Origin of the sequence: Blautia sp. MSJ-19 (genome assembly GCF_018918125.1) — a bacterium.
In the GTDB taxonomy this organism is placed as follows: Bacteria; Bacillota; Clostridia; order Lachnospirales; family Lachnospiraceae; genus Blautia_A.
The window spans coordinates 1-57,671 of the sequence record NZ_JAHLQA010000043.1 but is presented as its reverse complement, the minus strand read 5'-3'; the positions used below and the strand labels follow the sequence as shown (position 1 = coordinate 57,671).

Below are 57,671 nucleotides of genomic sequence, written 5' to 3'. Positions count from 1 at the left end.
CATCAAGGCCTGTCCGGACAACTATCCGTCTCTGACAGGTATGCTGCACCCTGATCTGGATGCTGTCCGGGAAACTGTCGATTTTCTCCTGCACGCAAATCTGGATTATGAATTTCGGACAACCGTCGTAAAAGAGCTTCATAACGAAAATGATTTCATAGAGATCGGTCAGTGGCTGAAAGGTGCTCAGGCTTACTATCTCCAGGCCTACAAGGACTCCGAAGAAGTCCTGCAGCCTGGTTTCAGCAGCTATTCTCTCGAAGACCTGGAGCACTTCCGCGATATTTTACATCAGACCATTCCTGTGGTTGGTATCCGGGGAATCGATTAAACGATACCAGTAACCGCCCCTGCCACCCGGGATCTGGATCTGCCTGCTCTCTTTGAAATACGGAAATCCAAACATATTTGCCATAAAACGTTCCTGCTGATCATAGCCCCCAGGTACTCCGAGGACATGCTGCCCACAGTTGTTCCTGCACAACAGGAGATGTCCGAAATTATACGAACCATACTGTACAAAACGATTGTTGCGCAGCATACAGGCTCTTCGCCCGAGACGACACAGATCCTGCGGGGAGATCTTGCGGCAGTCCGTCAGTTCTCCATCCGCAAAAACTTCGCAGGGTGTTCCCGGAAGAGGCCTGCCCGACGGCGGCATTTTTTTGTCATGTTGCTTCGGAGGTATCGGAATCTCTTCCCTGATCTGAGATTCCTGCTGTGAAATCTGTGTTTCCGTCAAAGACTGTGTGTGAAGTTCCTGCACTTTCTCTGCCTCGCTCATTTTCTGCTTCTCTTCTGCTGTTTGATCTCTCTGTTCTTCCGGCTTTTCTGCTGGTTCCTGTTTTTCTTCTTCCTCCTTTGCCCCTGTTTCCTCCAATGTCTGCGGTTTCTCTTCTTCTTCCTCAGGTATTTTTGTCTCTTCTCTTTTCTCCGGTAAATCTTTTTTCTCTATCACCCGGAAATCACCCGGCCGGATTCTTTCATCATCCCACTCCGTCCCAAAAAATCCACCCTGATCTGTCGTAAAGATCATACCGCTCATTTCACTCAGTGCTTTTTCACTCTCTGCCATATTTTCTGCCGAAGTTTCCAGTATACATTCTGCACGGTTTTCCATGGTTCTGCATGTTCCGATCAAAAATCCATCCAGCAGTCCTTTATTTCGTACAAACCCGTACACTCTGCATTCCGAATCCGGCAGCAAGCCCGGACATTGCAGATGCAGTTCGATCCTGCATACTTCTCCCCGCACTTCTACCTTTACAAATCCGCAGTTGCTTCCTTTTTTCTCTTTCTGATACTCATATACATATGCTACAAAGCGCCGATACTCAGCCAAAAGCAGCCTCCTGTTTTTTACATCACTTATATATATGCGTCCTGCCCTCAAACATTCCTGTCGTATACAGAAAAACAGTATCCCGAGAATGTTAATTCTCAAGAATACTGCTCTCTTTCCAAAAAATATAAGCCTGCGGGATCCATTTTTTCAGAGTTTCCCACATCTCTTTTTTCAGTTCCTGTCTTGTCTGTGCATAACCGATACAGCCGGGAAACTGCGGGTAAAAGCCAACATACCCTGTTTCTTTATCCGCACGGATCTCATATGGTTCCTCCCACAGAATCTCACAGAAAGTCTCTTTGTCCAGAATCCCCTCGTGAAGCATCCGGCACATTCCTGCAACGCCTCTGTGATACAGCGGAAGCTGCAGTTCATTTACCAGTGCCCCCGTCTGACGCATGCTTTCATCAATCTCTCCAGTACGCAGCCATTTTTCATAAAGCCTGTTAAAACGACCGGACTGCAGTCCATAGACATCTTTCATCCAGTATACATAGTCCATAACCCGGCTTTTCAAGCCCAAATCGTTCTGTGCCATCATACAAAGCTGCGTCACTGCTTTTATCCAATCCTTATCCATCTGTTGCTCCCCCATACATCCTTCCGAATCTCGTTATTTTCTGCTTCTTTTACAGTCGGCAAATGTTTCCTTATTACGAAACATTATATCGAAATTCTTCTCTATCATCAATACATAGATATTTCTTTATTGCGAAATATTAGAATATGGAGAAATTATGATGCAAAAGATCAGAATGGATATGAGCATTGGCAGCAACATCCAGAAGATGCGTTACCAGTGTAAGCTCACCCAGGATCAGGTAATTGCCAAAATGAATCTGATGGATATTCCGATCTCCAAAAGCAGTTATGCCAAGATTGAAACCAACCGTATGAATATCAAAGTCAGCGAGCTGGTTGCTCTGGCAGAAATCTTTCACTGTGAAGTGGGTGACTTTTTCAAAGATTTAAAATAAATTTTGTCTTTCATTTTTTTCAGATATATTCTTTATCCATAGCCCAGTTTGCACTATCTTTTATTTTCGCATAAACCATTCTTATTTTTACTTTATTGGAGCATTACGAAACAATCTCTTATAAAGTCAAAAAATCCGGTCATTACTGCCTTGCAGCAACAACCGGATAATCATTTCATTTATCCAAAATGATCCTGTATTTTATAATTGATTGGTATTTCCGTTCAGTGTCTCTGTAATATCCCTGATGCTTACCGGCTTCGGAATATATCCGTTCATTCCCGCCTCACGACAGTCCTTCCGGTCACTTGCAAATGTATTTGCTGTCATCGCAAAAATCGGGATGTTATTGTCACTTCGACTGCTGCGACGGATTGCTTTGGTCGCTTCAACGCCATCCATAACCGGCATCTGCATATCCATAAAGACAGCAAAATATTCGCCGTTTCGAGACGCTTCGTAACGTTTTACTCCCACTTCTCCATTGTCTGCCCAATCCACCGCGAGTCCAATACTCTGGAGAAGTTCCATCGCAATCTCTGCGTTAAGCACATTATCCTCTACCAGAAGCACTTTTTTGCCTGTGTATAATGGCTTTCCATCTTCCTCTTCTGTCACAGGATGCAGGATCATTTCTCTCTGTTCTTCTGAGGCATCCGGAAATGGAATCTCAACAATAAAGACAGAACCTGTTCCAAGCTCGCTTTCAATCCTGAGCGTTCCGCCCATCAGATCTGTAAAACCTTTTACAACGGACATGCCCAGCCCGGTTCCCTGTGTTTTGGATACACGGCTGTCCTCTGCCCGTGCATAATCTTCACAGATATGCTGCACAAATTCTTTTGTCATACCAATTCCGTCATCTTTGCAGCTGAAGCGATACCGATGATCCGTAAGACATTCCAGGCGCAGTTCTATATGTCCGCCTGCATTTGTATATTTGATCGCATTGGACACGATATTTATGATGATCTGCTTCAGACGATTCACATCGCCAAGAACTACCCGGTCTGCATGATCACACTGCACGGTCAGCTCCTGCTCTTTTTTATCTGCAAGCGGCTGAAGGACTTCAACACTTTCATCCAGACAATCCGCCGGATTAAACGGCATGTTGTTCAGTTCGATCGCTCCATGCTCCAACTGATTTACATCCAGGATTGAGTTGATCAACACCAGCAGATAGTTGCCTTCTGTTGTAATATTGTCCAGTGCTTTTTCCAGTCTGGAAGTATCGTTTTTGTATTTTCTTGCCACCTGCGTCATACCAAGCACAACATTCAGCGGAGTCCGGATATCATGACTCATCTTGGAAAAAAAGTTCTGCTTTGATTCCGTCGCCTCTTTTGCTTTTTCCAGTGCCTCCGCAAGTTCCTGTGAAATCTCCTGCTCCTTTTTCCGACTCTTTACCGACTGCACATACAGAAGCACCATAAGAAGAAGGAGAGAAACACCCACACAGAGTGCGATCAGATATGACGGATGATCAAACAGATACTCCATCATCGTCGGAGTCGCTGTCTGTTCCAGATAATCCTGCACGATCTCTGCACTCATGGTGTTTGCAACATCTGCCAGTGCCTTTTCCCATAATCCGTAAAAATGACAGTCATCATTGGCATTGACACCCATTTTGAGTTGCATCTGTGCTCCCGGCACAATGTCTACCCTCAAACGATTCTGCATGTCATCTCGTGCCAGCTTCTGTGCCGTATAAGACATAAGAAGAGCCGCATCTGCATTACCGTTCAGGACTTCCTGTCTGCATTCCTGAGGTGTATCAACCACCGCCACTTCCGCTTTTGGCCAGACGGAAGAAATGATTTCTTTTACAGCAATATCGTCATTTTTTATTACCAGTTTTTCTATTTTTTCGGAAGCTCCTCTGGCACGCAGGACAGATACCGTAGAAGTCAGATAAGGATTTGTGATCTTGTATTTCTGTGACTGCTCATCCTCGTAATATCCTTCCTGATCCATCCAGATATCAACTTCGCCGGCTTCCAGTGTTTCGAAATATTCCTCCTTTGTGCTCACCGGCACAATTTCATGCTTAAGTCCCAGTTTTCTGGCTGTTGCCCGGAAGATATCCGCAGCAATGCCATGCGCTTCCCCATCTTCGTACCAGGAATATGGATTTGCATCCGGATTCATCACGGCACGGATCACCGTTTCGTTTTTCTGTAATTCTTCCAGAAGTGTCTGCTCTTCTTCGGTAAATTCCGTGGTGGCTTCTTCAGAACCATAATATTTGTTATATAATTCTGTTCTCCAGTTTGGAGTTTCTACATTCATACAGTCAATCGCATAATCCAGCTGATCGATCAGAGTCTGGTCTTCTTTTCGTGCCATGATATAATATGGCGTCTCTCCAAAATTTTCAATGATCTTTTCATCTTCCGGTATGCGGATATAACTGTTGACGAGGGCATCTACCTCATCATTGATCAGTGCATTGGTCAGATCTGTCGGAGTCTCATAATAAATGATTTCACAGTCAAAGCCCTTTTCTTTTGCAAAGTCCAAAAAAGTATTGTTATATGTATGACGTTTGAGGAGTCCTACGCGAATCCCATCATAGGTGGAATAATCTCCCGCTATGATCTTGTTATTGCCGACTTTTACGTTCATGCATGTAGAAGAAGTAATCGCCGGATGCGTAGAAAATGCAAATTCTTTTTCTCGCTCCGGAGTCTTTTTGGCTGCGGTATAAATATCCAGTTCACCACTTCGAAGCATATCTTCGCATTCATTTGCAGATTTATCATATCCAACATAGGAAAAGGTACACTGCAAATACTTGGAGACACCCTGCATCATTTCATATCCATAACCAGTCCGCTTGCCATTCTCATCCTGCATATGATAACAGTCAAATGCATAAAATGCGACCTTGTAATCCGGCGTTTCGTTCTGCGTCATAGACGACGCGGACACCGGATATATGGATAAAACGAAAAGCAGCAGTCCCAGTATCGCTGCCGTTATTCTTTTGTTCATGATCCCATTCCTTTCCCTGACATATGCATGGCAAAACTGACCGCCTGTGTTTCAACATGGGGAAACTGTATGCCTCATTTGCGTTATAGGACATTACGGGATACTTTCCTTTGACACAAAAAAAGCACTATAGATTGTGACACATACCTATAGTACTTTCTTATATTGCTTCCTATATTTATGCAACTGGCTGCCATTTCACAGGCCCTGTAGCTTTGCGTCACAGCCTTTCGACTGCTTTGCCCGTATTTATTTTCTTATATTCAGTGTATACCCATGCATAAATTTTTGTCAACAAGTATCACATATTTTTGCAAAAAAGCATTGACACCTTCCGTCAATCCTCTATAATGTTAGTTGCGTCTAATCAATTTTAAAAACTATAGCAGGGAGTAAAATTATGCCACTTAATCTTGCAGATATTAATATGCCCTATATCATACAAAAAATCTGTGGTCCGGAAGATCAGCGTCATTATCTCGAGTCTCTCGGACTTGTAGAAAATACTTCCATCTGTATTCTTTCTTCCTTTTTTGGCTACTACGTGATCCGTGTCAAAGAAAGTAAGATTGGAATCAGCAAAGAACTTGCCAAAATGATCATCGTGCAGACGGAATAATACTTGCAACATCTATCTTTCAAGGAGCCACGAAACTATGAAAAAAAGTAAAAACATTCTTTACCTGTGCGAACTCACACTTGGCATTATGGTAGCACTTCTGTTTACAAATCTCTATCTTTCAAGAAAGCTGCCTCTTTCCAGTCCTCCGATCCATCGCCTGTTTCAGCTTACCTCAATTCTGCTGATCTTCATCGTTGTGCTGATCCTGATCCAGCGTGAGATGCTCTCCCGATTGCTGGTCAATGCCTTTCGGGACATTACAGGAGTACATAACAAAAAGTCCCTGGAGAAAAAAATCCAGGAACTGAGCAGCCGCCCTGATACCTTCGATATTGGTGTCATGATGTTTGATCTTAATAATCTGAAATATGTTAATGACACGTTTGGCCACGAAAAAGGAGACGAATTTATACAGGCCTTTACTTACTGTCTGACGCGTATTCTCAATGAACACAGTTTTCTCGCCCGCTATGGAGGTGATGAATTTGTTCTGATCCAGGAAAATACAAACGAAGAAAATCTGAAACAGCTGGTCTCTCAGCTGGACAAACTGGTTCAGGAATACAACAGCCACTCCAGTCTGCCTCTGAGCTACGCAGTCGGATATGAAGTCAGCTACCGTAATCACTATTTTATGATGGAAGATCTGATGCAGACAGCAGACAAAAAGATGTATGAAGACAAAGCACAGAAAAAGCTTCACGCCATGCGTCAGCCTGCCGTTCCAGGCAGTTCTGCAAATAAAGTCATCCCAACTGTTACTTCAGAATTTCTGTTAAAAAAGATCCAGCAGATTCAGGATGGCACTGCTTCCTCACAGAACATCGCCCTGGTTTCCACCGATGTGGAAAATTTTCATTTTATCAATGATAAGTACGGATATTCTCTCGGAAATGAAATCCTGAATATTGTATATGAAGAGCTTGCTTCTGCGCCGTCATCCCTGTTTACTGCACGTTTCTTTTCCGATGTGTTTGTCAGCATTGTCGACACAACCGAATTAAGCCGGGATACATTTCTGGAAGAAATCCAGGCACTGGACAGTCGGATCTGCGAGCGCGTCCAGAATACATACCATATCAGTTTTTTCCGGACAAATTCCGGAATCTGCTATATTACCAAAGATGCCGCTCCTGAAAATATGATCTCCTGCGCCAATGTAGCAAGAAGAATTGCCAAAAAAATGGTTTCTCACAGCTGCATCTATTCACCGGAGATTGATCAGCAGGAAAAGGTACAGGCAGAAATCCTGCACTCTTTTCATCAGGCAGTCGCAAATGGAGAATTCCGGATTTATCTCCAGCCAAAAGTGCTTCCGCAAAACGGAAAGATCTCCAGTGCAGAAGTCCTGGTCCGCTGGGTGCGTGATGGCAGACTGTTCCTGTCGCCGGCTGTTTATATTCCTCTGTTTGAGCAAAACGGATTTGTCATTGATCTGGATTATTACGTTTATGAAAAGACATTTCAGTGGCTCCGCACTGCCGGGGAGTTCCTTCCGGATAATTTCCGTGTTTCATTAAACGTCTCTCCATTGCATTTTGAACAGCCGCAGGTCTTTATTGACAAGATCCAGGAACTGATCCGGCAATATGAGATTGCACCGTCCAGGCTTACTTTTGAAATCACGGAATCTACTTATGTAAACAATACAGCAGCAGTCAATCAGGTAATCCATACTCTTCAGCGTCAGAAAATCCAGATTTCCATGGATGATTTCGGATCGGGATATTCATCTTTAAACACATTAAAAGACCTGCGTTTTGATGAAGTCAAGATCGACCGGAAGTTCCTCGGTGATTCCCTGAATGAAAACGCACAAATCGTACTTGAAGAAATGTTCCATATGCTGAAACGCATGAACAAAACAATCGTATGTGAAGGTGTGGAAACAGAAACGATCGCAGATTTTCTTAAAAACGAAGGCTGTAATGAGATCCAGGGATTTCTCTACTACCGCCCGATGTGTATTAAAGATTTTGAAACTGTAATGCAGATGCAGAAAGCGATATAATATTAAGAGGTCGTCTGATCAACGAATGATCAGACGACCTCTTTTTTAATCTGTCTATTTTACTTCATATGCCATTGTGAGTCTCTTCACAGTTCCCTCACTGTCTTTTATGTCTACATATAAGGTCTTCTTTCCAACAGCTCCGGTTTTCCAGCTATAGGTACTGGATGCGCCGAAATCTCTGAGTCTGTACCAGTTGCCTTTATCATCACAAACAAGGAATTTGTAAGTATACTTTCCACTTCCACCGCTTGCTTTGACGCTCAGCTGTACGTTGCTTCCACTGACTGCACTGCCGGACGGATCTGCCGTGAACACACCTGTCAGATTTTTGTCTGTTACTTCATATGTAAGGCTTGCCCTCTTGACATTTCCCGCGCCGTCTTTGACATCCACATACAGGATTTTCTTGCCGGCTGCTCCGGTACGCCAGGTATAGGTGCTCTCTGTTCCGTAATCTCTCAGTTTGTACCAGTTTCCTCTGTCATCGCATACGATGAATTTGTAGGTATACCTTCCTGTTCCGCCCGTTACCTGCACATTCAGTTTTACCTCATTTCCGGAAACGACACTTCCGGACGGATCTGCAGTGAAGCTGACATTCATCTCATTGCTCTTTACTTCATATGCAAGACTTGCTCTCTTGACATTTCCCGCACCGTCTTTGACATCCACATACAGAATTTTCTTGCCGGCGGTTCCGGTACGCCAGATATAGGTGCTGGCGGTTCCGTAATCTCTCAACTTGTACCAGTTTCCTCTGTCATCACATACGATGAATTTGTAGGTGTATCTTCCGGTTCCGCCGGTTGCCTCGGCAGTGATTCCTACTTTTTCTCCGGACAGCACGCCTTCTTCATCCACGCTTATGGATACAAACAGCAGTTTATCAATCTTTTCTGTCTTTGTTTCCCCACAGCTTGTACAGGTGTAAGTTTTTTCGCCTTCTTCTGTACAGGTAGCTGCCGTCGTTACTTTTCCATCATCCCAGGTATGTCCTGTTGCCGGGATTTCTTCATTTCCGCTGAGTACTTTGTCACACACCGAGCAATGGCTTCCGGCTGTCTTTCCATTCAGCTCACAGGTTGCCGGGATTTCTTCATCCGCTACTTCTTTGTGACCCTTTGCCGGAATCTCTGTCTGCTCTTCCAGAACTTTTTTGCATGCGATACAGTATACATAGGCTTCCCCTGTTTCTTCACAGGTTGCACGCTTGGTCACGACTGTTACCCGTTTGTGTTCTGTAACCGGAATTTCTTCCTGTCCGCTGAGCACTTTCCCACATACCGAACAATGGCTTCCGGCTGTCTTTCCACTCTTCTCACAGGTTGCCGGGACTTCTTCATCCGCTACCTCTTTGTGGCCTTTTGCCGGAATCTCTGTCTGCTCTTCCAGAACTTTTTTGCATGCGATACAGTATACGTAAGCTTCTCCCGTTTCCTCACAGGTTGCACGCTCCGTCACTACCGTTACCCGTTTATGTCCGACTGCAGGGATAGTCTCCTGTTCCTGAAATACTTTTCCACATACAGAGCAGTGACTTCCCTCTGTTTTTCCACTTTCTTCACAGGTCGCAGGGATTTCCCTGTCCACTACAACACGATGTCCCGTCGCCGGGATTTCTTCCTGCTCTTTTAATACCTTTCCACATACCGAACAATGACTTCCTTCGGTCTTTCCATTCTCTTCACAGGTCGCAGGAATTTCCTTATCGATTACTTCTGTATGCCCTGTCGGCGGAATTCCTTCCTGTTCCTTTAGGACCTTTCCACATACGGAACAATGGCTTCCGTCTGTTTTTCCTACATATTCACAGCCTGCTGGAATTCCCCCGTCAATCACTTCTGTATGTCCTGTCGCAGGGATTTCTTCCTGTTCCCTTAAAACTGTTCCACATTCCGAGCAATGACTTCCTTCCGTCTTTCCACTTTCTTCACAGGTAGCAGGTATTTCCTTATCAATTACTTCTGTATGTTCCGTTGCCGGTACTTCTTCTGTATATTCTTCTCCACATAATTTGCACGTATATCTTGCACTTCCATTTTCCTCACAGGTAGGGGCTGTTATGATTTCCTGTTCATATTCATGAGCATGCTGTGGATCATAATTGTAATACACTTTTGCACCATAAGCGTTCTGGTAATTTAAACTGTCCCATTGTTCCTTAGAACCTCTGAATCTGATTATTTTTAAGGAATGACCAAAAGCAGATGATCCTATTTCTTTCAATGTGTCAGGAAGTTCAACTGTCTCGAAGCTGCAACTGTAAAAAGCCTCTCTTCCTATTGTGGTTAATTTACTCGAAAGTTTAACATTTCTAAGACTTTCACAAACATAAAATGCAGATTCTTCTATTTCTGTTACACTTTCCGGAAGTACAATATCCGTAAGGCTGCTACATCCATTAAATGCATTGCTTCCAATACTTGTTACTCCCTCCGGGATATTAATATCTGTAAGGCTGCTGCAAACATAAAATGCATAACCTCCAATACTTGTTACTCCATCTGGAATCTCAACACTTTTAAGGCTTCTGCAATTATAAAATGCACTTTCTCCAATACTTGTTACTCCATCTGGAATTACAATACTTTCAAGACTGACGCAACTCCAAAATGTATTCCTTCCAATACTTGTTACCCCCGCTGGGATATTAACACTTGCGAGGCTGCTGCAATTATAAAATATACTTTCCTCTATTTCTGTCACGCTTTCCGGTAAGGTAATATTCACAAGACTGCTGCATCCACTAAATGCAGACGATCCTATTTCTGTCACACTTTCTGGCAGGACAACATTTGTAAGGCTGCTGCATTCAGAAAGCACTGCTGATTCTACTTTTTTTATTCCTTCCGGAAATTCAATCGCTGCAAGACTGCTGCATCCACTAAACGCCCATCCCCCTATTGATGTTACACCTTCTGGTATCAATATCTTTTCAAGGCTGCTGCAATTACTAAATGCAGATTCCTCAATTTTAACTACTCCCTCTGGAATTTCGATATTTTTTAGCTTTTTGCAACCGCTAAACGTATTACTTTTTATCACTGCCAGTTCACTTGGCAGCACTACATTGACAAGACTGCTGCATCCACTAAAAACACCACTTTCAAGATTTGTTACCCCATCCGGAATTACAATACTTTCAAGACTGCTGCATCCACTAAATGCACTAAATTCTATCTCTGTTACCTTACTTGGAATATTTATCGTTACAAGCTTACTGCAGCCACAAAATGCACTGCTGTCTATTTTTGTTATGGATTCCGGTAACTGCACACTCACAAGATTATTGCAATTGTAAAAAGCATCAAAACCTGTACTTGTTATTTCTCCCTCTATTTTTACGTTTTCCAGACTTGCACACCCATAAAATACACGGTCGCCAATATTCCATACGCTTTGTGGCACGTTTACACTTTTTAAATTTGTACACCCATCGAACGCACTGGATCCAATGAAAGTTACACTATCTGCAATCTGAATGTCGGTCATTTTATAGCATGCATAAAAAGCATACCCGCCAATACTTGTTACCCCGTCTTTCATCGTAACCCGTTCGATATTCTTGCGATATTTTCTCCATGGAGCAGCTGTCGTTTCTGAATAATATGGCATCTCACCAGTTCCCGCAATTACCAGTTCTCCATCCTCATACAGGGTCCAGTTGATTGTCTCATCCTGACCGCTCGCAGTTACTGTACGCACTTCCGCAGATTGCATTTCTGCCTGTGAAGTCTCTCCATCAGAAAACAGTTCCACTTCATTTTCCTGTGCCTCTTCTGTCTGCGCTTCTTCTATCTCTGCTTCACTGTTTTCCGTCAACTCTTCATCTTCTGTTTCATCCTGCATTTCCACCTCTGCCGATGACTCTGTTTCGTCCCCTTCCTCATATACAGAAATGTCTGCATCCTCTGTGAAAATGTCTTGTTCCGCATCGTCAAGCGCATATACATTTGCCGGTGCCACCGACATGATCATTGCAGCTGACAGACCAATTGCCAACACTTTCTTTAACTTCATAGTTCTATTTTCTCCTTCATTTGTTATTCAGTACCACATATCTCTCTATATGTAGTTTACTCTCTCCCCTACATGTAACGCAAAGCAATTCACGCAGGCAAATGCAGATTCAGCATATCCGCCAACTTTTCATTTCATATTTTGTGCATTATTTTATGGATTGGAAAAAATAACACCGACTTGTGTTTCTCGTGTTTTTATGTAACGAAAAAGAACCCCTCAAAATAAGGGATTCTCAGACTATATACAAACTCCAGGCAAATGCTGTGAGAGCTTACTTTATATTTTTACATTTACCTGCTCTCCTCCCACTGTTTACAGATATGGGGTTCCGGGGATTTCCGGATAGGATCCCATGCCGATCAGGAGCTCCAGTCCGACCTGGCGTGCTTCCAGTACAGCCGCTTTGACAGCGCTGGCATCGCCGGAAATGCCGAGAATCACTTCATTGGAATGGCTGGTTCCGACACTTGGCGTCATATAACAGGTGATGCTGACTGCAGATGCCTTCATGGCGGTATCTGCCATCACAAGACCGATTGCAGCAGGTGAACCTGCCATGAAGCCAAAGGCTTCACCTGGTACTGCATGGAATGCTTTCTGCAGTGCTGCTCCGGCACTTGCAGAAAAAGTAAATTCCAGATGACCGGATTCACTGATATAGAGTTCACCGGCATTTTTTTTCGTCAGTTCCAGTCCAAGTTCAATTGCATGACGGACATCAGAGACATCATTGCCACCGATTACAATATAGTTTCCATGACCACCCCAGCCCTTGGTATCTCGTGGGAATTCAATGGATAAAACTTCCGTGTTGGTTGCTTTTACCGCATCGTCAATCGCAGTGATCTGTCCCGCAGCACCAGTCCTGGAACTGAAAAGTCCCAGCGCATGATACTTGGTTCCAACATGCATTTCCTTTAATAAGGTATCGTCAATTCCGGAAATCACCAGTCCGATCGTATCCAAGACGGTGGTTCCGACAAATTCTGTTCGTGTACAGTGTGTGCTGATGCTTTTAACGTCAATCATAAGAAGACTCCTGTTCCGCCCGTCACAGACAGGCGTTTTTGTTTACACTTGTTAAATAAATATCTTATTTATAAATATAGCGTATTTTATTAATACATGCAACAAAGGATTACTCTTGGCAATGTAATAAAATTTTTTCAAAAAAACTGTTGACATTTTGAAATCACTATAATATAATATGTCTTGCGTCAAGCGAAAAAACAAAATTAAATAACGAAGTGTGGCTCAGTTTGGTAGAGCGCTGCGTTCGGGACGCAGAGGCCGCAGGTTCAAATCCTGTCACTTCGACTACTTGGCAGGGGCGCCGAAATTCTTGAAAAATCAGGAGTTTCGGTGTTTTTTTATGCCTACGAAAAAGGTTAGCTTCAGCATCGGGAATACAGCATGCCATCCAGCCCGATGCCCGCGGACCATTAAAAGGAGACATCATCAGATTTTGAATGCACTGGCGCATGATTTTAGTATAAGGAAAGCCCACAGCATTTGCCATGAGCTTTGTCTACAATCTTACAGCAGGCCCGCAAGCCTGCTGTTTCTCTTTTTGTATCTGAATTCCCTTAATTTAACTGGTATACATCTGCATACTGTAATCCGAAGTTCAATGCTTCTTCGTGGCTGCTGCAGTAAATATCAACGTGTCCGTATGGGGTTCCAAGATCCTCTACGGTATAAACGGTTCCGTTGATCAGAAGCTGTGTTCCAAACGGTACACCTGCCATGGCAACGGTATGTCCTGCTGTCGGCATTACACCACTTGCAGTTGCATTTCCTGCTGTTCCACAGCACTGTGCACAGTTGCAGTATCCTGTCAGTTTGAAGTTTCCAAGGTAAGTTCCCTGTCCGGAAGAAGAGGACTCAGAAGAACTGCTTGTCTCTTCAGATGCTGCGCTGCTGTCAGAAGAAGTATCCTCGGAATAATCACTGTTTTCTTCGCTGTCTGAAGAAGCTGTATCCTCTGTATATGTAGTATCTTCTGTATATGCGCTGTCTTCGCTGTAATCTGTATCGTCAGAAGAAGTATCCGCAGCCTCCTCGCTGTAATCAGAAGACTCATCTGTTTCTTCTGCTGCGTCTGATGCTTCACTCTGTGCAGCTTCCTCAGCTGCTGCCTGTGCGGCTGCCGCTGCTGCTTCCTCTGCGGCCTTTTCCTGCTCTGCCTGTTCCATCAGCTGTGCGATACTGCTGTCGGCACTGTTAACCTGTGCCATCAGCGCATTTGCTTCTTCCTGACTTGCACTGATCTGACTCACATAAGAACTGATGTTGTCATTTGTGGATGCCACCAGAGACTGTACTTCCTGCTGCTTGGAGCTTTTTTCTGAAAGAAGGCTGTTGATAGAAGCAGCTTCTTCTTCGACCTGTGTCTCCTGTGTTTTGATTTCTTCCTGTGTTTCTTCATATTTCTTCAGCATGTTTCTGTCATAAGTAGAAATCGTAGCCACGTTATTGGCCTGATTCATAAAATCAGAAAGATTATCTGAGGATAAAAGCATTTCCAGCATTGTGCTTCCGCCATGCTCGTACATATACTGGATACGGATCTTCATTGCTTCATACTGATCCTGTGCATTCTGCTTTGCCACCTCAAGCTGAGCCTTTACATTCTTGAGTTCTTCTTCTTTCTCGGCAGCTTCTGTACTGAGCTGTGAAATGCTGTCTGTAAGTTCATTATATTGGGAATTCAGTTCTGCCAGGTAGGATTCCAGTTCCTGTTTCTTGCTTTCCAGTCCGCTGATATTTGCCTGTGCCTCTGCAAGACCTGCCTGTGCTTCCTGCTTCTGTGCCTGTGCGGCTGCGATCTGATCTTCTGTGGATGCGAATACGGTTGTCCCCATAGATACGGTCACTGCACATGCCAGCAGCAGTGAAAGAACTTTTTTACTCTTCATAAATACACCTCTTAAATATTTTGTACGCTAAGTATAACACATTCTCACAGATAATCAACACTTTTATTTTAATTTTGTAACATTCATGTAACATTTCACTTTTTCGTCACAGAAATCCGGCATTTTTGACCCCAAAAAATCCGGGTACTCAGTTTTTTACTGAGCCCCGGATCCATTTTCTGGTTATTCTGTTTTTATACGGTTTTGTTAATGCCCGAATGATTATTCAGCCGCCTCAAGAACCTCTGGTTCCTCTTCCAGCATCTCCTGATATTTCTCAAGAATCAGGGTCTGGATCATATCTCTGGTGCGGGAATTGATCGGATGTGCGATATCTCTGTATTCTCCATCCGTTGCCTTACGGCTCGGCATGGCAATAAACAGACCTTTTTCGCCTTCAATTACTTTGATATCATGAACTACAAATTCCTCATCGATCGTAATCGAAACAACCGCTTTCATTTTTCCTTCCTTTGCTACTTTTCTCACACGTACATCTGTAATATTCATCGTGCATGCCCCTTTCATTTTCATACGCATTTCATTTATATCTTATATTGTATATCTTTCATTCTTTTCGACAACGATCTTGATCTCACCTTCGCCGCAATAATTTGAATTTGCCCGAATGGTATCCCTGCTCTCAACAATACAGTTCTCTATATGTGTGTTATCCCCCAGATACACATCATTCAGAATTACTGAATTCTTGATCACACAGTTATTTCCAACATAAACATCTTTGAACAGCACCGAATTCTCAACAGTACCGTTAATGATACATCCACTTGCAACAAGACTGTTCTTCACACTTGCGCCCGGATTATACTTCGCCGGTGGAAGATCATCGATCTTTGTCTTGATCGCCGGTTCCTGTTTGAAGAAATAATTCCGGATCTCCGGCTCCAGAAATGCCATATTGGTCCGATAATAAGCTTCTGCTGTGGAAATATTGCTCCAGTAGTCCTCTGTCATGTATCCATAGATACGTTTGAGATTCTTATAACGGATCAGAATATCATTTACAAAATCATGTCTTCCTTCCTGTGCCGCACGCTCGATCAGCTCGATCAGCTGTCTTCTGCGGATCACATAAATGCCGGTAGAGATCGTATTATAAGAGGAAACAATTGGCTTTTCTTCGAATTCCTCGATCCGTCCGTCATCATTCATACGGACAACTCCAAAACGTTCCACTTCCTTCTGATCTTTGCATGTCGTGCACACTACGGTAATATCCGCACGTTTGGCAATATGATATTCCAGAACTTTGTTGTAATCCATCTTGTATATACAGTCACCCGATGCGATAACCACGTACGGTTCATGACTGTTTTTGAGGAATGTGATATTCTGATAGATCGCATCTGCTGTTCCCTGATACCAGAGGCTGTTGTCCTTGGTGATCGTTGGTGTAAACACAAACAGACCGCCCTGTTTTCTTCCGAAATCCCACCATTTTGAGGAACTTAAGTGTTCATTTAAAGATCTTGCATTGTACTGTGTCAGAACGGCAACTTTCTGAATATGAGAATTTGCCATATTGCTCAGGGCAAAATCAATGCTGCGATAGCTTCCCGCTACAGGCATTGCTGCAATAGCCCTCTTATCCGACAGTTCTCTCATGCGATTATTGTTTCCGCCAGCCAGAATAATTCCGATTGCTTTCATGCCTGCTCACCATCCTTTGCTTTGATTACCTGTCCGCTCTCCAGGATTCCTCCCGGATAATCTTCTGCCTTTGTCACGCCGGATATAGCGGTGTTTCTTCCTATTTTAACATTGTCCGGGATCACACTGAGTTCACCGACTGTAGCAAGCCCAAATGCATATACTGCCGGCTTCAGGACATTTTCCGCTTCCTCGCCGCATCCAAGGACTACATGGTCTCCGACCACAACATCCTCTGCCACGATCGCTTTGTCCAGAACAGTATTCTCACCAATCACAGAATTTCTCATAATGATCGAATCTTTTACGACTGTGCCCTTGCCGATCACAACATTCGGTCCGATCACAGAATGATGCACTTCTCCGTAAATCTCCGCACCTTCCCCGATCAGACACTGATCTGTCACTGCATCTGCAGCAACATACTGCGGTGGAATGATATCTCCTTTTGTATAGATTCTCCAGAACTCCTCATAAAGATTGAATTCCGGAATGATATCGATCAGTTCCATATTTGCTTCCCAGTAAGAACCGAGTGTTCCCACATCTTTCCAGTAACCGTTGTACTCATACGCAAACAGTCTCTGTCCATTGTCTTTACAATAAGGAAGAATATGTTTTCCAAAGTCACAGTTGCTCTGATCCTTGAGTGCGATCAGCGCATCTCTCAGTACCGGCCAGCTGAATATGTAGATACCCATAGAAGCCAGATTACTGCTCGGTTTCTCCGGCTTTTCCTCGAACTCCGTCACGCGGCCTGTCTCATCTGTGACCATGATCCCGAAGCGGCTCGCTTCCTCAATCGGAACCGGCATACATGCAATCGTCACATCAGCCTTGTTTGCTTTGTGATAATTCAGCATCACTTCGTAATCCATTTTATAAATATGGTCACCGGACAGGATCAGCACATAATCCGGATTGTACTGCTGCATATAATCCAGATTCTGGAAAATCGCATTTGCAGTACCGGTATACCACTCACTGTTCGTGCTCTTTTCATATGGAGGAAGAACCGTCACGCCGCCCTCGTTTCTGTCCAGATCCCACGGAATACCGATTCCGATATGCGTATTCAGACGCAATGGCTGATACTGTGTCAGGACTCCTACGGTGTCAATTCCTGAATTGATACAGTTACTTAAAGGAAAATCAATAATGCGGTATTTACCGCCAAAAGCGACTGCAGGTTTTGCAACCTTTTGTGTCAATACGCCCAGTCTGCTGCCCTGACCGCCTGCCAGAAGCATAGCGATCATTTCTTTTTTCATCATCGCGCAATCACCTCTTGTATGTTATGATGTTTCATTATATCATACTTCATTCTATTAGTGAACATTATTTATAATTTTTTTAACTTATCCTGACCTTTTTTGTGTTTTTTGCACACGTTTTTTATACAACGAAAAAACGTCTCATTCCTTTTTATATGCATTTTTCACAATTATTCTTTCCATGTTTTGGCAATTATGTATATTGTTATCACGAAAACTTACACTTTTCATTTTTATGCGACAGGGGTATAATGAAACCATTAAAGATTAAGGAGATTTTATTATGTATCAGATAGACTTTCATAAACCGCTCGCGATCCATTTTATCGGAATCGGCGGCATCAGTATGAGCGGACTTGCTGAGATTCTTCTGGAAGAGGGATTTATCATTTCCGGTTCTGACTCCAAAAAAAGCCCTCTGACCAGTCTTCTGGAAAGCAAAGGAGCCAAAATCTATTACGGTCAGCGCGCTTCCAACATTTCCGATTCTGTTCAGGTGGTTGTCTATACAGCAGCCATTCACCCGGACAACCCGGAATTTGCCTGTGCCAAAGAAAAAGGCATTCCTATGCTGACCAGAGCACAGCTTCTCGGTCAGATCATGCGCAACTACGACACTTCTATCGCAGTTGCCGGAACCCATGGCAAGACCACAACGACTTCCATGCTTTCTCACATCCTGCTCAAGGGAGAATGTGACCCGACCATCAGCGTCGGTGGAATCCTTCCGGCAATCGGCGGCAACATCCGTGTCGGACAGTCCGAAACCTTCCTGACAGAAGCATGCGAATACACCAACAGCTTCCTGAGCTTTTTCCCGACGATCGGTATCATTCTGAACATTGATGCAGACCATCTGGACTTTTTCAAGGACATTGATGATATCCGTCATTCCTTCCGCAAATTTGCAGAACTGCTTCCGGCTGAAGGAGCTCTGATCATCAATGCAGATACACCAAAGCATGAAATGATCACCGAAAACCTTCCATGTAAAGTAATTACCTACGGCCTGGAAAATCCTGCTGAATATACCGCTTCTGAGATCACCTACAACAAACTCGGCCATGCGACTTTCCACGTTCTGCACAATGGCAAAGATCTTGGCATCTGTTCTCTGAGCGTACCTGGAATCCACAATGTTTCCAACGCCCTTGCCTCGGTTGCTGCCGGTGAGCTTCTTGGCCTTTCCACAGAAGTAATCTTTGCAGGTCTCAAGGATTTCGGCGGAACAAACCGTCGCTTCCAGTACAAGGGCAAGGTCGGCGACGTCACTATCATCGATGATTATGCACATCATCCGACAGAAATTGAAGCAACGCTTCATGCCGCAAAGAATTATCCACATAAAAAGATCTGGTGTGTATTCCAGCCACATACTTATACACGTACCAAAGCTCTTCTTCCGGAATTCGCCAAAGCGCTGACTCTGGCAGATCATGTCGTACTGGCAGACATTTATGCAGCCCGTGAGACTGATAATCTGGGGATTTCCTCCAGAAATCTTCAGGAAAAGATCGCGGAACTTGGCACACCATGCGAATACTTCCCGACCTTTGACGAAATCGAAAACTTTTTATTAGAAAATTGTACACAGGGCGACCTGTTGATAACTATGGGAGCCGGAGACGTTGTAAATATTGGAGAACAGCTTCTCGGAAAGTAAGTTATCCACATTATCCACATGTTTATACACATTTTTATCCGTGTATGGCATGTGGATTTTTTTTGCCCATTTACTTTACATAATATCGTGTCGACTTTTGTATTTTTTCGAGAAAATACAATAAACTTCGTCATTTTATGCGGTTGCACATAATTTATTTTCTGAACTACTTTCCACATTATCCACATTATCCACATTTCATTGTGGAAATCCTCCCCCATAAAATACCCTATTCTCATTTGAAAAATCTTGTGCTATAATCCAAGTGTTCCAAAACAGCCGCAGAATACCTGATCCTGCGGTATCTGTAATATCTGTCCACACAGATATTTTTGTTTAGAAAGTGAGCGATATTTCATGGCAATGATCACATTACATACGACCTCCCAGCCGGAGGTTACGATCTTATCGAACACATTTATCGACAACTATATGCCGGAGGCCAATGGAGAATTTGTAAAAGTCTATATTTACCTTTTACGTGCTCTTTCCAGTGCTCCGGTTTCTTTCAGTCTTGAGCAGATGGCAGACCGCCTTCTCTGTACGGAGCGTGACATCCTCAGGGCTTTAAAATACTGGGCAAAACAGCAGCTTCTTTCTCTGGATTTCACAGACAGTAACAAACTCTGCGGCATTTCCCTGCTCACACCGGGCAGTTCTTCTGCCGCTGTGCCGCATGAGATCGCCGGCACTTCTGACCTGTCAGCATCACAGGATGTCGAAACACCGAGTTCGCCGCTGCGTACAGATGCCCTCACTCCTGACCGTGTAAGGGAACTGAAGCAAAACGAAGACATCATTCAGCTTCTTTATGTTTCTGAGCAGTACCTTGGCAAGACTCTTTCTCCGACAGAAATTCAGAAGATTCTGTTTTTCTATGACGGACTGGAGATGCCTGCCGACCTGATCGAATATCTGATTGAATACTGCGTCGGTCATAACCACAAGAGCATCCGCTACATCGAAAAGGTTGCTCTCGCATGGACCGAAGAAGGCATTACTTCTGTAGAAGAAGCCAAGCAGTCCGGTTCCCGCTACAGCAAAGAGTATTTTTCCATTCTCAAAGCTCTGGGAATCACCAACCGCAACCCGGTAGATACAGAAATCACTTTGATGGATACCTGGCTCAAAACCTACGGATTTTCCATGGAGATCATTCAGGAAGCATGTAACCGTACCGTTCTCCAGACCGGACAGGCCAGTTTCCAGTATACCGACAAGATCCTGGAAGGCTGGAAAAAGAAAGAAGTCCGTACACTGGATGATGTCCGCGCTCTGGACAGCGAACACCAGAAAAGAAAACAGGCGCGAAAACAAAGCGCTTCCAAACCGGCTCCCGCTGCTTCCAGTAACCGTTTCAATAATTTCCAGCAGAGAGAATACAATTTTGACGAATACGAAAAACATCTGCTCAACCAGTAAAGGAGATTGCCGTGGCTTTACAGAACTTTCAGTATGATATCATCATGAGAGAATACAATCGCCGTCAGTCACAGGTCCAGCATGATCTGGAAGAACGGCGCCGCGAAGCATTTATCCGGGTTCCCCGTCTTCTGGAAATCGACCAGGAGGTAGCTGCTCTGAGTGCACAGAAAGCCCGCTCCCTTCTGCAGGGAGAGTCCGGTTCCGTGGATGACCTCAAAGCCGAGGTCGCTGCTCTGGCACAGGAGCGCATTTCCCTGCTCCGCCAGAATGGATTCAGTGCAGACTATCTGGAGCCTCATTATTTCTGTCCGATCTGTCAGGATACCGGCTATGTAGACGGTCATAAATGCACCTGTTTCAAAAAATCCGAGATCGAACTGCTCTATACGCAGTCCAATCTGACTGAGATTCTCAAAAAAGAAAACTTTGAACACTTTTCTTTTGACTGGTATTCTGATACAATAAAAAATGAAGCAACCGGACTTACCGCCCGCGACACTGCCAAACGCGCCTATGATACGGCACGGGATTTTGTCCGGGATTTCGACAGACGCACACAGAATCTGTTTCTGTATGGCAGCACCGGGGTAGGAAAAACATTTCTTTCCCACTGTATTGCCAATGAGCTGCTCAAGACTGCTCACTGCGTATTGTACTTTTCTGCTTTTGATCTGTTTGACCGGCTGGCACAGACAGCCTTCTCACGAAGGTCCGAGGCAGATCCGGGTGATGATTTTATTTTTGACTGCGATCTTCTTATTATAGACGATCTTGGAACTGAGCTGACCAACAGCTTCGTTTCTTCACAGTTGTTTTTGTGTATCAACGAGCGTATTGCCCGCCGCAAATCAACGATCATATCAACCAACCTGAAACTTGAAGACTTTTCAGCAACCTATTCCGAGAGAACCTTTTCCCGGATAGCAAGTAATTACCAGATGCTGAAGCTGATCGGTAAAGATATCCGAATACAGAAAATATTTTTAGGAGGAAAATAAACGATGGCACAGTTAAACAACAAGGAACTGACAACACTTCCTGTAGGAAGGCTGGGACTTATTCCCCTCGATAGCTGCCGTCCCCTTGGCGAAAAAGTAAATGAATGGCTTGTAAAATGGAGAAAAGAGCGTGAAAACGACGAATTAGGCACCTGCGCATTTGAGGGATATCAGCGTGATTCCTATATTGTCAATGTCAAAACTCCTCGTTTTGGTTCCGGTGAAGGAAAAGGTGAAATCAGTGAATCCGTTCGTGGTGACGATATCTATGTAATGGTCGATGTCTGCAACCACAGCATCAACTACAACATCAGCGGATACACCAATATGATGTCCCCGGATGATCATTTTCAGGATCTGAAGCGTGCGATCGCTGCAATCGGCGGCAAAGCCCGCAGAGTCAACGTTATCATGCCATACCTCTATGAGAGCCGTCAGAGCAAACGTGTCGGACGTGAATCTCTGGACTGTGCATCTGCTCTGCAGGAACTCACCAAAATGGGTGTGGAGAACATCATCACTTTCGATGCTCATGATGCCCGTGTACAGAATGCGACTCCGCTTCATGGATTTGAAACCATCCAGCCTGCATACCAGTTCATCAAAGCCCTTCTCAAAAATGAAAAAGGCCTTCATATTGACAACGAACATTTCATGATCATCAGCCCGGATGAAGGAAGCATGCGCAGAGCTATCTACCTTGCAAACGTACTCGGCGTAGATATGGGTATGTACTACAGACGACTGGACTACACCAAGGTTGTCAAAGGCCGTCATCCGATCGCTGCATATGAGTTCCTTGGACCAAAGCTCGAAGGCAAAGATGTCATCCTGATCGATGATATGATTTCCTCCGGAAGCAGCATCCTTGAGATCGCTTCTCTCCTCAAAAAACGTGGAGCAGGAAAGATCTTCATCTGCACAACTTTCGGTCTGTTCACAGAAGGAATGGAAAAATTCGACGCAGCTTACGCAAAAGGAACCTTCGATAAACTTCTTACTACCAACCTTGTTTATCAGGATCCGGAACTTCTCGCAAGAGATTACTACATCAGCTGTGATCTGAGCAAATACATCGCTCTGATCATTGATACACTGAATCATGATATGTCTGTCAGCCATCTGCTTAATCCGGCAGACAGAATCAAAAAATGCGTCAACAACTACATGTCACAGTACGACAAATAATATAAACGACCACAGCAAAAGGGACGGAGCTGACGGCATCTAAAAGCCGTTAACTCCGTCCCTTTTATTAACATTGCTGCACCATCTCTGCTTCGCTTTTGCGACTGGTACTGACGATCACCTGTCGTCCATTATCTGTCAGCCAGCATACAGCCGTCTTGAGCCGCTCCGGATCAAACGCGGCAAACATCTCATCAAAAATAACCGGAAGCTTCTCAGAACCACAGAGGAGCTCGCCTGCCGCCAGTCTCAGAGAAAGATAGATCTGTTCCACCGTGATCAGTCGCAGTTTCTCAATCGGAATGATCTCATCTCCTACATCCACACTGATCCGCATCTCATCATCCACCAGCAATTCCCGGCATTCGCCTCTGGTAATTCCGCTGAGTACTTCTGACATCGTCTGTACGAGCTGATTTCCTGTCTGACTGTAAATCCTGTCTGACAGCTTTTCAATCCGTTCCATCGCCAGATTCAGGGCATCTATCTCCAGTTCCTCCATCAAAGGCAGATACGCATATTCTTCCATACTGCGCAGTTCTTCTGTCAGATTGGAAAGCTCTGTATTTTTGTCGAGCAGTTCTTCTTCCACACCGCTGCGTCCGCCTTTTAATTTTTCCTGTCGGCTCAGCCAGCGCACCCGCATCCGCTTTCTTTTTTCCAGCTCGCGAACTGTCTGCATCTCAAAATTTGTCTCTGCCATAAAAAGGGCAACTCCTACGATTCCCGCCAGTGCCGCAGGAATCGTTGCATTGAGTTCCATTCCAAGGAACACAGCCACACCAATCCCCAGCATCACAGTCAGGCACATGGCTGCGATCAGAAACCGTTTGTTCCTTTCGAGATCACTGATGCGTTCGTCCAGAAGTTGATATCCGTTGCTCTCCTCATTCATGCGAAATGCATTTTCCTGTTCCCCGATCTGACTCTTCTGCTCTTCGAGTTCCCGTATTTCTTTGCGAAGGCGGCTGATCTGTGACGAGATTTTTTTCTTTTCTTTCTCATCTGCTTTTTTGCGCCGTTCCACCTGCACCTGATATCCTTTTCGGGTCATCTTGATCCGCTGTACCGTACGTCCCGGATCCACAGAACAGTCTCCTGTCGTCTGAAAATCTGTCATCTGCTTCTGCACCTGGCGAACTATCTCCGCACCGGTATTTCCTTTGAGCGGTGAAATACAGATTGCATTCTCATAAACTGCCTCACTGACTCCAAGCGCGATCTTTGACTCACTGATATGATCCGCATCCAGAAGCGCACCGTCATCTTCACACAGGAGTTCACTATAAGGTACTTCTCCGTGCAGATCTCTTGTCAGGCGGTATTTCCTGCCGCCACTTTCAAACCACAGGATACCTGCATAGGGAATTTCCGTCCTGCCAAACAGAATCGTCTCGACAAATGCCTGCAGTTCCTTCCTTTCCTGCTCTTTCTCTGTATAAAGCAGATTGAGCCCTGAAGTAAAACTGACTGTTTTGTTATAAATATTTCCAAAATCTCTGATTTCTATTTTTCTGATCTTCATAAACGCTTCCTGCCACCTGTCAGGACCTTCGCACTTAACAGTGACTGCAGTCCGTAATAAAGAGCCTTCTTTTCCACTACGGTCATTCCTTCTTTGTCAAAAGATTTGATATAATCCCCGATCAAAGTTCCTCTGTACTGTCTGTACAGTTCCTCCAGATCATAATCCGGACACGACTCATCCATGATCTCCACAATGTTTCCCAGTGCATGCAGACGTTCCGGCAGAAGGATGTTATCCGGTGAAACCCTGCCCTGAAGAATGATGCGGTAAATATTCCTTCCGCCTCTCTTCATCACTTCATTGCGCAGCATCTCCTCCAGCGTATACTGTGTCGTATCCGGTCCCACTGTGAGAACCAGATTCTGATAGGATCGAAGCGCAAACGGACGCAGCCGGAGCTTCACGCTGCCATTTTCATAGGTACCTTCTATATAGCCATGTTTCCCCAGATCATTACGATCCAGCGGTTCCAGTGAACCCGCATAAACGATCCGGTCTCTGCTCACCATATGGGGTTTGTGTGAATGACCCAGCGCGATATAGTCAAATCCTGCTCCCGCCAGCCTGGTAAAATCCATTGGACAACAGCTTACATCCCCACCATGCGCAAGCATGACATGAAAACCCGGCTTATTGACAGGTCTGCACTCATCGTACAGAGGTGTACGGATCTCCGGCTGTTCAAAACTCAGGCCATATACAAATGTCTGCTTCTGTGGAATCTCCACACAGGTCTGCTCCTCGCTGGCAAAAAACGTAACATTTTGCGGCCAGGAAAAAGATCTGTAAAAAGAATCTTCTCTTATGTAATCATGATCTCCCGCCACCAGAAACACCTGCGTTTCCGGTATGGAAGCAAACAGCTCCCCGACTTCCCGCAGCTCCCGGAGCAGCGGCTGGCGATGAAAAAGATCTCCGGCTATAAACAAGAAATCCACCGGATTCTTGCGGATGCCCGCAATGACCCGGCGGAATGTTTCCCAGATTTCTTCTTCTCTCTCATGACTCCACGGACAGCCCCTGTCCGGAACTGCCCCCAGATGTACATCCGAAAGATGAATAAATCGTATCATTTAAAACGACTCCTTATTATAAATCACAGTTATTTACTGTTCTTGGGAACGGAATCACGTCACGGATATTACCCATACCGGTCAGGTACATCACACAACGTTCAAATCCAAGACCAAATCCTGAATGACGTGTAGAACCGTATTTACGAAGATCCATATAGAACTGATAGTCTTCTGCTGCCAGTCCAAGCTCGTCCATACGTGCTTTCAGTTTGTCATAGTCATCCTCTCTCTGGCTTCCACCGATGATCTCACCGATTCCCGGTACGAGGCAGTCCATAGCAGCAACCGTCTTGCCGTCTTCATTCTGTTTCATGTAGAATGCCTTGATTTCCTTTGGATAATCGGTAACAAATACCGGTTTCTTGAAGATCTGCTCTGTCAGATAACGCTCATGCTCTGTCTGCAGGTCACATCCCCAGAATACTTTGTAATCAAATTTATCATTGTTTTTCTCAAGAAGTTCGATCGCTTCTGTGTAAGTCACATGACCGAATTCAGAGTTTACCACATGGTTCAGACGATCCAGAAGACCCTTGTCGATAAAGGAGTTGAAGAAGTTCATTTCTTCCGGAGCGTTCTCCAGTACATAACGGATCACGTACTTCAGCATGTCTTCTGCAAGATCCATATTGTCATCCAGATCTGCAAATGCACATTCCGGCTCGATCATCCAGAACTCAGCCGCATGACGGGTCGTATTGGAGTTTTCGGCACGGAAAGTCGGTCCGAATGTATAAATGTTGCGGAATGCCTGTGCATAAGTCTCACCGTTTAACTGACCGCTTACGGTAAGGTTGGTCTCTTTGCCAAAGAAATCCTGGCTGTAATCTACTGTTCCGTCCTCTTTGAGCGGAGGATTCTTCATATCCAGTGTAGTTACCTGGAACATCTCACCTGCACCCTCACAGTCACTTCCTGTGATCAGTGGTGTATGCACATAGACAAATCCTCTCTCCTGGAAGAATTTGTGAATTGCATATGCACAGAGAGAACGTACACGGAACACTGCCTGGAAAGTATTGGTTCTTGGTCTTAAGTGTGTCATGGTTCTCAGGTATTCCAGAGTATGACGTTTTTTCTGCAGCGGATAATCCGGAGCGGAAGCACCCTCTACCTGTACTTCTGTTGCCTGGATCTCAAACGGCTGTTTTGCTTCCGGTGTCGGAACCAGTGTACCTTTGACAATGATCGCTGCACCTACATTCAGCTTGCTGATCTCGGCAAAATTCGGCATGTTATCATGGTATACGATCTGCAGAGTTTCAAAAAAAGTACCATCATGCAGTACGATAAATCCAAATGCCTTGGAACCACGCACGCTGCGTACCCATCCACCTACAGACACTTCTTTGTTCAGATATTCTTCTCTGTTTTTATAAATTTCTTTTACAGTTGTGAGCTTCATAATCTATACCTCTCTGTTTTTCAATTCTCATCCGATCTTTTTCTAGTATAGACTATTCAAAGGATTCCTGCAAGGAGTAAAAGCGGTTTTACTCCTCCCATTTCAGAGTTTTTTCCAGAGAATATCCATCCTGCATATTATAGGAAGCAATTCCCTTCTCTGTTACCAGATAAAACATGTTTCCGGCATACACGCCTCGTACTGTCCGGTAAGTCTGATAATCCATGGAACCATCAAACAATTCGCTTTTATTGAGGTCCAGATATACCTGCGGTTCAAATCCATCTGCTTCACTGTAAGAAAACAACGCATAGTAATAATTTTCACTGGTGTCATAGATGTCACTGCTGTTCCCGTAGACGACATAGGCAAAACCAAACAGATTTTTCTGTGGAGATGCCAGGATCGCACGATAATTGGAAAGTGCATCGCAAACCAGCACGTTTTTCAGAATAAAGCGGTCTGTCTCCTGTATGTCAGTCGGATCAGTAAGGTCAAACATCGAACATTTCATACCGTCTACATTTCCGGTATCCGGATCTGTCTCCCATCCGATTCCCAGAAGCTGGTTCTCACCATAAAAATGCAGGTACTCTGAAAATCCTGTAATCTTAAGTTCACTGAGTATTCTTGGATTTTCCGGATCTGACAGGTCCGCCGCAAACAGCGGATCGGTATTCCGATATGTTACAAAATAGCCGGTCTTTCCGAGGAAACGGGCAGATTTAAGTTCTTCACCCGATGCAAGGTCTTCGATCTTTCCAATTGTCCTGAGTGTATCATCAAGTACATACAGTCCGTTATTACGTGAAAGCTCTGTATAGTCTTTGTCCCAGGACTCTGTAGTAGTCACAACGCGAAGATTTCCATCATACTCATCCATGGAAAAATTGTTATTTAATTCTCCTTTGACAGAACCGGCAGCTCCATCTGTAAATCTGCCATCTTCATAACCAATCCGAATGATCTCTGTCCTGGTCTCTGTATCATTCCAGATCGACATGGCCGAATAGATATTGCGGTCACTCACATAAAAAGTCTCAGCCCCGCTGACTACTGCCATGATATCGGATGCCTGATCCGGATGATCCGGTGAAACTGCCCCTGCCACCAGATAAGAACTGCTTCTGCACGAAAAGTCAGCTCCCGGTTCCGGCAGATAAATATGGTCATAGCTGATATATTCTTCCCCGCTCCTTGGCACATAATACTGCAGCTGTTCCGCGCCATTCGCCGTATCCGGCATGTAGGAGGTAAAAAGATAGATCTGTCCGTTTTTTCTCCTGGAAGAAAGATAAGAGCCGTCCTGCTGATAAGCCCCGGTCTTTTGCGGAGCAGTCCGGTCTGCAAGGTCATAGGTCTCCACGGTCACTGTCGTCATCGGAATGCTGTAGCTCGTACGCACCGCTGTCCCCTCATCATCCTCTGCCTCATCTGCAGACGGAAGAGTCATTTTTCCTCTGTAAGTCACATAAGTTACCTGTTCACGAATCACCTGCAGACAGTCACCATCCACATACATTTCCCGATAATCCGAACTGCTGTCGCCCGCAATCTCACCGATCAGTTCCATCGAAGACGTATCTGCGATCCGGATGTTTCCTCTGCTGTCCATAGCATAGATATAAGTACCGTCTGTTTTGACAATGTCGGCCTCATCTACATTTTTTTCCTGTGTATTTGTTGTAGAATGGTCAACATTTTCCTGCGATCCATCATAGCTGAAATCCGGATCGATCGCCTCCTCTGTCCTGCTTGCCACCATATTTTCTGATGCGGTGTCTCCCGCTCCACTGCCCGTTGAATCTGCCGTTTCCTCGACTGCCATGATTCGCGGGCTCATATTGCTGTAAGAAGAATTCTGCTGCCAGTCTTTGACTGCATCATACAGTTCTTCATAACTGCCCGCATGACTGATTCCGTCAATCGGTGCAGTTGTCGGAAGCGGTTCCGGTGATGGAGTCGCTGTTATTTTCCCGGTATCCTTCTCCGTTTTTTTCTGTATTTCTTTTTCGTCGGATTTCTCCACCGGATCTTCAAATGTAACTGTTTCTGTCTCTTTCCGGCTCGTTGTATCGGTTCCTTTCCACATCGTCACTGTGCCCAGTGCCGCTGCTCCCACTGCCAGAACTGCAATTGCCGTAAGTACATATCTTCCCTTCATTGCACCGCCTCCTTTGCCGGGGTACTTCCCCTGTCTCTGCTGATGGTTATTGTTGCCCGTATCAATCTGTTTAATGCTATTTTAACATGACACGAAAAAAAACTGTAAAATCTGATAGACAAAAAACAGGGATCCCACCGCTCCGTGAGTCCCTGTCTTTTGTGTTTTATGTATGTTATTTACAGTTTTTCGATAAATCTCATAAATGCATTTCTGCCTTCCGGTGTGCATTTGTAAACACCTGCATCTTCCAGAACATGAGTAAATACGATTCCGACTTCTTTCTGAAGGATCTCATGAACATTGTCCTTGTTGATATCCTTGTATTTCGGAAGGAATTCTGCCGCCCATGCTGCATGTTTTTCGATTTTTTCATTGGATGCGATGTCTTTTCCTTCGAGAATGTACTCTTCCAGAAGTTCCAGTTCTTCTTTCAGTCTTGCCGGAAGGACCGCCAGACCCATAACCTCGATCAGGCCGATGTTTTCCTTTTTGATATGATGATACTCTGCATGCGGATGATATACACCAAGCGGATTTTCTTCTGTGGTGATGTTGTTTCTCAGTGTCAGATCCAGCTCATACATATCTCCAACCTTGCGGGCGATCGGTGTGATCGTATTATGTGGCTCTCCGTCTGTCTCGGCAAAGATAAATGCAGCCTCATCTGTATAGCCTCTCCAGACTTCCAGCACATGTGTTGCCAGATCTACGAGACGTGCAGAATCTTTGTGGCGGATTCGCAGTACAGACAGCGGCCATTTGACGATGCCGGCTTCCACATCTTCAAATCCCGGAACCGTCACATGTTTTTCGATCGGTGCTTTTGCCATGGCAAAGGTATAATGACCACCCTGGAAATGATCATGACTCAGGATGGAACCGCCTACGATCGGAAGATCTGCGTTGGAGCCAAGGAAATAATGCGGAAACAGTTTGATAAAATCAAACAGTTTGATAAATGTATTTCTCTCGATCTTCATCGGTGTGTGCTGACTGTTAAACACGATGCAGTGCTCATTATAGTATACATACGGGGAATACTGAAAGCCCCACGGTGTGTCATTGATCGTGATCGGAATGATTCTGTGATTCTCTCTTGCCGGATGGTTCACACGACCTGCATATCCTTCATTCTCCCGACAAAGCTGGCATTTCGGATAGCTGCTTGTCTTAGCATTCTTGGCTGCTGCGATCGCCTTCGGATCTTTTTCCGGTTTGGAAAGATTGATGGTGATATCAATCTCTCCGTAAGGGCTGTCCACTTTCCATTTCTGGTCTTTTTTTACACGATAGCGGCGGATATAGTTGCTGTCCTGGCTCAGTTTGTAAAAATACTCAGTTGCTTTTTCAGGACTTTCCTGATAGCTGTCCCAGAACTCCTTCTGCACCTGTGCCGGACGCGGCATCAGGCAGTTCATCAGCTTTGTATCAAAAAGATCACGATACACAACGCTGTCTTCGATCAGATTTCTTTTTACGGCTTCCTCCAGAAGTTCATTCAGAGTTTCCTCCAGATCCACATTGGAAAAGGTCTCCTCCGGTGCAACATATTCGTCTTCATGAAAAACATCCAGAAGAAGATTGATGGTATAATTTTTTTCACACTCCGGTACCAGCCCTGTTTCCATTCCATACTGTACAAGTTTCGTGATGCTTTTACTCAACATAAGCTTATCCCCCTGCTAATTTTATTTTTGGTTATCAAGATAAGAGATAAAGACATTTCCTGCCTTCTGGAACAAATCTGTACTGTCATTCATTCCGTAAGGACTTACCTCGCCTGTTGCCGGATCCAGAAGCCATGTGTTGTATTCGTCATATCCGACAATCACCACACTGGAATCTGCACCAGTCTTGGCTATAACCGCACGCTGTGCACTGATCTCATAAAGAACATTCTCAAGACTGCATCCCGTAAGATCAATAACTGTTCCGGTATCTCCAAGACCATTCTGAAGCGTCTCTTTGTCCCAGGAACCACTGCGGATGATCTCCGGCACGTCCTCTGTATTCAGTGTAAGCTGTGTTTTCATATTACCACGTTCCCAGACATACTGCTGCGCCCTGTTCAGAACCACACCGGTACGGCTGTCTGCCTGAAGAACTGCCTGAGCCGGGTCTGACCAGGTGCTGTCCAGTCCGCCTCTTGCATAAACATAATAAATCTCCTGATCCAGACTCTTCTCTACATTGACTTCTACCACATTTTCACCGGTATTTTTCATCTTTGCAGTCAGGATCAGTGCCTCGCTCGTCTCCGGTTTGTTCTGGAATACCAGTTTTACTGCAGTTCCCTGCCGTTTGCTGCTGGTCTGTTCTACAGAAACAAAATCTGCGGAGGTTGCTTTGTTATTCATGATATTATCTTTTGTCTTAACTACATAAGAATTTCCATTCTTCTGTGAAAGATCAAACTCCATCAGCGTACTTCCGACCGTGACATTCGTGACATAATATCCGTCCTGATGATACTCCTTTTTGACCTTACCGTCAAAACCTTCGATCTTCACTGTCGTAATGCCCTCTGTCGTATGACCGTTTTCGTCGGTAAGACTGTCACCATCCATGACCACACCATAGATCAGGTCTTCATTCATAAAGCCAAGAACCTTGAGACTCTGTCCGGCTTCCGGTGTATTATTTCTCGTTTCGAGTGTATCAAAATCGATTATTTCCACCTGCCCTGCATTGTCACCATCTGTGATGCGCCATGCCGCATGGGCGTTTGTCTCAGAAACCGCAAATTCATCTCCATCGATATTTTCGGAAAGAACATCGTAGCTGTTCTCATCAATATTGATCTGGTACAGACTTCCTGAAAGCAGCAGGAATAACTGATTGTCTTTGTTGACATAACTCAGCGTGCCAAGATCCTCTTTCAAAAACTCATACGATTCTGTGGATGGGATAAATACACGTTCTTCCACCACGTTCTGATCATGATTGTAATGATAGATGCCGACGCCACAATAGCCTTCGTATGTTCCACGATTCATATAGCCATAGACCATAAAATCAACATCTCCGCCTGCATCCACACTGAGCAGCTTGATATCGTGTTCCACTCTGGAATCACGGAAATCGCCCTTTGCACTCTTGCGGAAGTCAAACACATCAACAAATTTTCCGGTATCCGGAGCATAAGTCCAGAGTGCCCCTTCCTGTACAAAAGCAGTCACACTTCCATCATCATTGGAAAGACTGGAAACAGCCTTGTCACGAACCCCAAGAAGCAGCCCGTCATCTGTAACAACTGACTGTTTTGGATCAAATACCTGTCGGGTCGAACGTTCAAAATCAAGCAGACGGATACGGGATTCCGTATAACGAAGCCGATAAAAATCCGTCACATTATAATATTCTGCACCGCCATTTTCGTTGGCAGCCATAATCTCATATTCCAGTGCAATACTTGCGGTTGTTTCATTGATCTCCTTGATCACCGGAATTCCTTTTTTGGATATCTGCGGTCCCAAATTTCCCCAGCTGATCACAGAAAGCGGTGACTTGATGGAAACCGATGCAAAATTTGTACTGGAAGATTCTGCTGATTCCAGATATGCAGCCAGATTGTCCGCAGAATTTTTATCCATGCACATCTGCACAAAATCCGAAGCGAACTTGATGTAATCCTGCGTATTGGTCGAAGAACGGGAAACCACTCTCGTATAATAGTAGGCTTCTCCTCCGTCTGTATCCAGCGTGATCTGAAGGGAATATTCCTGATTCATCAGGAGTCCGGAACTGATCTCGATCTGTGCCCGGAGATAACCGTCAGAATCAGATGTCGTCAGGTCTTTGATCTTACGGTTCTCAACAATTTTCGTGCCATCTGAAGTCCGCACCTCATAGGAAAGGCTTTTTACCTTTGCATCATAAGGGTTAACTGCTATCGTCAACTTCTTTGTCGTATCCAGAGGAGTTACACTGTCCCTCACAAAATCTGCTTCCATCTGCTGGCGATAGCCATACATCCGGTTTGCCAGTGTTCCGTTAAAATCCACCATCACTTCCGGAAGCGTCGGAATATTCATATCGGAGCGGTCATCCGTATTTTCATTGCTCATCAGAAATGCCGTTCCCGCCACACCGAGCACAAACACGAGCAGAAGGATCAAAAACCTTTTCAGAACTTTTATCATGGTCTCAGACTCCCTTCTGTGTGCAGATCCCTTCCGGATAAAGAAGCTTTTCCAGCGTCAGATGTCCGTGAACAGCATCTGTCAGTTGTGCAAGCTCCTGTACAGGACGGCATTTTCCTGTTTTGACCGCCCGGATCAGAAGATTCTTCGGTGTATGTTCCATATCAATAAATTCCAGGATCTGTGTGCTGTAGCCTTTGGACTCTAACAGTTCTGCACGGATACCATCTGTCAGTAACGCAGACATCCTCTCTTTGAGGATTCCATATTGCAGAACCGGTGCCAGCATTTCATTCTGTATCTGGTCATTCAGTTCATGCTGGCAGCACGGAACCGACAGGATCACCTGTGCATCCCACTCTACGGCTTTGGCAAGTGCATAGTCGGTAGCCTTGTCACAGGCATGCAGTGTCACGACCATATCCACTTTCTCCACGCCTTCATAATCTGCAATATCGCCATGCAGGAAATGCAGTTTGTCATAACCATATTTCTCCGCCAGTCCGTTGCACTTACGGATCACATCTTCTTTGAGATCCAGGCCGATGATATGGACATCATAGCCTTTCAGCTCTTTGAGATAATAATACATGGCAAATGTCAAATAAGATTTTCCACATCCAAAATCAAGGATCGTGACCTCCCGCTCCCTGGAAAGAGCCGGAAGAATGTCTTCAATAAATTCCAGGAAACGGTTGATCTGTCTAAATTTATCATAAGAAGGGCGATGAATCCTGCCCTCTTTATTCATAACTCCAAGGTCTATCAGAAACGGAACCGGAATGCCTTCCCTGAGGATATACTGTTTCACGCGATTATGCGCAAGGATCTGTACCGGCTCCAGTGCCTGATGCTGCTTGACCTTGATGGTCGCTTTGCCTTTTTTGCTGATCAGAACAGTACCGTCCTTGCAGCGTCCCTGTACCTGAAGCTGAGAAAATCCGCCAGTCTCGAGGCTCTGTTTTACAAAAGCCTGAACCTCTTCTCTCGTATAATTGGAATGCAGAACTTTGGTCCCTACTGTAGAAGATGCCTGATAACAGACCGTACCCTTGAGTTCAACCTGCCGGATCCGCACCTTGACCGGTGCATCCTTCTCTTTGCTCCGCTGACCGCTGAGCACTGCAAGCATCAGTTCTCCGTCAAATTGTTTTTCCAAAAATTCCTGTAATGTCATCATATTTTAAAATTCTTTCTATAATTACTCCTGTCTGTATCACGGAAATCCTGTTTCATTCAGAATCCCCGATACCTGCGTCGTCTGCACCGTCTCCTGGAGATTTCCTGATACAGAAGCACCTGAATCAGCTCATCCAGAAATGCGTCCGGAATCTCCTGTGCTGCCAGTTCTCCTGCCACCTGACTGCGGATCTGACTGTAAAGCCGGTGCATCATCAATCTGTCCGGATATTCGTCATAAAGACGGCTTCCCTCATAATCCAGAAGCTGACATTCTTCTTCAACTTTTTCCTGGATCCTGCGGGCAGTGTCCGGATAATAAGATTTCATCAGAGCAAATTCCTGCTCCTGTATTCTCTCACCGCTGTTCAAAGCCGGACTTGCATACGTCATATAAAACGGAAGAAACTTGTCATAATACATAGACAGGCTCCTGCTTTGTCGTTGTCTATAACAGTCTATGCAGAAATCCTCCGAACGTGCAGTTCTCTTTATCCCTGGATCTCTTTGAGGATACGAAGTGTCAGTCTGAAGCTGTGCTCTGCTGCCATCGCCTCAAAAGTCGGGTAATCCATCTCTGCGCTGCCGTCTGCCTTGTCAGAGATCGCACGGATCACAAGGAACGGAACATTATTCAGGTATGCTGCCTGTGCAATTGCTGCACCTTCCATTTCTACGGCATATGCCCCAAACTGTTTGACAACAAAATCTTTCACACCCTGGTCTGCAACAAACTGATCTCCGGATGCGATTCTTCCTTCAAATACTGCAATGTCCGGATTAACTTCCCGGCACGCTTCTACTGCCATTTTGCGGAGTGCATCATCACTGTGGAAAGAAAATGCTTCCATCTGCGGAATCTGTCCGACCGGATATCCAAATGCTACCGCATTCATGTCATGGTGAACCAGGTCTGTGGAAACCACGATATCTCCGATGTTGATATCTGCGTTCAGGCTTCCTGCAATACCGGTGTTGATCACAACCTCTGCATGAAAATCATCAATCAGGATCTGAGTGCAGACTGCGGCGTTGACTTTGCCGATTCCGGAACGGACAACAACTACCTTTTTGCCTTCCAGAATACCTGCATAAAATTCCATGGAAGCCTTGTGGGTGATCTCCACCTCCTGCATACGTTCTTTGAGGCTTGCCACTTCAACTTCCATTGCTCCTATAATTCCAATACATCTCATAATATTAAAATCTCCTGTAAAATTCATTATCTTATCGTGCCCGTTATATATACAGCTTTCATTTGGGAACTGTCCGGGCATTTGCATTCCTATTATAACAAATGTTGAGTTTATATGGAAACTTTTTTTATTTTCTGCTATACTGGATTCCAGAATACTTGACTAAGGAGGTTGAGATTATGGTATATAAAACATCTGGAGTCTGTTCCAGTGCAATTTCTTTTGAAATTGATGAACAGGGAAAAGTTCATGATGTCAAATTCCAGGGCGGATGCTCCGGTAATACACAGGGCGTTGCCAGACTGATCGAAGGTATGGATGCCAGAGAAGCTATCAGCAGACTGGAAGGAATCCGCTGTGGATTCAGGCCGACATCCTGTCCGGACCAGCTTTCCAAAGCTCTGAAAGAAGCTCTGAACTGATTTTGAAATGCAAAAGACTGCCGTCTCACTGACCGGAATATTCTTACTTCCGGCTCTGCGAAACGACAGTCTTTTTCTATTTCATCTTATCTCTGGTATTTCCATACTCTCTATATCTGGCAGGATGCCCGCTTCAGGAAAGGTCATCGCGATCCCACTTGTCACACAGCGACTGGATATCTCTCGTAAAACGATCCAGATCTTTGTTCGGCATACCCTCGCTCTTGCGGATGACAGACATAAGACGCTGTCCCATGGCAACCAGCTTCTGGAAAGCTCTCGCTGCCCGGCTCGCCTTCGGCGATACAGAGGCTTTGGTAATCTTGATTCCCTGGGCTTCATATACACAGGTATTTTCTGCCAGGTCATAAACCGTTCCGCTGAACGGTGCCATAGAATCGAGTCCCAGTTCTTCCTGCAATCTTCTTGCAAAAATCTCTGTCACCTCATCATCACCATGTGTAACAAAAACTTTTGCCGGTTTTTCTTTGAATGCTTTGATCCAGGTCATCAGACCATTCACATCCGCATGACCGCTGATGCCCGGCATCTGGCAGATCTCTGCACCTACATAAACAGTCTCACCGAACAGTTTTACCTCCGTTGCACCTTCCAGAAGGGCTCTTCCGAGGGTTCCGATCGCCTGATATCCCACAAACAGAATTGTATTATTCGGGTTCCATAAGTTATGTTTCAGATGATGTTTGATACGTCCGGCATCACACATACCACTTGCAGAAATGATGACCTTGCAGTCCTCATCAAAGTTGATCGCTTTGGAATCGTCGCTGGTAATCGAGGTTTTCAGACCCGGGAACATCAACGGGTTGATACCTTTTTTGACCAAATCCAGTGCTTCCTCATCAAAACAGTCATAAATATGTTCATTAAAGATCGTCGTCGCCTCGTTTGCCAGCGGGCTGTCTACGTAAACCTTGAAGTTGTCATGTCCGTGTACACGGTTTTCTTCTTTGATCTGGCGGATAAAGTACAGCATCTCCTGTGTACGGCCAACCGCAAAGGACGGGATCACTACACTGCCACCCCGGTCAAACGTTCTCTGGATCACTTCGGTCAGAAGCGACACATAATCCGGACGATCGCCGTGGCTTCTGTCCCCGTAGGTGGATTCCATTACTACATAATCCGCATCATGGAGATACACCGGATCTTTGATCAACGGCTGGTTCAGATTTCCGATATCGCCGGAAAAAACGATTTTTTTCTCTTTGCCGTCCTCATCAATGATGACCTCAATACTTGCAGAACCAAGCAGATGTCCAGCATCTACGAAGCGTACCCGGATCCCTGCTGCCGGCTCGATCGTTTTTTCATAAGGACACGGAACAAAGTTCTGAATGACGCCCATTGCATCTTCCATGGTGTACGCCGGAACAAATTCCGGTTTGCCCTGACGGCGGCCCTTACGGTTCCGCCATTCTGCCTCGAACATCTGAATGTGTGCACTGTCTCGAAGCATGATGTCGCAAAGGTGACAGGTTGCCTGTGTTGCATAGATCGGTCCCTGAAAGCCTTTTGCGTAAATTGCGGGAAGATTTCCTGAATGATCCATATGCGCATGGGTCAGAAGAACAAAATCCAGGTCACTTCCCTTTACAGGAATATCCTGATTCTCGTAGTAATCCGGTCCCTGCTCCATACCACAGTCTACCAGGAATTTCTTTCCTGCTGCTTCCAGATAATAACAGCTTCCGGTTACCTCATGTGTCGCACCGATAAAGGTTATCTTCATATGCGAGCCCCCTTTGTCTGAAAAATCATCCAATCACATTATTGTTGTAACCATTATACACGATTTGATTGATTTTTAACAGTCTTTTTGTGCAAAAAAACAAGGCGGGACCGCGAAATCCCGCCTTGTCGGCTGTATCGTGCCAGTGCCTATGGTTGTATGGTAATGGTCAGGCACTGACTTTTGTATGGTTCTGTTATGTTCGTTTTTTCAAACGAAGAAAGACAGGTAACGTAACTCCAACCGAGTCTGGTACGTACCATCCTGTATTGGCAAACGCTTCGTGCCATCGGAAGGTAATGGATGTTCGCATCTCTTTTTTTCGTTGTGTGACATCCTCCGGCTCTCTGGCCTTCGCCTTGTTACTATAAAATACTTTTCTTTTAATGATTCATTACTTAATCATGATACCACTGGTTAATGTGGATGTAGATTCCTTCACACCTGCATTGCTGGCTGCATGATATCCACGCACACGGTAGTAGGTTCCTGATGGGACAAGGACGTTGAGCGTTTTACTCAGATTTGTCACATTATTTGCAGTATATTCCCAGTATTTATAAGTTCCGTAACTACCATTGACTTTTCGCTCCAAATACAGTGATAAATATACCTTGCTGCAAGACTTATGGCATTGTGTTAATCCACTAATACCAATCTCATGATCTGATATCCGCTGCACTTTAACATTTCCAAAACTTAAATTATTACTACGTGCTGGATTATACGCTGTATCTTCTGCATAATCTTCTGTGGTTTCCTCTTCAGTAATTGCATCCAAAATACTTACTTCCGCAAATACAGGGCTCACACTCATTCCTACCGATAAACCAACTGCCAGAGTAATCCCTAATAATTTTTTCCAGATATTCATTTCTCACTTCCCTTCGTTATGCAAACAACCCTTACATAACTATATACGTAAGAAATCGAAAAAAATCACTCTAAAATTTTATTTGTTTTAAAATTTCTTCTAATTTTTGTAATTCTATTTTTCCAATAAACTGATATGCAACATCTCCATAAGTCCAGCCAGCAGCATAAGTAGGCGAAGTATCGCCCTCTTCACCTATTTCATTTATGGATATTTCAATATTTTCCACCAACATTCTATCTATTTCTATTTTACTTCCACTTATACCGTTGATATTACTTGCGGTATCAGCATTTTGATTATCTATAAATAATACAATACTTTTTCCTTCATATGTATATTCCATCCATGCAGATGAAGTTGACATGCTAACTTCATATTTAAAAAACTCCATCCCATTCGGTCTATAAAAAAACTCTGGCACCTCAACTCCCAGTGTATCTTCAATATCCTGGATTGCCTCATACTCATCTGTATCAGCCTGTTCATTCGTCTTATCATTATCTACGACCACTCTGGTATCGTCCCCAGCCAGATAACGAATTCCCTCTATAAAATGATTGCGGTTTGCTTCGCTGCTCATACTTACCATAAAGATACTCAGCAGGCACACGCCCGCAATACCGGCAACTTTCCCCAGACGGACATGCCATTTTTTCTTTGCGGAAGTTTTTTTCTCCATAGCAACCACCTTGCCATGTCCGCTTTCCACTTCGGATACGGTATCTGTCGGTATTGACCTCTCTCTCTCAACTGTCGTTTCTCTCGTATCTTCCTCTGACAGCATTTCCTTCCCGGTTGCCACTTCTCCCTCTGATTCCGCTGCACTTTCCGAATCTGTGTCTTTATCGGTCTCCGTTTCGGTAACTTCTGCGACTTCGCTTTCTTCACGCACATCCGCAGTCCGGGCATCGTCCGCTTCCAGAAGTCCCTCTTCTCTCAGTCTCTGGTAGAAGCTGTCTCGGGATACCTTCAGTTCTTCTACTGTATCCAGATTATCCTCATATCGTCTGCCCTTCAGCAGGGATTCTTCAATGATGTCTGCCTCACTGTAAAATTCCTCTTCCAGCCACTGGCAGAATTTTTCATCATCATCCATATCCGGCATATTCAGGATTTCTTCTATTTCCTTGTCTTTCTGCTCATTTTCAAACATTTTTTTCATAATATTATCTCCTGCTACCTACAGTAGCGTAGCAACATCTTTTCTTGACAATTCTTCCCCGGTGGTTCATAGTTAAGATTAATAAAAAGATTTTTCAGGAGGAATTCCCTATGAAACATATCGTTCTCACCGGCGGTGGTACAGCCGGACACGTAACCCCAAACATCGCTCTGATCCCGACGCTCAAAGAAGCCGGTTATCAGATTTCCTATATCGGATCCTACGAAGGTATCGAACGCAAGCTGATCGAAGAACTTGGAATTCCCTATTACGGAATCTCCTCAGGCAAACTCAGACGTTACTTTGATCCTAAGAACTTTTCCGATCCTTTCCGGGTTTTAAAAGGGTTCCACGAAGCAAAAAAACTTCTTAAACAACTGAAACCCGATGTAGTATTTTCCAAGGGCGGCTTTGTCACCGTCCCGGTCGTGATCGCAGCCAAACGCTGCAAGATTCCAGCAATCATCCACGAGTCTGATATGACCCCCGGACTTGCCAACAAACTGTGTATTCCTTCCGCTGTCAAAGTATGCTGCAACTTCCCGGAAACCGTCAGTGCACTTCCGGCTGACAAGGCTGTCCTTACCGGTACACCGATCCGTCAGGAACTGTTAAACGGTGACAAAGAAGCCGGTCGCCAGTTCTGTGGTTTCAACTCTGACAAGCCGGTCCTGATGGTCATCGGCGGAAGCCTTGGTGCTGCCTCCGTAAACGATCATGTCCGCAAGATCCTGCCGGAGCTGCTCAAGGATTTCCAGGTGATCCATCTCTGCGGTAAAGGAAAAATGGATGAAAGCCTCAACGGCACTGCCGGATATGTTCAGTATGAATATATCAAACAGGAACTTCCGGATCTGTTTGCCCTGTCTGACGTGGTGATCTCCCGTGCAGGTGCCAATGCGATCTGTGAGATCCAGGCTCTCCACAAACCAAATCTTCTGATCCCGCTGTCCGCAAATGCCAGCCGCGGAGACCAGATCTTGAATGCCCGTTCCTTTGAAAAACAGGGATTCAGTATGGTTCTTGAGGAAGAAGAAATCACAAATCAGAAGCTTCTTGATACCCTTCATCATCTGTACGAAAACCGCCAGTCCTTCGAAGAAGCAATGTCCGGCGGCAGACAGATGGATTCCATCCATCATATCGTTTCTCTCATTGAGGAAAGTGTTTCAGCAAAATAACAGAATGCAGGCGGTTACTTCTTATGTGACTGCCTGCATAATTTTTCCATCTCTTCGATCATCCATGCTTTGGAACGAAGATTTCGATTATTTACATTATTTGTTGTAATTCCATATTCACTGGCTACCTCTGCGGCAGTCATTCTGTGCATCTTTGTCTTTAGCAGAATATCGTAATTCATCGGATTTCTTTTCTGAAGTCCCTCCAGTACAAGTTTCCGATATGCAGCTTCTTCCATACGAAGTATTTCTGCTTCTGGATTGTTTCTTTCGTCGGCGATCTCCCGCCCGTTCTCGTCCTCGATACTGCAAAATCTCTGTTTTGCAAGAGACTTTCTGAAATAATCGTTACATTTGTTGGTTGTTACCTTCAGCACCAGCTTCCTCAAACGATACCTGTTGGAATAATCCAAACGGTCTTTCAGTTTGAACAGTGATATAAAAACTTCCTGGCTGATATCCCTTGACAGTTCTTTGTCGCCGGTCATGCAAAAGGCAATATATGCTGAGAATCCCTGGTATTCATCATAGAAATCATCAAAATTCTCAATTATCATTGGTATTTATACTCTTTCGTTCAGGCTTTTACTTTTGTAAGAATTTCTTCTTTCATTTCATCTGTCAGCTCGCCCGGCTTCCAGGTAAGTCCTACCTGATCTCCCTCATAACGTGGAATCAGATGCATATGGAAATGAAATACAGTCTGACCTGCAATTTCTCCGTTGTTCTGAACAATATTGAAGCCGTCACAGTTTAATCCGTCTCTGAGCTTCGTTGCCATATGTTTGGCAAGAATCATCGCTTTGCCAGCTGTTTCATCCGGAAGTTCATAAATATTGGCTGCGTGAGACTTCGGAAGAATCAGTGCATGTCCTTTGCTGGCCGGTCCCAGATCCAGGATCACACGGAAATCCTGATCCTCATATAAGGTCGCTGAAGGAATTTCTCCATTCGCAATTTTGCAGAAAATACAATTTTCCATAATATCTGTTCCTCCTTCAAATTCTTTAATTTTCGCCATTTTTTCGCATACATTGTCTCGTATTTCCTCGATGTTTTCAATACGAAATTTGTTGATTCCTGTATCTCGTATGTTACACTTTCCATGAGGTGACAGATTATGCAGGAAAAAAACATTATAGAACAGCAGAAAAAAGACTTTCTTTCGACACTCTCCACATTTTCACATGAGATACGAAATCCCCTCGCATTGATCACAGGAGAAATGCAGATGTTGTCTGATTCCCATCCCCAACTGTGCTTTGATGAGCACTGGGACAACATTATGGACAATCTGAATTATATCCGTGAGATTCTGGATGAACTCTCCAGATATCAGAATGCCGGACGCCTTTCCCTTGTACCAGTGGATGCAGGCATCTGTCTGCAGCATATCGCAGCTTCCTTTCGTCCGGCTCTGGATTACCTTGGAATCACACTGGAGACTGACATCCCTCTGGACCTTCCCCAGGTCCCTCTGGATCAGACCAAGATCCGTCAGGCTCTGTTTAATCTTCTTCGTAATGCACAGGAGTCCATTCAGCATTCACATGGCAAAATCCAGATTTCCGCTTCTGCTGTTTCAGATGGTATCCGTCTTGTCATCCGCGACAATGGCTGCGGTATGACTGCGCAGCAGATGGAACATGTTTTTCACCCCTTCGTAACCTACAAGCCCGGAGGCACAGGTCTCGGGCTTGCTGTCACCCGGCAGATCATCGAAGCACATCATGGCACCCTGGATGTACAGAGTACCGTCGACGAAGGAACTACTTTTTATATCTTTCTTCCATGTGACGGATGATAGAGCAGGATTGCAAGCAGGAAACCGGACACCATGCCTCCGACATGAGCCACATTGTCCACTCCGGTACTTGTAAAGCCAAAATAGAGGGAAAAAGCTGCCATGATCAATATCTGTTTCATGGACAGATCACCAAGCCATCCCCTGTTGCGGATGACCACATAGATCATGGCTCCCATAACTGCAAATACCGCACCGGATGCACCTGCAGACACTGCAAATTCCTGCGTCCGCAGTTCCAGATACAAAGAGATCACATTTCCAAGGAGCCCTCCCAGAAGATAGATCAGCAGAAAACGGATCTTACCGATCACCCGTTCCAGACGACTTCCAAGTACAAACAGCACCAGCATGTTATTTGCCAGATGTTCAATTCCAAAATGCAGAAACATGCAGGTAAACAGCCGGTAGATTTCTCCGTTCTGAATGATCATAGGCGTATATGCCGCACCACAGTCCAGCATATGCATGGTATTCTGCGAACTTCCCGTAAATTCTACTGCAAGAAATACCAGAATATTCACCAGAAGCAACAGCGCCGTCACCGGCTCTTTGCGTAATTCTTCCACAGACTTCTCTCCAATCTTTCCAGAGAGCCACAGCAGCTCTCTGTTTTTGGTCTATTCTATCAGAAGTATTTTCCCATGACAAGTTTACACAATCCTGTAAAACGTCAGATTTCCACTGTATTTGCGAAATTCCCACTGTTCTCCGCTATCTCAGAAATATATAACGTGCCTGTGCAAAATCCACCTGATCTTCGTCCTGAAGCTGATACTCTTCTTCCGGTTTCAGCATACGTCCGTTTACAGAGGTTCCGTTTCGGGAATTCAGATCCATCAGATAATATTCCTCCTCACATTTGCGTATTCTCGCATGGATACGACTGATCGTAGGAAGCGGAATCACCGCATCTGATGCATTTTCAAGTTTGCCGATCACTGTTAGTTCCTTCTCCAGATAGATCGGTGCCAGTTCTCCCGGTTCCCGGCTGACCAGACTTGCGCTCCCCCGCATCTGTGCGGCAGACAGCACCACCGTTTCACCGTACCGCCCGTCATCATCCTGAAACCTGTTCTCTGTCTCCGTTTGAACTTTCTCTGTCTGAATTTTTTCTTTTATGATTTTTTCCACATTCTTACTCAGTAGTATTTCCGGAGGCTTTTCCTCACATACAAAATTGTCTGTCGGTTTTAAATCCTGTTGTGGTACATCGGTCACAGTCGGCATCCTCTGGTCCTTTTCCAGTTCTCGCTGCACCTTTTTTCTCCATTCCGCAGTCTGCGCTTTCTTTCTTTTTTTCTTTTCTGCAATACGCATGCACACAGCTCCTGCCGCCAGCAGTACAATAGCCGCTGCGATCACCAGTTCCACAGGAATTCCAGGAATATATCCCAGATATCCCGCTGCCACGATTCCCAGCAAAAATAACACGCCACCGGCGCATCCGGCCGCCCACTTCCAGATATTTTCTTTTTTATTTTCCAGCTGGATTTCTTCTGCAGGTCTCTCCGGATCTGGTTTTTTCTCTGCTGTATCCGTACACTCTGCCACCAGCCCTTTCTCTTCGTTCTTTACTTCCTGCTCTTTTTCTCTGTTGTTCTGTGTCTTATAAACAGCTTCCTTAATGTGTTCCAGCTGCAGTCCCGGTTCCATTGCCCGTCGATAGATCCCATATCCCAGATCGACTGCTTCAGGATCTTCATGATCCAGTTTGGGCAAAAAATACTCCGTCAGCTGTCGAAACTGTTCCTGCACCGGATGCTGATATCCCGGAAGACAGCAGAAATATACCTTCCTTGCCTCCACATCCAGAAACATATATTCCGGACAAAGCACAAGCTGTCCCGGATCCACAAGATATTCCGCCAGCTCCTCCATAATCTGCAGAAATCCACGGAGCAGCATTGCCAGATCCCCTCCCTTCAGTTTCTTCTGTTCATAAAAAGAAGCTACTGACTGTCTGGAAGTAATATCATAATAAAACAGCTGTTTCCCGTCCAGCCCCTGTATCCTGCATTTCAATACGGATGGAATGCTGTTCCCCGTCAGCATCCTCACCTGATAGGATGCGGTATTGATATCTGATTCTCCATGAAGGATCAGATAATTGTGACTGACATCTCTTTTATACTCTGCATACATTGTTCAATCCTCTGTCTCTATTATAATTTCTGAAGCTGCTTTGGCTTTGCGGATCCACTCCGCCGGACAGATGATCTTTGCACTTCCCTCTGCCCGGAGCGGCCATTGAAAACCTCCATAAGCAACTATCGTATCTGCCTGATACGTGACATGAACCTCTTTGCCTGCCTTTACCTGACACTGCAGATTTTCTGCACCGAAGAATCCTACATTTCCAAGTTCCTGACCTCTGGCAAAGGCAGTCGCATATGTCTGTCCGTTTTTTCGTACACCTTCCATACTTCCTGCCAGTGACGCCTCACAGGCTGCCGCCGTCAGCCATGCCCGATTATGCACAAAGAACGACAGATACAGAACTCCCATGACCGTCACCAGGATGATTGCCATCACACATGCGGCTTCGATCGTAAAACTGCCCTTTCTCCTGCTTTTTTGTCTCGTTTTCATAGCAATATCCCTCCCAGGTATCCGGCAAACAGAAACGGCACCAGTGGGATTTCTGTTTTGCGTCCCTTTTTACAGATCACAAGAAGGATTCCGGCTGCTCCCGCTGCCAGCAGCATTCCTCCACACACTGTTTTTATAAAGATATCCGTAGTCAGCATAGCTCCCAGTGCAAGCAGAAACCATGCATCTCCCATCCCTACTTCTCCCCGGCTCCATACGCTGACTGCCAGAAGCATCAGACCGATTCCCAACGGGATAAGGAAATCCAGCAGATTTCTCTTTTGCCAGATGCTGATCCCGATTCCTGCTGTCCCATATGCTGCCGTCAATACAAGGGAAATCTCTTTGGTCTTCCAGTCCTTCCAACTGCTGAACGCCAGAAATCCAAGCGTGATCCATTCTGTGATACCCATCCTGTCTGTCTCCTCTCTATCCACAGCTGCTGCAGGCATGCATACTTCCAACCTGCGAAAGTTTCACCAGTTTTACTGTACGTTTTAGACCGCTGCACGTCGCAAGATTGTGATAACGATTCCCACCGGAAGTGATATATACAGCCCCGGAAGGTTTCTGATTCCTGCTGCATGTTTCACAGGGACTGTATTTTTCTCCACTGTTATTCCGAAGTCCTGCTACAGATGCTCCGGAAACCTGATTAATGGATACATTAAGATAACGACATCCTGTCTTTCGATGATATACGGAACCGGATGCAGTCACATAGACCATTTCTTCCGATTCTGTCTTTCCATCCCCGCCTTTTGAAAACTCCGCCCCTGTCCAGGCATGTACTTTTACTGTATTATGCATCCATACCGCCGGCAAAGGAATCAGCCCGCCAACCGGTGTATATCTGTACACATCCGGCAAAGTAATTTCTTCCGGACCACTGCCATCCAGCACATAAGCATACATTCCGGCTTCTTTTGTCCGTTCGCACAAAGTCTGTAAATGTTCCGTCTGAATCCGATAGATATCCATAAAGGAGATCATTGTGACCATCCCAAGGAAAAACAACGGCAGCACCAGTGCGGTTTCTACCGCCAGGCTTGCCCTCCTGTATCTCTGAAACAAGGCACACAAAGACACTTTTTCAGAAGGGTTACGTAAGGTCCTGACTATCGGGGAAGTCACAAACCTTCTGCACAGAGAGCGTATCCTTTCTTTTTTATTTCTGTCTATCCTTTTTTCATTCCCATTTTTATGTATTGCCTTCTGAAAAAGCATCTTTCTGCACCTCTTTTCTCAGGCGGTCCTGCGACCGCCCTTTTTATGTATAACTATATTGTCTTGTGACTGTAAACGTCTGTTTCTTATTTGCCCTGATATCTACGGATGCCTCAATCGCTTCGATACAGCAGTCCAGACGAAAATCTTCCCGTCCTCCGCAACCGCGAATCTCAGCTTCGATCATATCCATGCCTCTTCCTAACTGTTCTGCTTTGGAACGGGCCAGAAGCAGGACCTGAAGATAATCTTCATAGGACATCCCACCCTCCGTATCCCGTCTCTGACTGTCCAGATTTTCCAGAAGTTTCGGCAGATTTTCCAGAGAAAGCTGCCAGTCTGCAGCGGTCTTCACAAGCGGCACTCTGCCGCCATGAAACAGCTCTCTGAGATCCAGAACACTCTCTGCAAAAGACCAGCAGAGGATCAGTGCCGCTTCAATAATAAATGCTGCCGGTGCGATCAGAAAAGTGGCTGCTATCGCCAGCGCCAGTGCATGGATCTGCGTCATCCTGGCACTGTTTCCCATCAGACAGGAGACATTGATCCCTTCTCTTATCAGAAGCAGGCGCTTTGCCACCGCCTGCAGATTTTCACGGTCACTGTACCTGCCACCAAGAAGATATTCCAGCTGGTACTGCAGTCCGGTTTTGGATGGTTTTCTGTAGCTGCCCAGATGATCCATCAGGTACTGCTGAAAAAGAACTTTTGAAGTACCGGAAGAATCCCGGACAACTGTCTGCGGAAGAGCCATACCCTGCTGGAGTTTTCTTCCGGAAAGCAGATCTTTATGTGAGATAGCTGCATCAGAAATCCCATTCGCAGCCGGCACCACCAGATCCAGCAGACTCATACGCCGGATCCTCTGTATCACAGGGATCGGATTGACTACCTGCGGTTTTGCCGCGCCATCCGAAAACTCTCCGGAATCCCCACCGGCATCTATTCCAAAATCTCCTGTATTTTCATCTCTGGCCGCCGCTTCTGCTTCCTGGCTTTTCTGTGCTGCAGAATCCATCTCTGTCTCATAATTTTTCAGAGTGTCTCCATTCTCCGCCTGTTTGCCGTTTTCTTCTGCCTGTCTGACTTTTTCTTCTTTATTTTTATAGCGTTTCAGAAGATTCTGGATTCCCTGACTTCCAAGTGTATCCTTCATATAGGTCACTGCCTGCTGAAAAAACACTTCACCGTCCTCATCCGTAGCAAGTCGATATCCGGTAAAACCGCCCTGCTTTACAGACAGCTTCTGACTGTTCTGACGAAGGACCGGTTTCATATAAGATTCCAGATTGTCATAGACTGCTGCAAGATTCAGTTCACTTCCGCCCTGTCCTCCATCCAGAAAAAAGAGGTCATACTCTTTCAGAAGGAAAGGGTCATATTGCCCGAACAGAGAATAAAGTCCGATATCCATACTGTTCAGAATCTGTGTCCTGGCTGCTGCCGCCTGCACAGACTGAATGCTTGCTGTGACCAGCGACAGCAGAAGACTCAGTATCAGCGCCAGAAAAACAGTGATACTTCCTTTTTTCTCCATAGGCCTTCTCCTCTCTTTCTCAGATAGAATTGCTCTGTTTTGTGATCTTGCTTAAAATTGCCTGTACCAGATTCGTCAGCTGCTCTTTAAAAATAATGACCAGACTGATCAGTACCACCAATATCAGAATAATCTCCACAACACCTACTGCATCTTCTTCCTGCCAGAATTCCTCTGCTGTTCTCAGATAATCTCTCATACACATAAGCTCCCTTCTTTCCCTGTTTTCCGTTTATCCATAGAAAGACAGAAACGCGGGGATCATGATAATCGCCATCACCACTGCCAGCATCATGATCATCGGCACAAGCAGTTTTGTCGCCGCTGTTTCTCCCAGCACTCTCGCCTTTCTTTTTCTTTCATCCCACGCTTCCAGTGCCTCTTTTTCCAGAAGATCCGCCATCCTGTGACCACCTTTCTGCAGATTCTGGACCAGAATCGTGGAAAATGTCTTATACTTCATCTGTCCGCACCGTTCACCAAATCTCCGATATGCTTCGACTTCAGCTACACCACTGTCCATTTCGTGACATGCAGTGATCATGGCTTCATATGCGAACCGTTCTGTACCATGCCGGCTTCTCATATAATCTGTGCTGATCTTCTGAAATGCCCGCCGTACCGTCATTCCCGCCTGAACCAGCAGCGTAAACTTCATGATCAGTGACGGATAATCCATCAGAAGCTGTTCTGCTCGCTTTGCCAGCTCTTCCTGTTGTTCCCGGGCTTTTTTGAGCAGGAGGACAAATGCCGCAAACAGTGCCAGTGATGCCAGAAGTGTCCCGGTATTATCTCCGTTTTTCTGCCATTGCAGAGACTTTCCATCCCATTTATCCGGCAGATAATAATAATCCGGATCCTGCTTCTGCAGATTGTACTTCTCGATCACTTCCCTGAGTTCTCTCTGCCTCTGTTCCTCTTCACTCTCTGTGGTCTTTGTCTCCGGCTCATCCTGTGCTTCTTCTGTTTCTTTTTCCGGAATCTGTACAGCAAAGTCTTCCGGTTCTCCACCATCCACAGTGACCTCCAGATTTTCTGTATACGCTGCATCAGGATTCTTTTCCAGGCGGTATCCCTCCGGATAGATCTCCGCTCTTCCACTGGTAAACGTCAGTGTCATTCCAAGCAGATTGCCGCAGACGGCAACCATCAGAAACAGACGGATGCTTTCTCTGTCTGCAATGCCGTCGAGCCGGAGCCACCCTGCCTTCCAGACGATCACGGTTCCGAAGACCAGACCAAAAATAATCAGATGTACCCACATATTCTTTTCTCCTACATGCAGTCCCTAAACCTCAATATCCACGATCTTATGTCCGAGCCAGTATGACAGCCCATAGATGCCAAGGCATAACGTCATCGCACAGATTCCAAACGGATTTCCATAGAGGACTCCCAGAAATCCCGGCGAAGTCAGTTTCAGATACAGAATGATCCCAGCCGGCATAAAGCTCATGATCACCTGTTCTGCTTTTTTTGCCGCCAGTGTCGTCTCGATCTCTTTGCGGACATCGATCTTGTCTCCCAGCATCCTTGCAGAAGTCTGGATGATCCGGTTCATATCACCACCAGTCCTCTTCGCGGTATAGAACACCGCGGCAAAATTCTCCATATCTTCAATCCCTGACCGGTCGCCCAGACTCAGGAACAATTCTTCTACCGGAACGCTGACTTTTAGCTGTGTTTCTATATAATGAAATTCCTGTACGATATCCGCGTCACCGGAATACAGACGCTCCAGGTCTCTGGAACAGGCAGCCACGGCATTCTCTACAGAATATCCAGCCTGTACAGCAACACTCAGTGCGTTCAGTGCATCTTTGAACTGATAGTTCAGTGTCTTTTTCCGTTCCCGGATCAGACTTTTCTTTTTGATCTTCATAAAAAAAATTCCCGCCGGAGCTGCCAGAAGCATCATCCAGATATTCTGATAGAAAAGATAATCCAGAATACTGCAGAGAAGCAGACACTGAAAAAGATATTTCAGAACTTCAACTGCCGTAAAATGATATTCTTCATAATTCTGTTTCATATTGTCACCCCTGCCCGGATCAGTTTTTCACGGTTCAGAAGGGGCGCTGTCTGTACCAGCCCTTTGCCTTCCTGCCACCGGTAAAGTGTCCGGGTCCTGATCTCATGATCCTCAAATCCGCATATTTCCGTGATTTCAAGCACCTTGCGACTTTTGTCTCTCATTCTTCCCAGATGAATGAGGATATCCACGCCGGAAGCAATCTGTCTCCGTATCGCTTCCAGCGGAAGATCCACTCCCATCAATGTCATGGTTTCCAGACGTGACAGCATATCCTCTGCAGAGTTTGCGTGTGCCGTACTGAGGCTTCCGTCATGCCCGGTATTCAGCGCCTGCAGCATGTCCACCGCCTCTCCGCCACGCACTTCCCCCACCACGATCCTGTCCGGTCGCATACGGAGTGCTGTCCGTATCAGATCCCGGATCGTGATCGAAGATGCACCTTCAGTATTTGCCATTTTTGCTTCCAGACGGACCAGGTTCTGTATTCCCTGAATCTTGAGTTCTGCATTGTCCTCTATGGTGATAAGTCTCTCATCACTGGGTATAAAATTGGACAGTGCACTCAGAAATGTGGTCTTTCCACTTCCCGTTCCTCCTCCGATCACTATGGAATACCGTGCTTTTACAAGGGCTTTTAAAAATTCCGCACATTCTGCGGGCAGGCTTCCCAGCGCAATCAGTTTTTCCATCGTGATCGGCGTGTCCGGAAAACGACGGATCGTCAGGATCGGACCATTCAGGGCAACCGGACGGATCACCGCATTTACTCTGGCTCCGTTATCAAGACGGGCATCCACGATAGGCATTGCTTCGTTGACCACCCGGTTACACTTTCCTACGATCTGCTGAATCACATCTTCCAGCTTTTCTCCTGAAGTAAACGTCTTTTCCCATTTCCTGAGTCTTCCGTTCTGTTCTACAAAAATAGCATCCGGACCATTGACCATGATCTCTGTCACTGTGTCATCTTCGATCAGTTCCTGCAGGACATCCAGCTTCCTGACAGAATGAAACAATGCCTGCCGGAGCTGTACCTTTTCCTTAAGAGAGAGTCCGGAATCTCTCATTTTTTCCAGGATCAACGTGTCAATCTCCTCCAGAATCTCTTCATCCGTCAGTTCTCTTGCCAGATCCAGCTTCTCCATCAAAAGAGCACGCAGCATCTGGAAATTTGCCCGGCTCATGCAGAGTCCTTTCCGAGCAGCTCCCTCACGTAATCGCCCAACGGTCCCCAGATCAACTGTTCCGGCTTAAAAGCTTCTGCTTCCGCAAAGTCTTTCTGGTCATATGGAAGATTCAAACGTACAAGACGCGTCAGAACCTGTGCATAATCCCGTACTCCGAGAAGTTCTTCGAACTGCCGCAGTTTGCACTGAGACATGCGGTCTGTCTTTACCGGCAGATAAACTGTAGTGCACAGATCCAGCATCTGAAATACTTCTTCGATCCCATTACCAATATCGATCACCACTGCTTCATATGCACTGTGCAGCACAAGTTCCTGAAAAAGATATTCCCAGTCCTGCCAGGAAGTTCCTCTGATATCTTCGGGCGACTGTACCGGCGGGAGGAAATCCACCTGTCCCATACTCTGGAGCATACTGTTCATCTTTACGATCAGACCTGTGCGCCCCTGCTTCACAAAATAGAGCAGGTCACTGAGGGTATGTGGAAATTTTTTCTGCAGAAGCTCCTCAAAACCGGAATATTCTTCCAGATTCAGATACAGGACCGTTTTTTCTCTTGCCAGGATCTGTGCAAGTGTCAGGGCAAAAAGAGTCTGCATGCATCCTCCCAACGGCGAATATACCCCCAGTATTTCCGTCGTCTTCTTCAACACCGGAGACTGCACAGGAAGGATCGCCTTCTCCGCTCCGTAACATGCCATGACTTCACGCACAATATCCGAGGATGCCTGATATTTGTATACACCAGTGTACTTCTCAAGCCCTTCCGGTCTGTTTCCTTCTGTCAGGATCACGATCTTACCGATTTCCAGTTCTCCGACCTCCCGGCACATGGCTTCCGAAGAAATCAACAGCAACTCTACGGGATTCTTCTTCGCATATGCCACCAGACTTTCCACACTGGTAAACGCCTGAATCTCAAAGGGGATATTTCGTTTCTGATTCAGATAGTCCATAAAATTGCAGGCATATTCTGCTTCCAGATCACAGACTGCAAAAATTTGTTTTTTCAATACATACCTCCCATATAAAGCATCACACTCATAAAGATCGGAACCGTGAAATGAATATTCTCTGTCACAGCTCCCTTTTGAAAGTAAGGGGCTCTTCTGCCTGTCCATATAAATGCCAGAAGATACTCCGCAAAACGCTGTAATCTCTGTCGAAAATTTCCGCAAAAGATTACCACTGCAAGCGAGATTCCCGCGCCTGCCACAAAGGCAAACCAGATGCACCACAGAACCGCACCCGGTCCCATGATCCCGCCAAGCGCACAGAATAGTTTGATATCTCCCGCGCCAAGCATGCGAAAATAAAACATCCAGCCAAGGACCAGCAATGGAAGTCCTGCCCCTGCGATAAAAAATGCAGCTCCGTTCCATCCGCCACGCCACAGTTCATATAAAAATCCTGTCAGCAATGACCAGAGGATCCAGCCGTTTTTTATCTTCATTTCGTAAAGATCCATCAGTACAGCAACTCCGGCTGTTGTCAGCAACAGCATCTGACCGATGACAATACCTATCACGCTCCTTTCTGTCTGTAATTTTGATCAAAAATGGGATGTTCCGTCTGACTTGACGGTATGAATACCAGAAGATTTCTGGTGAGTCCTATTATAGAACGCTTCGTTCGCTTTTGTAAAGAAAATTCGTTCGTCAAATTATCTGCTTTTCTGACACGCGGAGTTATTGCACATTCGCATTTACTTCTGTATAATAAAATTCAGTATCATAAGGGAGGCTTTTTCATGGAAAAAAATATTAAAAAAATCGAAGATATGTCGCTGAATGCATGGCCATCCCACAAAATGGAGCTTTATGATGGCTGGATCCTGCGATTTTCTTATTTCTATACCCACCGTACCAACAGTGTGGAACAATTTGGAACGTCCACTCTTCCATGGCGTGAAAAGGTTTCCTATTGCGAAAATGTATACAAACGACTTGGTTCCCCGGCAATCTTCAAGATCAGTCCTCTGGTCTCGCCGGATTTTGATTATACTCTGGAAAACCGCGGCTATGAGATTCAGCATGTTACAGAAGTTATGACACTGCATCTGAATGATGCCTGCCTGGATTTTCCATATCCCAATGTCACCATCACAGATGAGATTCCAGATATCTGGATCACAAGCCTTTTTGATCTCAAGGGAATGACAAATCCGATCCACCGTGCCGTTGTTCCATCTATGTATCGCGCGATTCCCAAAGAAACCATCTGTGCATCCATCTGGAAAGAGGGAAAGATCATCGCCACCGGACTTGGTATCCTTGACCGTGATTATATCGGTATCTACGCGATCCATGTCAAAGAAAAGTATCGCGAACATGGTTATGCCCGCCAGATCTGTACTGCCCTTCTCACGGAAGGCATGAAAAAAGGCGCACAGAATGCATATCTTCAGGTCGTACAGGGCAACACTGCCGCCAAACGCCTGTATGCATCACTTGGTTTTACTGATGTTTATACTTACTGGTTCCGCGTACAGCCGGAATCAGCCAGCCAGAAAGGAGTCTCATGAAAAAACTACTGGCGATCTGTATCGGATCCCTTTTCCTCACCACATTGTCCGGTTGTGCCCCGGGTGATGTTATCGATCGTTTTTCCACATCTGATACCGCAGAAATTCAGGATATCCACCCGGAAAGCACGCGTGTATACATGGATGAGATTCGCGGTACTCTTCAGGATTTTAACGGAAACCAACTTACCATTCTTAGTGATTCCTCCAACTATATATTCGATGTCTCTCAGGCAACGCTGGAATGTCAGGATGGGATGATCACCGGGGATGCCATCAGCGTGATCTATGAAGGGCAGCTGAACAGTACAGATACCGGTGCCGTCCGTGCCCTCAAGGTCGCAGACGATTATCATGAAACGACGGAGCTCGAAGAAAAGACAACCCGCGGGCAGGTACAGAGTCTGACCGCCAACTCAATCACTGTCAAATCCAAGGGCGGCAAAACCGTAACTTTTCCTGTGACCGGTACAGAGCAGTATTATCAGTCCGGTCTCAAAGCCGGTGTCTGGGTATACCTGCATTACAAAGGCGAGTTCGGTTCTGCACATGCCGATGACCCCAACCTGCTGGATGGTTCTCATATGAAAATATTCAGTGTCTCTGACATTGATCCTCTGAAAGTCCCTGATCCGACACCGACACCAGATTCCGCAAAGAACAAAGATCAGGAAAAACAAAAAGAAAATACCCTGCGTGCTGTGATCCGCAACATCCAGACAAATGTTCTGCAGGTTTCTGCAGAGAACTCTTCTGACACCCTGAATCTGGATATATCCAAAATTCCCTGTTATTTCAGCGGCGGCATCGAATCAGGTTCCCATGTAAATATTACATATACCGGCGATTTTGACGGTTCCTCTCTGGAAGGCATTACGATTCTCGGCATCACCGGAGAAATTCCGGAAAACTTAAGCGACCGCAGTACCGGATTCACCATATCCGGAGATATCGCCGCTTCCACCGCCAATACCATCACACTCCTGACTTATGATGGAATGTATGTCACCTGCAATACCGAAAATGCCTCCAACGTATCCACCGGTGGTCTTCTGTCCGGCAGCTCTGTCAAAATCACCTTTAATCCTGCCGACTCCAGACAGTCCAATATATACCAGGCACTGAAAATAGAAGACCTGTAAGAACATCTTACAGGCCTTCTTTTTCTCTATATATTCTATTTTGTATCTGCGTTTCCACACATTTTACTTTCTCCGGAATCTTTCCCGAATTTCCTGTTCTCCGCTATACAGCCAGTCCTTTACTTCTGTCGTGTTTCCCAGAATCTGACAGAAAGCTTCGTATTCCTGGCGGACAGCCGTTCCATGAGGAACCATATAAGCGCCGGCATCACTTCCGACTGCAACTTTTGCTTTTTTCTGATATGCCAGGCTGACCATTTTTTCTGCCTGGCGGATGATCGGCCTGAGAACTGCATCCTCAAAACGACCAGCTCCGATCAGATTACGGACAGTTACAAGTGTTGGAACCCACACAGTGTGACTGTCTGCCAGCATGGAAATCGCCTCTTCATCCATGTAATTTCCATGCTCCAGGCTGTCTACGCCAGCTTCAATCGCAGCCTTTACTCCGTACACTCCATTGGTATGACTCATGACTGCAAAACCCTCTTCATGTGCAATATGTACCATCTCTCTGACTTCTTCCGCATCCAGAGGTGTTCCTGTCACTTTTCCATGATCTCTGAAATCCAGAAGGCCGGTCGTCATGATCTTGATAAAATCCGCGCCCTCTTTTTTTGCCTCCACTACTCTCTGGTGAAATTCTTTCAGGTTATCAAATCCACGTCCGACGATCGAACCATAATGTCCGTTTTTATGTACAGCAAAAATCGGTGTCCGATAATCGATCCCATATTCCGGAGCCAGTCGTGCAGCAAGTTTTGAGACTCCGTAAGGATCTCCTCCGTCCCGCACAAAATGTACCTCTGCCTCCTGATATTTTTCCAGACACGCACGCACAGCGGCTTCATCCGGTTTCTCTCTGTGCTGCAGCACTGCCTGACGATAATTTGTACCATTCATCAGCACATGCGCATGACATTCTCCAAACATCTGTGCCACCTCATCATTGTTTGAAAAACTGACGGATCTCTTCTTCAGATGCTTTGACAGAACCCTGTACAAAGAATGGCTTGCCGCCTCCGCGTCCATTAAGTGCTGCATTCATTTCCTTTGTAAACTGGCGCAGATCACCATTCACTTCTCCGATCGCATATTTGTAGCTTCCGTCTCCATTATCAGAAAACACTGCACAACAGCCACTGCATTTCTGCATCACAGCATCTGCCATCCTTCGAACCTGATCAGCTTCCAGTCCCTCATTAAAAAGAAGAACACTTCCTGCGCCTTCCCATTTCTGTGCCTCTGCTGTACACAGCTCATCAAACATATGATTTACCTGACCTTTCAGGCGGAAGTTTTCATCCTGCAGACGGGTTACTGCTGCCGCGGTTTCACCAATCTTTGCAGAAAGTTTCACGGATACCTGGCGATTTTGATCATTGACCATATTCAGATAATCCATGACTCTTTTTCCACAGATCATTGTCAGTCGGATTCCTTCATGGAAATTTTCAACTGTCAGGATCTTGACTGCCCCGATCTCTCCGGTATGTGTCACATGTGTTCCACAGCAGGCACAGAGATCAGATCCCGGGAAACGTACCAGACGCACCTGACCGGTCAGTTCCTTTTTGCTTCGATAATCCAGTTTATCCAATTCTTCTCTGGATGGATAAGTAATCTCCACTTCACTGTTTTCCCAGATCTTACGGTTCGTCTCTGCCTCGATCTCAGCAAGCTGAGCCTCTGTCAGTACACCGCTTAAATCCACCGTGATCACATCACTGCTCATATGAAATCCGACATTATCATAGCCATAAGCTTCATGTACCAGACCGCTGACAATATGCTCGCCGGAATGCTGCTGCATCAGGTCAAATCTTCTGTCCCAGTCAATCTTTCCGGTCACTTCGCTGCCAGCTTCGATCGCCTCTTTTGTATAATGGATGATCTCTCCATTTTTTTCATGTACTTCCAGGACCTCCACCTTATCAAGCGTCCCCAGATCATATGGCTGTCCGCCGCCTTCCGGATAAAAAGCTGTCTGATCCAGAACGATCTCATAACCCTTTTTTCCTTCTCTGCATTCCAGAACTTTTGCAGTAAATTCTTTTGTATATACATCTTCATAATACAATTTTCTTGTCTCACTCATGACGTCGTTACCCTCTTTCCTGCTCTTTTTATATTTCCACTGTATTTTCAGAAGCTGTACAGACTTCTTGTGTCTCCATTGCCCCAAAAAGATTATCTTTTTCGCACTTTAGTATAACACAGCTTCAGTTTCCTGAACAGAAAATCCAGCGTACAAAATCAATTTTCTGCACCAGAAAACCTTTTACCGCAACGAAAAAAGGGGCTGTCGGTTAATAATGATTTTTAACAACATCAGCTCCAAATAAAATTATCCCGGCAAGTACAAGGCTTTTATGCTTGCAGCTTGTGCGGGATAGTTTTATTTTAACGAACAGTTT

Annotated in this window: 50 protein-coding genes, 1 tRNA gene and 1 riboswitch (1 of these 52 running past the window's edge); of the genes, 14 read left to right on the top strand and 37 right to left on the bottom strand. The window is 45.4% G+C overall.

What is annotated here, in order from left to right; translation table 11 throughout:
- Positions 1-331 carry the 3' portion of an anaerobic ribonucleoside-triphosphate reductase activating protein gene (locus tag KQI91_RS14960; protein ID WP_216393562.1) on the top strand. 368 nt of this gene lie to the left of the window's left edge, so 331 of the gene's 699 nt are visible here — the last part of the coding sequence; its start codon lies off the left edge, out of view; its stop codon occupies positions 329-331.
- Here the strand turns inward: KQI91_RS14960 and KQI91_RS14955 are convergent.
- Both KQI91_RS14955 and KQI91_RS14950 read right to left on the bottom strand, forming a co-directional pair.
- Positions 287-1,342, bottom strand: coding sequence for a hypothetical protein (locus KQI91_RS14955; RefSeq protein WP_216393561.1), 1,056 nt, complete (start codon positions 1,340-1,342; stop codon positions 287-289). The genes KQI91_RS14960 and KQI91_RS14955 overlap by 45 nt on opposite strands.
- Positions 1,343-1,433: 91 nt before the next feature.
- On the bottom strand, positions 1,434-1,925 hold the full coding sequence (locus KQI91_RS14950) for a type II toxin-antitoxin system HicB family antitoxin (RefSeq protein ID WP_216393560.1): 492 nt from the start codon (positions 1,923-1,925) through the stop codon (positions 1,434-1,436).
- 160 nt (positions 1,926-2,085) lie between these two features.
- Between KQI91_RS14950 and KQI91_RS14945 the strand changes: the two genes are divergently transcribed.
- A complete protein-coding gene (locus KQI91_RS14945) occupies positions 2,086-2,322 on the top strand; it encodes a helix-turn-helix domain-containing protein (RefSeq protein WP_216393579.1) in 237 nt (78 codons plus the stop codon).
- Between the two features lie 201 nt (positions 2,323-2,523).
- Here the strand turns inward: KQI91_RS14945 and KQI91_RS14940 are convergent, their stop codons facing one another.
- Positions 2,524-5,322, bottom strand: coding sequence for a transporter substrate-binding domain-containing protein (locus KQI91_RS14940; protein WP_216393559.1), 2,799 nt, complete (start codon positions 5,320-5,322; stop codon positions 2,524-2,526).
- Between the two features lie 178 nt (positions 5,323-5,500).
- Positions 5,501-5,576: riboswitch (cyclic di-GMP riboswitch) on the bottom strand.
- Positions 5,577-5,722: 146 nt separating this feature from the next.
- Here KQI91_RS14940 and KQI91_RS14935 point away from each other — a divergent pair.
- Positions 5,723-5,941 carry a FeoA family protein gene (locus tag KQI91_RS14935; protein ID WP_216393558.1) on the top strand — a complete coding sequence of 73 codons (219 nt, stop codon included), beginning with the start codon at positions 5,723-5,725 and terminating at the stop codon, positions 5,939-5,941.
- Positions 5,942-5,978: 37 nt separating this feature from the next.
- Complete coding sequence (locus tag KQI91_RS14930; protein ID WP_216393557.1) at positions 5,979-7,955, top strand: EAL domain-containing protein; 1,977 nt, start codon at positions 5,979-5,981, stop codon at positions 7,953-7,955.
- 54 nt (positions 7,956-8,009) lie between these two features.
- On the opposite strand, the gene KQI91_RS14925 is transcribed toward KQI91_RS14930, so the two are convergent.
- Together KQI91_RS14925 and pduB are read right to left on the bottom strand one after the other, a co-directional pair.
- The gene (locus KQI91_RS14925; RefSeq protein ID WP_216393556.1) at positions 8,010-11,978 is read right to left on the bottom strand and encodes a leucine-rich repeat protein; all 3,969 of its coding nucleotides are present in this window, start codon (positions 11,976-11,978) and stop codon (positions 8,010-8,012) included.
- 315 nt (positions 11,979-12,293) lie between these two features.
- Entirely contained in the window at positions 12,294-13,010 is a 717-nt protein-coding gene (gene pduB, locus KQI91_RS14920; RefSeq protein ID WP_216393555.1) for a microcompartment protein PduB, read from the bottom strand.
- 214 nt (positions 13,011-13,224) lie between these two features.
- Between pduB and KQI91_RS14915 the strand changes: the two genes are divergently transcribed.
- Positions 13,225-13,298 (top strand) — tRNA-Pro (locus tag KQI91_RS14915).
- A gap of 269 nt (positions 13,299-13,567) precedes the next feature.
- Here KQI91_RS14915 and KQI91_RS14910 read toward each other — a convergent pair.
- The 4 genes from KQI91_RS14910 to KQI91_RS14895 all read right to left on the bottom strand — a co-directional run bounded on the left by KQI91_RS14910 (position 13,568) and on the right by KQI91_RS14895 (position 17,844).
- A complete protein-coding gene (locus tag KQI91_RS14910; protein ID WP_216393554.1) occupies positions 13,568-14,899 on the bottom strand; it encodes a PcsB-like coiled-coil domain-containing protein in 1,332 nt (443 codons plus the stop codon).
- Positions 14,900-15,121: 222 nt separating this feature from the next.
- Positions 15,122-15,409 carry a septation regulator SpoVG gene (spoVG, locus tag KQI91_RS14905; protein WP_216393553.1) on the bottom strand — a complete coding sequence of 96 codons (288 nt, stop codon included), beginning with the start codon at positions 15,407-15,409 and terminating at the stop codon, positions 15,122-15,124.
- Between the two features lie 42 nt (positions 15,410-15,451).
- Positions 15,452-16,570 (bottom strand): glucose-1-phosphate adenylyltransferase subunit GlgD, encoded by a 1,119-nt coding sequence (gene glgD, locus KQI91_RS14900; RefSeq protein ID WP_216393552.1) that lies wholly within the window; start codon positions 16,568-16,570, stop codon positions 15,452-15,454.
- Positions 16,567-17,844: a glucose-1-phosphate adenylyltransferase gene (locus KQI91_RS14895; RefSeq protein WP_216393551.1), complete on the bottom strand. Its 1,278-nt coding sequence runs from the start codon at positions 17,842-17,844 to the stop codon at positions 16,567-16,569. Before KQI91_RS14895 ends, glgD begins: the two co-directional genes overlap by 4 nt.
- Before the next feature lie 283 nt (positions 17,845-18,127).
- Here KQI91_RS14895 and murC point away from each other — a divergent pair, with 283 nt between their 5' ends.
- From murC to KQI91_RS14875, 4 genes are all read left to right on the top strand, one after another.
- A complete protein-coding gene (murC, locus tag KQI91_RS14890; RefSeq protein ID WP_216393550.1) occupies positions 18,128-19,507 on the top strand; it encodes a UDP-N-acetylmuramate--L-alanine ligase in 1,380 nt (459 codons plus the stop codon).
- A gap of 357 nt (positions 19,508-19,864) precedes the next feature.
- The gene (locus KQI91_RS14885) at positions 19,865-20,929 is read left to right on the top strand and encodes a DnaD domain protein (protein WP_216393549.1); all 1,065 of its coding nucleotides are present in this window, start codon (positions 19,865-19,867) and stop codon (positions 20,927-20,929) included.
- Positions 20,930-20,940: 11 nt separating this feature from the next.
- Positions 20,941-21,930, top strand: coding sequence for an ATP-binding protein (locus KQI91_RS14880; protein WP_216393548.1), 990 nt, complete (start codon positions 20,941-20,943; stop codon positions 21,928-21,930).
- Positions 21,931-21,933: 3 nt separating this feature from the next.
- Complete coding sequence (locus tag KQI91_RS14875) at positions 21,934-23,118, top strand: ribose-phosphate pyrophosphokinase (protein WP_216393547.1); 1,185 nt, start codon at positions 21,934-21,936, stop codon at positions 23,116-23,118.
- Positions 23,119-23,185: 67 nt separating this feature from the next.
- Here the strand turns inward: KQI91_RS14875 and KQI91_RS14870 are convergent, their stop codons facing one another.
- From KQI91_RS14870 to KQI91_RS14830, 9 genes are all read right to left on the bottom strand, one after another.
- Positions 23,186-24,643, bottom strand: coding sequence for an ATP-binding protein (locus KQI91_RS14870; RefSeq protein WP_216393546.1), 1,458 nt, complete (start codon positions 24,641-24,643; stop codon positions 23,186-23,188).
- The gene (locus tag KQI91_RS14865; RefSeq protein WP_216393545.1) at positions 24,640-25,719 is read right to left on the bottom strand and encodes a metallophosphoesterase family protein; all 1,080 of its coding nucleotides are present in this window, start codon (positions 25,717-25,719) and stop codon (positions 24,640-24,642) included. Before KQI91_RS14865 ends, KQI91_RS14870 begins: the two co-directional genes overlap by 4 nt.
- Positions 25,720-25,735: 16 nt before the next feature.
- Positions 25,736-27,127, bottom strand: coding sequence for an asparagine--tRNA ligase (gene asnS, locus KQI91_RS14860; protein WP_216393544.1), 1,392 nt, complete (start codon positions 27,125-27,127; stop codon positions 25,736-25,738).
- Between the two features lie 88 nt (positions 27,128-27,215).
- Positions 27,216-29,291: a beta-propeller domain-containing protein gene (locus KQI91_RS14855; protein ID WP_216393543.1), complete on the bottom strand. Its 2,076-nt coding sequence runs from the start codon at positions 29,289-29,291 to the stop codon at positions 27,216-27,218.
- 179 nt (positions 29,292-29,470) lie between these two features.
- Positions 29,471-30,961: a UDP-glucose--hexose-1-phosphate uridylyltransferase gene (galT, locus tag KQI91_RS14850; protein WP_216393542.1), complete on the bottom strand. Its 1,491-nt coding sequence runs from the start codon at positions 30,959-30,961 to the stop codon at positions 29,471-29,473.
- Positions 30,962-30,982: 21 nt separating this feature from the next.
- Positions 30,983-33,436 (bottom strand): hypothetical protein, encoded by a 2,454-nt coding sequence (locus tag KQI91_RS14845; RefSeq protein WP_216393541.1) that lies wholly within the window; start codon positions 33,434-33,436, stop codon positions 30,983-30,985.
- 4 nt (positions 33,437-33,440) lie between these two features.
- On the bottom strand, positions 33,441-34,616 hold the full coding sequence (locus tag KQI91_RS14840; RefSeq protein ID WP_216393540.1) for a class I SAM-dependent methyltransferase: 1,176 nt from the start codon (positions 34,614-34,616) through the stop codon (positions 33,441-33,443).
- A 56-nt stretch (positions 34,617-34,672) separates the two neighbouring features.
- On the bottom strand, positions 34,673-35,038 hold the full coding sequence (locus KQI91_RS14835; protein WP_216393539.1) for a hypothetical protein: 366 nt from the start codon (positions 35,036-35,038) through the stop codon (positions 34,673-34,675).
- Positions 35,039-35,106: 68 nt separating this feature from the next.
- Complete coding sequence (locus KQI91_RS14830; protein ID WP_216393538.1) at positions 35,107-35,811, bottom strand: 5'-methylthioadenosine/adenosylhomocysteine nucleosidase; 705 nt, start codon at positions 35,809-35,811, stop codon at positions 35,107-35,109.
- 179 nt (positions 35,812-35,990) lie between these two features.
- Between KQI91_RS14830 and KQI91_RS14825 the strand changes: the two genes are divergently transcribed.
- Positions 35,991-36,233 (top strand): TIGR03905 family TSCPD domain-containing protein, encoded by a 243-nt coding sequence (locus KQI91_RS14825; protein ID WP_216393537.1) that lies wholly within the window; start codon positions 35,991-35,993, stop codon positions 36,231-36,233.
- Between the two features lie 133 nt (positions 36,234-36,366).
- Here the strand turns inward: KQI91_RS14825 and KQI91_RS14820 are convergent, their stop codons facing one another.
- The 3 genes from KQI91_RS14820 to KQI91_RS14810 all read right to left on the bottom strand — a co-directional run bounded on the left by KQI91_RS14820 (position 36,367) and on the right by KQI91_RS14810 (position 40,025).
- Positions 36,367-37,986, bottom strand: coding sequence for an MBL fold metallo-hydrolase RNA specificity domain-containing protein (locus KQI91_RS14820; protein ID WP_216393536.1), 1,620 nt, complete (start codon positions 37,984-37,986; stop codon positions 36,367-36,369).
- Between the two features lie 394 nt (positions 37,987-38,380).
- Positions 38,381-38,860, bottom strand: a complete 480-nt coding sequence (locus KQI91_RS14815) for a DUF6147 family protein (RefSeq protein ID WP_216393535.1) — start codon at positions 38,858-38,860, stop codon at positions 38,381-38,383.
- A gap of 70 nt (positions 38,861-38,930) precedes the next feature.
- On the bottom strand, positions 38,931-40,025 hold the full coding sequence (locus KQI91_RS14810; RefSeq protein WP_216393534.1) for a DUF4367 domain-containing protein: 1,095 nt from the start codon (positions 40,023-40,025) through the stop codon (positions 38,931-38,933).
- Positions 40,026-40,135: 110 nt separating this feature from the next.
- Here KQI91_RS14810 and KQI91_RS14805 point away from each other — a divergent pair, with 110 nt between their 5' ends.
- Positions 40,136-41,206, top strand: coding sequence for an undecaprenyldiphospho-muramoylpentapeptide beta-N-acetylglucosaminyltransferase (locus KQI91_RS14805; RefSeq protein WP_216393533.1), 1,071 nt, complete (start codon positions 40,136-40,138; stop codon positions 41,204-41,206).
- Between the two features lie 14 nt (positions 41,207-41,220).
- Here the strand turns inward: KQI91_RS14805 and KQI91_RS14800 are convergent, their stop codons facing one another.
- Both KQI91_RS14800 and KQI91_RS14795 read right to left on the bottom strand, forming a co-directional pair.
- Entirely contained in the window at positions 41,221-41,763 is a 543-nt protein-coding gene (locus KQI91_RS14800) for an RNA polymerase sigma factor (protein WP_216393532.1), read from the bottom strand.
- A gap of 20 nt (positions 41,764-41,783) precedes the next feature.
- Positions 41,784-42,188 carry an HIT family protein gene (locus tag KQI91_RS14795; RefSeq protein ID WP_216393531.1) on the bottom strand — a complete coding sequence of 135 codons (405 nt, stop codon included), beginning with the start codon at positions 42,186-42,188 and terminating at the stop codon, positions 41,784-41,786.
- Positions 42,189-42,326: 138 nt separating this feature from the next.
- On the opposite strand from KQI91_RS14795, the gene KQI91_RS14790 reads away from it, so the two are divergent.
- Positions 42,327-43,010 carry a sensor histidine kinase gene (locus KQI91_RS14790; protein WP_216393530.1) on the top strand — a complete coding sequence of 228 codons (684 nt, stop codon included), beginning with the start codon at positions 42,327-42,329 and terminating at the stop codon, positions 43,008-43,010.
- Here KQI91_RS14790 and KQI91_RS14785 read toward each other — a convergent pair.
- The 12 genes from KQI91_RS14785 to KQI91_RS14730 all read right to left on the bottom strand — a co-directional run bounded on the left by KQI91_RS14785 (position 42,983) and on the right by KQI91_RS14730 (position 53,116).
- The gene (locus tag KQI91_RS14785; RefSeq protein WP_330654594.1) at positions 42,983-43,579 is read right to left on the bottom strand and encodes a rhomboid family intramembrane serine protease; all 597 of its coding nucleotides are present in this window, start codon (positions 43,577-43,579) and stop codon (positions 42,983-42,985) included. The two genes, KQI91_RS14790 and KQI91_RS14785, sit on opposite strands and share 28 nt — an antisense overlap.
- Before the next feature lie 145 nt (positions 43,580-43,724).
- Positions 43,725-45,155 carry a DUF6382 domain-containing protein gene (locus tag KQI91_RS14780; protein ID WP_216393529.1) on the bottom strand — a complete coding sequence of 477 codons (1,431 nt, stop codon included), beginning with the start codon at positions 45,153-45,155 and terminating at the stop codon, positions 43,725-43,727.
- 3 nt (positions 45,156-45,158) lie between these two features.
- Positions 45,159-45,602 (bottom strand): TadE/TadG family type IV pilus assembly protein, encoded by a 444-nt coding sequence (locus KQI91_RS14775; protein ID WP_216393528.1) that lies wholly within the window; start codon positions 45,600-45,602, stop codon positions 45,159-45,161.
- Positions 45,599-46,015 carry a prepilin peptidase gene (locus KQI91_RS14770; RefSeq protein ID WP_253288639.1) on the bottom strand — a complete coding sequence of 139 codons (417 nt, stop codon included), beginning with the start codon at positions 46,013-46,015 and terminating at the stop codon, positions 45,599-45,601. Before KQI91_RS14770 ends, KQI91_RS14775 begins: the two co-directional genes overlap by 4 nt.
- A 16-nt stretch (positions 46,016-46,031) precedes the next feature.
- Positions 46,032-46,676 carry a TadE/TadG family type IV pilus assembly protein gene (locus tag KQI91_RS14765; RefSeq protein ID WP_253288638.1) on the bottom strand — a complete coding sequence of 215 codons (645 nt, stop codon included), beginning with the start codon at positions 46,674-46,676 and terminating at the stop codon, positions 46,032-46,034.
- A gap of 196 nt (positions 46,677-46,872) precedes the next feature.
- Entirely contained in the window at positions 46,873-48,366 is a 1,494-nt protein-coding gene (locus tag KQI91_RS14760) for a DUF5702 domain-containing protein (protein WP_216393525.1), read from the bottom strand.
- A 19-nt stretch (positions 48,367-48,385) separates the two neighbouring features.
- A complete protein-coding gene (locus tag KQI91_RS14755) occupies positions 48,386-48,565 on the bottom strand; it encodes a Flp1 family type IVb pilin (RefSeq protein WP_216393524.1) in 180 nt (59 codons plus the stop codon).
- Between the two features lie 33 nt (positions 48,566-48,598).
- Positions 48,599-49,630: a type II secretion system F family protein gene (locus tag KQI91_RS14750; RefSeq protein WP_216393523.1), complete on the bottom strand. Its 1,032-nt coding sequence runs from the start codon at positions 49,628-49,630 to the stop codon at positions 48,599-48,601.
- Positions 49,631-49,654: 24 nt separating this feature from the next.
- Positions 49,655-50,398 (bottom strand): type II secretion system F family protein, encoded by a 744-nt coding sequence (locus KQI91_RS14745; protein WP_216393522.1) that lies wholly within the window; start codon positions 50,396-50,398, stop codon positions 49,655-49,657.
- A complete protein-coding gene (locus KQI91_RS14740) occupies positions 50,395-51,585 on the bottom strand; it encodes a CpaF family protein (protein WP_216393521.1) in 1,191 nt (396 codons plus the stop codon). The genes KQI91_RS14745 and KQI91_RS14740 overlap by 4 nt, the downstream gene beginning before the upstream one ends.
- Positions 51,582-52,601 carry a hypothetical protein gene (locus tag KQI91_RS14735; RefSeq protein ID WP_253288635.1) on the bottom strand — a complete coding sequence of 340 codons (1,020 nt, stop codon included), beginning with the start codon at positions 52,599-52,601 and terminating at the stop codon, positions 51,582-51,584. The genes KQI91_RS14740 and KQI91_RS14735 overlap by 4 nt, the downstream gene beginning before the upstream one ends.
- A complete protein-coding gene (locus tag KQI91_RS14730) occupies positions 52,598-53,116 on the bottom strand; it encodes a prepilin peptidase (protein ID WP_330654593.1) in 519 nt (172 codons plus the stop codon). Before KQI91_RS14730 ends, KQI91_RS14735 begins: the two co-directional genes overlap by 4 nt.
- A gap of 222 nt (positions 53,117-53,338) precedes the next feature.
- Here KQI91_RS14730 and KQI91_RS14725 point away from each other — a divergent pair, with 222 nt between their 5' ends.
- Both KQI91_RS14725 and KQI91_RS14720 read left to right on the top strand, forming a co-directional pair.
- Complete coding sequence (locus KQI91_RS14725) at positions 53,339-54,112, top strand: GNAT family N-acetyltransferase (protein WP_216393520.1); 774 nt, start codon at positions 53,339-53,341, stop codon at positions 54,110-54,112.
- Complete coding sequence (locus KQI91_RS14720) at positions 54,109-55,254, top strand: hypothetical protein (RefSeq protein ID WP_216393519.1); 1,146 nt, start codon at positions 54,109-54,111, stop codon at positions 55,252-55,254. The genes KQI91_RS14725 and KQI91_RS14720 overlap by 4 nt, the downstream gene beginning before the upstream one ends.
- A 63-nt stretch (positions 55,255-55,317) precedes the next feature.
- On the opposite strand, the gene KQI91_RS14715 is transcribed toward KQI91_RS14720, so the two are convergent.
- Positions 55,318-56,187: an amidohydrolase family protein gene (locus KQI91_RS14715; protein WP_216393518.1), complete on the bottom strand. Its 870-nt coding sequence runs from the start codon at positions 56,185-56,187 to the stop codon at positions 55,318-55,320.
- A 13-nt stretch (positions 56,188-56,200) separates the two neighbouring features.
- Entirely contained in the window at positions 56,201-57,439 is a 1,239-nt protein-coding gene (locus tag KQI91_RS14710; protein ID WP_330654592.1) for an alanyl-tRNA editing protein, read from the bottom strand.
- Positions 57,440-57,671 lie beyond the last annotated feature (232 nt).

Excerpts from the sequence above, each read along its gene's own strand:
- KQI91_RS14715 (WP_216393518.1), bottom strand. The coding sequence starts at position 56,187 with ATGTTTGGAGAATGTCATGCGCATGTGCTGATGAATGGTACAAATTAT.
- KQI91_RS14800 (WP_216393532.1), bottom strand. The coding sequence starts at position 41,763 with ATGATAATTGAGAATTTTGATGATTTCTATGATGAATACCAGGGATTC.
- KQI91_RS14925 (WP_216393556.1), bottom strand. The coding sequence starts at position 11,978 with ATGAAGTTAAAGAAAGTGTTGGCAATTGGTCTGTCAGCTGCAATGATC.
- KQI91_RS14935 (WP_216393558.1), top strand. The coding sequence starts at position 5,723 with ATGCCACTTAATCTTGCAGATATTAATATGCCCTATATCATACAAAAA.
- KQI91_RS14720 (WP_216393519.1), top strand. The coding sequence starts at position 54,109 with ATGAAAAAACTACTGGCGATCTGTATCGGATCCCTTTTCCTCACCACA.
- KQI91_RS14795 (WP_216393531.1), bottom strand. The coding sequence starts at position 42,188 with ATGGAAAATTGTATTTTCTGCAAAATTGCGAATGGAGAAATTCCTTCA.
- KQI91_RS14895 (WP_216393551.1), bottom strand. The coding sequence starts at position 17,844 with ATGATGAAAAAAGAAATGATCGCTATGCTTCTGGCAGGCGGTCAGGGC.
- KQI91_RS14840 (WP_216393540.1), bottom strand. The coding sequence starts at position 34,616 with ATGATGACATTACAGGAATTTTTGGAAAAACAATTTGACGGAGAACTG.
- murC (WP_216393550.1), top strand. The coding sequence starts at position 18,128 with ATGTATCAGATAGACTTTCATAAACCGCTCGCGATCCATTTTATCGGA.
- KQI91_RS14930 (WP_216393557.1), top strand. The coding sequence starts at position 5,979 with ATGAAAAAAAGTAAAAACATTCTTTACCTGTGCGAACTCACACTTGGC.
- spoVG (WP_216393553.1), bottom strand. The coding sequence starts at position 15,409 with ATGAATATTACAGATGTACGTGTGAGAAAAGTAGCAAAGGAAGGAAAA.
- KQI91_RS14950 (WP_216393560.1), bottom strand. The coding sequence starts at position 1,925 with ATGGATAAGGATTGGATAAAAGCAGTGACGCAGCTTTGTATGATGGCA.
- KQI91_RS14740 (WP_216393521.1), bottom strand. The coding sequence starts at position 51,585 with ATGAGCCGGGCAAATTTCCAGATGCTGCGTGCTCTTTTGATGGAGAAG.
- KQI91_RS14885 (WP_216393549.1), top strand. The coding sequence starts at position 19,865 with ATGGCAATGATCACATTACATACGACCTCCCAGCCGGAGGTTACGATC.
- KQI91_RS14815 (WP_216393535.1), bottom strand. The coding sequence starts at position 38,860 with ATGAATATCTGGAAAAAATTATTAGGGATTACTCTGGCAGTTGGTTTA.
- pduB (WP_216393555.1), bottom strand. The coding sequence starts at position 13,010 with ATGATTGACGTTAAAAGCATCAGCACACACTGTACACGAACAGAATTT.
- KQI91_RS14750 (WP_216393523.1), bottom strand. The coding sequence starts at position 49,630 with ATGTGGGTACATCTGATTATTTTTGGTCTGGTCTTCGGAACCGTGATC.
- KQI91_RS14910 (WP_216393554.1), bottom strand. The coding sequence starts at position 14,899 with ATGAAGAGTAAAAAAGTTCTTTCACTGCTGCTGGCATGTGCAGTGACC.
- KQI91_RS14790 (WP_216393530.1), top strand. The coding sequence starts at position 42,327 with ATGCAGGAAAAAAACATTATAGAACAGCAGAAAAAAGACTTTCTTTCG.
- KQI91_RS14775 (WP_216393528.1), bottom strand. The coding sequence starts at position 45,602 with ATGAAAACGAGACAAAAAAGCAGGAGAAAGGGCAGTTTTACGATCGAA.
- KQI91_RS14875 (WP_216393547.1), top strand. The coding sequence starts at position 21,934 with ATGGCACAGTTAAACAACAAGGAACTGACAACACTTCCTGTAGGAAGG.
- glgD (WP_216393552.1), bottom strand. The coding sequence starts at position 16,570 with ATGAAAGCAATCGGAATTATTCTGGCTGGCGGAAACAATAATCGCATG.
- KQI91_RS14835 (WP_216393539.1), bottom strand. The coding sequence starts at position 35,038 with ATGTATTATGACAAGTTTCTTCCGTTTTATATGACGTATGCAAGTCCG.
- KQI91_RS14825 (WP_216393537.1), top strand. The coding sequence starts at position 35,991 with ATGGTATATAAAACATCTGGAGTCTGTTCCAGTGCAATTTCTTTTGAA.
- KQI91_RS14770 (WP_253288639.1), bottom strand. The coding sequence starts at position 46,015 with ATGGGTATCACAGAATGGATCACGCTTGGATTTCTGGCGTTCAGCAGT.
- KQI91_RS14780 (WP_216393529.1), bottom strand. The coding sequence starts at position 45,155 with ATGTATGCAGAGTATAAAAGAGATGTCAGTCACAATTATCTGATCCTT.
- KQI91_RS14870 (WP_216393546.1), bottom strand. The coding sequence starts at position 24,643 with ATGAAGATCAGAAAAATAGAAATCAGAGATTTTGGAAATATTTATAAC.
- KQI91_RS14805 (WP_216393533.1), top strand. The coding sequence starts at position 40,136 with ATGAAACATATCGTTCTCACCGGCGGTGGTACAGCCGGACACGTAACC.
- KQI91_RS14760 (WP_216393525.1), bottom strand. The coding sequence starts at position 48,366 with ATGGAGAAAAAAGGAAGTATCACTGTTTTTCTGGCGCTGATACTGAGT.
- KQI91_RS14755 (WP_216393524.1), bottom strand. The coding sequence starts at position 48,565 with ATGAGAGATTATCTGAGAACAGCAGAGGAATTCTGGCAGGAAGAAGAT.
- KQI91_RS14830 (WP_216393538.1), bottom strand. The coding sequence starts at position 35,811 with ATGAGATGTATTGGAATTATAGGAGCAATGGAAGTTGAAGTGGCAAGC.
- galT (WP_216393542.1), bottom strand. The coding sequence starts at position 30,961 with ATGTTGAGTAAAAGCATCACGAAACTTGTACAGTATGGAATGGAAACA.
- KQI91_RS14745 (WP_216393522.1), bottom strand. The coding sequence starts at position 50,398 with ATGAAACAGAATTATGAAGAATATCATTTTACGGCAGTTGAAGTTCTG.
- KQI91_RS14940 (WP_216393559.1), bottom strand. The coding sequence starts at position 5,322 with ATGAACAAAAGAATAACGGCAGCGATACTGGGACTGCTGCTTTTCGTT.
- KQI91_RS14810 (WP_216393534.1), bottom strand. The coding sequence starts at position 40,025 with ATGAAAAAAATGTTTGAAAATGAGCAGAAAGACAAGGAAATAGAAGAA.
- KQI91_RS14725 (WP_216393520.1), top strand. The coding sequence starts at position 53,339 with ATGGAAAAAAATATTAAAAAAATCGAAGATATGTCGCTGAATGCATGG.
- KQI91_RS14945 (WP_216393579.1), top strand. The coding sequence starts at position 2,086 with ATGCAAAAGATCAGAATGGATATGAGCATTGGCAGCAACATCCAGAAG.
- KQI91_RS14865 (WP_216393545.1), bottom strand. The coding sequence starts at position 25,719 with ATGATACGATTTATTCATCTTTCGGATGTACATCTGGGGGCAGTTCCG.
- asnS (WP_216393544.1), bottom strand. The coding sequence starts at position 27,127 with ATGAAGCTCACAACTGTAAAAGAAATTTATAAAAACAGAGAAGAATAT.
- KQI91_RS14845 (WP_216393541.1), bottom strand. The coding sequence starts at position 33,436 with ATGATAAAAGTTCTGAAAAGGTTTTTGATCCTTCTGCTCGTGTTTGTG.
- KQI91_RS14855 (WP_216393543.1), bottom strand. The coding sequence starts at position 29,291 with ATGAAGGGAAGATATGTACTTACGGCAATTGCAGTTCTGGCAGTGGGA.
- KQI91_RS14820 (WP_216393536.1), bottom strand. The coding sequence starts at position 37,986 with ATGAAGATAACCTTTATCGGTGCGACACATGAGGTAACCGGAAGCTGT.